The sequence below is a fragment of the Bacteroidales bacterium genome (assembly GCA_035353855.1).
In the GTDB taxonomy this organism is placed as follows: Bacteria; Bacteroidota; Bacteroidia; order Bacteroidales; family CG2-30-32-10; genus DAOQAK01.
In genome coordinates this window covers 1-41057 of sequence record DAOQAK010000038.1, presented here as the reverse complement: position 1 = coordinate 41057, position 41057 = coordinate 1, and the positions used below count along the sequence as shown (strand labels likewise).

General features: G+C 32.9%; 25 protein-coding genes. 13 read left to right on the top strand and 12 right to left on the bottom strand.

Annotation, left to right across the window (positions count from 1 at the left end; all coding sequences use genetic code 11):
• Positions 1-69: 69 nt before the first annotated feature.
• From PKK00_10540 to PKK00_10500, 9 genes are all read left to right on the top strand, one after another.
• Positions 70-1230, top strand: coding sequence for a DoxX family protein (locus tag PKK00_10540; protein ID HNW98835.1), 1161 nt, complete (start codon positions 70-72; stop codon positions 1228-1230).
• Positions 1231-1234: 4 nt separating this feature from the next.
• Positions 1235-2314: an ABC transporter permease gene (locus tag PKK00_10535; GenBank protein HNW98834.1), complete on the top strand. Its 1080-nt coding sequence runs from the start codon at positions 1235-1237 to the stop codon at positions 2312-2314.
• 21 nt (positions 2315-2335) lie between these two features.
• Positions 2336-3100: a triose-phosphate isomerase gene (gene tpiA, locus PKK00_10530; protein ID HNW98833.1), complete on the top strand. Its 765-nt coding sequence runs from the start codon at positions 2336-2338 to the stop codon at positions 3098-3100.
• 98 nt (positions 3101-3198) lie between these two features.
• Entirely contained in the window at positions 3199-4032 is an 834-nt protein-coding gene (prmA, locus tag PKK00_10525; protein ID HNW98832.1) for a 50S ribosomal protein L11 methyltransferase, read from the top strand.
• A 13-nt stretch (positions 4033-4045) separates the two neighbouring features.
• The gene (locus PKK00_10520) at positions 4046-8527 is read left to right on the top strand and encodes a hypothetical protein (GenBank protein ID HNW98831.1); all 4482 of its coding nucleotides are present in this window, start codon (positions 4046-4048) and stop codon (positions 8525-8527) included.
• Positions 8528-8533: 6 nt separating this feature from the next.
• The gene (plsY, locus tag PKK00_10515; protein ID HNW98830.1) at positions 8534-9202 is read left to right on the top strand and encodes a glycerol-3-phosphate 1-O-acyltransferase PlsY; all 669 of its coding nucleotides are present in this window, start codon (positions 8534-8536) and stop codon (positions 9200-9202) included.
• A gap of 78 nt (positions 9203-9280) precedes the next feature.
• Positions 9281-15238 carry a hypothetical protein gene (locus tag PKK00_10510; protein ID HNW98829.1) on the top strand — a complete coding sequence of 1986 codons (5958 nt, stop codon included), beginning with the start codon at positions 9281-9283 and terminating at the stop codon, positions 15236-15238.
• Positions 15239-15279: 41 nt separating this feature from the next.
• Positions 15280-16566: an adenosylmethionine--8-amino-7-oxononanoate transaminase gene (gene bioA, locus PKK00_10505; protein HNW98828.1), complete on the top strand. Its 1287-nt coding sequence runs from the start codon at positions 15280-15282 to the stop codon at positions 16564-16566.
• 107 nt (positions 16567-16673) lie between these two features.
• The gene (locus PKK00_10500; GenBank protein HNW98827.1) at positions 16674-17201 is read left to right on the top strand and encodes a DnaJ domain-containing protein; all 528 of its coding nucleotides are present in this window, start codon (positions 16674-16676) and stop codon (positions 17199-17201) included.
• 241 nt (positions 17202-17442) lie between these two features.
• Here PKK00_10500 and aroE read toward each other — a convergent pair whose 3' ends face one another.
• The 10 genes from aroE to PKK00_10450 all read right to left on the bottom strand — a co-directional run bounded on the left by aroE (position 17443) and on the right by PKK00_10450 (position 32554).
• Positions 17443-18189, bottom strand: a complete 747-nt coding sequence (gene aroE / locus PKK00_10495) for a shikimate dehydrogenase (protein ID HNW98826.1) — start codon at positions 18187-18189, stop codon at positions 17443-17445.
• Between the two features lie 18 nt (positions 18190-18207).
• Positions 18208-19290 carry a Fic/DOC family N-terminal domain-containing protein gene (locus PKK00_10490; protein HNW98825.1) on the bottom strand — a complete coding sequence of 361 codons (1083 nt, stop codon included), beginning with the start codon at positions 19288-19290 and terminating at the stop codon, positions 18208-18210.
• Positions 19291-19507: 217 nt separating this feature from the next.
• Positions 19508-21334, bottom strand: coding sequence for a hypothetical protein (locus PKK00_10485; protein HNW98824.1), 1827 nt, complete (start codon positions 21332-21334; stop codon positions 19508-19510).
• Complete coding sequence (locus PKK00_10480; GenBank protein HNW98823.1) at positions 21334-24576, bottom strand: polysaccharide deacetylase family protein; 3243 nt, start codon at positions 24574-24576, stop codon at positions 21334-21336. The genes PKK00_10485 and PKK00_10480 overlap by 1 nt, the downstream gene beginning before the upstream one ends.
• Positions 24576-26075 (bottom strand): CDC27 family protein, encoded by a 1500-nt coding sequence (locus tag PKK00_10475; GenBank protein HNW98822.1) that lies wholly within the window; start codon positions 26073-26075, stop codon positions 24576-24578. Before PKK00_10475 ends, PKK00_10480 begins: the two co-directional genes overlap by 1 nt.
• 2 nt (positions 26076-26077) lie before the next feature.
• A complete protein-coding gene (locus PKK00_10470) occupies positions 26078-27553 on the bottom strand; it encodes a glycosyltransferase (protein HNW98821.1) in 1476 nt (491 codons plus the stop codon).
• Between the two features lie 487 nt (positions 27554-28040).
• Complete coding sequence (locus PKK00_10465; protein ID HNW98820.1) at positions 28041-29594, bottom strand: T9SS type A sorting domain-containing protein; 1554 nt, start codon at positions 29592-29594, stop codon at positions 28041-28043.
• 127 nt (positions 29595-29721) lie between these two features.
• Positions 29722-30342: a DedA family protein gene (locus PKK00_10460; protein HNW98819.1), complete on the bottom strand. Its 621-nt coding sequence runs from the start codon at positions 30340-30342 to the stop codon at positions 29722-29724.
• 3 nt (positions 30343-30345) lie between these two features.
• Positions 30346-31149 (bottom strand): phosphosulfolactate synthase, encoded by an 804-nt coding sequence (locus tag PKK00_10455; protein ID HNW98818.1) that lies wholly within the window; start codon positions 31147-31149, stop codon positions 30346-30348.
• A gap of 4 nt (positions 31150-31153) precedes the next feature.
• Complete coding sequence (locus tag PKK00_10450; protein HNW98817.1) at positions 31154-32554, bottom strand: tetratricopeptide repeat protein; 1401 nt, start codon at positions 32552-32554, stop codon at positions 31154-31156.
• A 215-nt stretch (positions 32555-32769) separates the two neighbouring features.
• On the opposite strand from PKK00_10450, the gene glmM reads away from it, so the two are divergent.
• From glmM to PKK00_10430, 4 genes are read left to right on the top strand one after another with little or no spacing between them, the layout of a single operon-like run.
• Positions 32770-34161 carry a phosphoglucosamine mutase gene (glmM, locus tag PKK00_10445; GenBank protein HNW98816.1) on the top strand — a complete coding sequence of 464 codons (1392 nt, stop codon included), beginning with the start codon at positions 32770-32772 and terminating at the stop codon, positions 34159-34161.
• A 29-nt stretch (positions 34162-34190) separates the two neighbouring features.
• Entirely contained in the window at positions 34191-35309 is a 1119-nt protein-coding gene (locus PKK00_10440; protein HNW98815.1) for a cysteine desulfurase family protein, read from the top strand.
• Positions 35309-35818 carry a lipocalin family protein gene (locus tag PKK00_10435; GenBank protein ID HNW98814.1) on the top strand — a complete coding sequence of 170 codons (510 nt, stop codon included), beginning with the start codon at positions 35309-35311 and terminating at the stop codon, positions 35816-35818. Before PKK00_10440 ends, PKK00_10435 begins: the two co-directional genes overlap by 1 nt.
• Before the next feature lie 38 nt (positions 35819-35856).
• Positions 35857-36096 (top strand): hypothetical protein, encoded by a 240-nt coding sequence (locus PKK00_10430; GenBank protein ID HNW98813.1) that lies wholly within the window; start codon positions 35857-35859, stop codon positions 36094-36096.
• 79 nt (positions 36097-36175) lie between these two features.
• Here PKK00_10430 and PKK00_10425 read toward each other — a convergent pair whose 3' ends face one another.
• The gene (locus PKK00_10425; GenBank protein ID HNW98812.1) at positions 36176-37363 is read right to left on the bottom strand and encodes a two-component regulator propeller domain-containing protein; all 1188 of its coding nucleotides are present in this window, start codon (positions 37361-37363) and stop codon (positions 36176-36178) included.
• Between the two features lie 224 nt (positions 37364-37587).
• Positions 37588-41057: M4 family metallopeptidase (locus tag PKK00_10420; protein ID HNW98811.1), on the bottom strand; the 3470-nt coding region annotated here is incomplete at its 5' end.

Genomic DNA, 41057 nt, shown 5'->3' with positions numbered 1-41057 from the left:
TTTAACCATTGGGTTGTTAATTATTTTTTCTATTTTTGTTCAGCATTAGTATATAAATATTAAGAAAATATGAAAACTATAAGAATTATTTTCAGAACACTTTTAGGCTTAACTTTTATGTTTTCAGGAATAGTTAAAGGTGTTGATCCGCTTGGATCGGTTTATAAATTCAACGAATATTTTGAAGCCTGGGGTACAGAATGGATGAGCCCATTGTCGCTCGTATTGGTCATTCTCCTTTGTATGGTTGAATTTACTACAGGTGTCATGCTGCTGTTTAATGTAAAGCCAAAACTTTCTTCATGGTTTGCATTTTTAATAATGCTTTTCTTTACGGTATTAACCTATATTTCTGCAATAAACAACCCGGTTACCGATTGCGGATGTTTTGGCGATGCCATAAAACTTTCGAACTGGAATACTTTTTATAAAAATATTGTTCTGATAATTATGACAATATTTCTTTTGTTTACAAATAAGATTTCAAAACCGGCATTTAACAAGAAAATAGAATTACTTATCATAATATTAGGCGCCGGATTTATTGTTCATGTATCTGTTTATTGCCTTAATCATTTACCCGTTATTGATGAATTCCCATTCAGAAAACAATTGGGTTTATGGAATGATTTGCCATGGAAAAAAGGCGATACTATTGCAAAGCAGGTTGTAGCTACACCCGAAATTTCTGAAGTTGTTCTGGTTTATAAAGATAAAAAAACAGGTAAAGAAGAAGAGTATACTTCGAAAACCTTACCCTGGAAAGATTCAGTGAAAATGGCAAATATCGAATTTGTAAGACAGGATAAAAAAATTATTCAACCCTATAAAGAAGCGCCTATTCATGATTTTATAATTTATGATGATACTATTAATAGAACAGCAGAAATAATAACCAATCCCGGGTATCAGTTTATTTTAGCAGCTCCCGATATCTTTAAAACCAAAAAAACAATTTATGCAGAAATAAATAAGTTTGTAGAAAATTGTGATAAAGATAGCATTTCATTTATCGGACTTTCCGGTTCTATTCCTGATGATGTAGAATTATTCCGACATGAAGTTCAGGCGATATTCCCGATTTATAATGTTGATGAAACAGCTTTAAAAACTATGGTTAGAGCTAATCCCGGAATCGTGCTTATACATAATGGTGTTGTTGTTGAAAAATGGCATTGGCGTGATTTTCCTGAGTATTCAACAGTAAAAGAAAAATATTTAAATAAATAACGAGTTGTCCCGGTTTATTTTAAAACGTTTGTTTTATGGATTCCTCGTTATATTCGGGGTAGTTACTATTATATTTTTTTTATTCAATATCCTTCCCGGTGATCCGGCCCGAATGATGCTCGGTCAGCGTGCTGATATTTCATCAATAGAAGCAATAAATAAAGACCTGGGAAGAGATAAACCGGTAGGAATACAATATATGAATTACATGAACGATTTATCTCCCTTGTCAGTTCATAATATTAATAACCCTGCTGATTACTGGTATCTCGACACTTCCAAATATTCTGCAATAAGACTTTTTAAAATTTCATCAAATAATTCACTGGTACTAAAGTTGCCATACCTGCGCAGGTCATACCAAAGCAAACGACCGGTTAATGATATTTTGCTTGAAGCATTTCCTAATACAGCTATACTTGCTTTTGCTGCTATTGGATTTGCAATGGTTGTGGGAATATTCATCGGGATATTATGTGCGGTAAAAAAGAATAGTTTATTTGATAAATTTTCACTTGTGTTTTCATCAATGGGAATGTCGCTCCCTTCATTTTTTGCTGCAATACTTGCTGCTTGGATATTTGCTTACCTTCTCGGAAAAGTTACCGGGTTGAACATGTTTGGAAGTTTATACAGTGTAGACGATTTTGGTAATGGCGAATATTTAAGTTTGAAAAATTTAATTTTGCCTGCAATTACACTTGGAATACGTCCATTGACAGTAGTTGTAGAACTCACAAGAAATTCGCTGCTCGAAGTTTTAAGCCAGGATTATATTCGCACGGCAAAAGCCAAAGGGCTTAGTTATTATAAAATCATTTCGCGTCATGCATTGCGAAATGCCATGAATCCTGTGGTTACGGCAATTTCAGGGTGGCTGGCTTCATTGCTTGCCGGTGCAGTTTTTATTGAATATATTTTCGATTGGAAAGGAATAGGAGTGGTTATTGTTGATGCACTTGAAAAATATGATTTTCCGGTTTTAATGGGCGCTGTATTGTTTGTTTCATTAATTTTGGTTTTTATAAATATAATTGTAGATATTCTATATGGATACCTTGATCCGCGAATAAGAGTTCAATAAATAATTTTAAATTAAAATTATATGAGAAAAAAAATTGTTGCAGGAAACTGGAAAATGAATAAAACCCGTAATGAAGCGATAGCATTGGTAAACGGGATAGTTGAAGGAGTATCAAAATTAAAAATTTCTGAAAATGTTCAGGTAATATTAGCACCTCCATTTCCATTCCTGGAAAGCGTATTCCAGTTATCAAAAAATAGTTCACGAATTTCTGTGGCTGCACAAAATTGCCATTCCGAAGAAAAAGGAGCTTATACTGGCGAAGTTGCTGCTTCGATGCTTGAATCAATTGGCGTGAGTCATGTTATATTAGGGCATTCTGAGCGAAGAGCTTATTTTAATGAAGATAATAATTTTCTTGCCAAAAAAGTAAAAGCAGTTTTAAAAAATAATTTGAAACCAATATTTTGCTGTGGTGAAATACTTGCTGAACGCGAAAAAGGAAACCATTTTAATATAGTGAAAACACAGCTTGAAGAAGGATTATTTGTTCTGAATAGTGAAGAAATACAAAATACTATAATTGCATACGAGCCTGTGTGGGCAATAGGTACGGGTGTTACCGCATCTTCGGAACAAGCGCAGGAAATGCATGCATTTATACGTGGGTTGATTAAAGAAAAATATGGCGACAATATTGCCGGTAATTATACAATTTTATATGGTGGTAGTTGTAATGCTAAAAATGCCCGTGAATTGTTTGCAAATACCGATGTTGATGGCGGTTTAATAGGAGGAGCTTCATTAATTGCCAACGATTTTATTACCATAGTTGATTCTTTTTAATAATTATTAACTTATTACCTCTTTATAATTCGAAAAAATATTCTATTTTTATTGTTACAAATTTTTGAATAAAAATATCATTACAATAAAACAATTTAATGGATTATATCGAATTTAATTTTACCATTACACCTAAAGATTCTGGAAACGAAATATTAGCTGCAATGCTTGCTGATATTGGTTTTGAAAGCTTTGTGGAAACAGAGACCGGATTGCTTGCTTACATTCCATCAACAAAACTTTCATCTGAAGAGGTTGAAAACCTTGACATTTTTAAAAATAAAAAGTTTAAAATCAAATATGAATTTAAGAATATTCTGGATAAAAACTGGAATGAAGAATGGGAAAGCAGTTACACACCTGTAATTATTGCAGGTAAGTGTTGTGTGCGTGCACCATTTCATCCGGTTGAAAATGATTGCAAATATGATATCATTATTGAGCCTAAAATGTCATTTGGTACAGCTCACCATGAAACAACTTCTTCAATGATCGAAGAAATTCTTCAATTGGATTTGAAAGGGAAGAAAGTTTTGGATATGGGCTGTGGTACTTCGGTACTAGCAATTCTTGCAGCTAAAATGGGAGCCAAAACCGTTACTGCAATTGATAATGATGAATGGGCTTATAATAACTCTGTTGAAAATATAGCCAGGAATGAAGCCGGTAATAAAGTAAAAGCATTCCTTGGTGATGCAGAAATAATCTCCGAAACATATGATGTTATTTTTGCAAATATTAACCGCAATATTTTAATGCGCGATATTCCTGCATATACCAGCCATCTTGAAAAATCAGGCATCCTTTTATTGAGTGGCTTTTATGATGCTGATGTTCCTGTAGTTTCCGATAAAGCAGAATCGAATGGCGTGAAATTTATTCATAAAAGTGTTAAGAATAACTGGAGCGTTCTGAAATTTAAGAAAAAATAATATCGTATTCCATATGAAACTTCGCATATTTTTCTTTGCAATATTTTCTATTTTCATTGCAATCAGTACCAATGCTCAGACGATCAAGAAATTTTCGGATGATCAGCAAATATTTTTAGAAGAGTTAACAAACTTTTTTAAAGAAGTTGATAACCCTGATGATAAAAAGATTGCAAAAGAATTTATTGAAATGTTCACTTTAGAATGGAATGGCGGGAAATTTAATGCAGATGAAAAAAAGCTGATGATAGCGACCTGTAATAAAATGCTTAAAAAGAAAATGAAGAACATCCCGCATTTTAGAAATTATCTTACTACTATCATAAGTTTTAAAAATACAAATCAAACAGAAGCAAGTTATAAAGCATGGGAAGCTAGTCTTGATAAACTGATTAACAGGTCAACAAGTTCATTGTTTATTGATTACCTGGAAATAAGTAATAATCTTTTTACTGAAAATATTTTATATAAATCTTCAACTACAATCTGGAAATCGAATAACAGTAATTATATTTTTGAATATGATACTGTTCCCCGTATCGTTTTTCCTTCACTTGATTTTACTTGTTTAGCTAATAACGATAGTGCTAAAATTTATAATACAAAAGGAGTTTATTATCCTACAACCCAGATATGGAAAGGAAATGGGGGAACTGTAACATGGAAACGAGCAGGTCTTGAAGAAAATGCTGTATATGCTCAACTCAGCAAATATTCCATTAACTTGAAATATTCAAAATACACTGCTGATTCGGTGAATTTTTATAACATAAATTATTTTTCTTCTCCTTTGTTGGGTGTTTTAGAAGAAAAGGTTCTGGCAAATATGACCCCTGAAAAAGCAACTTATCCTCGTTTTGATTCATATGATAAGCGACTTAAGATTAAAAACATTTTCACCGGAGTTGATTATGACGGTGGATTTTCAATGAGCGGTGCAAAATTGCTTGGCGCCGGTGATGACAAACAGGATGCTTATTTTACATTTTACAGAGAAGGAAAAGAATTTGTAAAAACAGGTGCTAAAAATTATATTATACGTAAAGATAAGATCTCATCTGAAGATGCAAGTGTTGCTATTTATTGGGAAGAAGATTCCATTTATCATCCGGGGCTTCAAATGAAATATCTTAACGATAAAAGGGAGCTTTCATTTATACGGTCAAACCAGGGGATTGCAAAGACCCCATTTTTCGATACTTATCATAAATTGGATATGTATGTTGAGGTGATGAACTGGAAGCTGGATGAACCTATTATTAAAATGTCCACCATTAAGGGAACAGGGATTGAAGGGGAAGCTGATTTCGAATCATATAATTACTACTCTGAGGCGCGTTATTATAAAATTATGGGAATTGATGAAACGCATCCTTTAAGCGATTTAAGAAAATATGCAAAACTTAAAGATACCAATATTGTATATGTCCCTGATTATGCAAAATCCCGCAATATTGATCTTTCGCAAATCCAGGCACAGATGATTACCCTGGCAAACCTGGGCTTTGTTTCATATGATATTGATAAAGACAAAGTATATATTAAAGAAAAATTGGGTAACTTCCTGCTTTCGCGTGTAGGTAAAATTGATTACGATGTAATTCAGTTCAATTCGGTTACTACTTCAGAAGTCAATGCTTCTATTAATCTTCTTAACTTTGATTTAAAACTTAATGGAGTTAAAGTTGTTCACCTTAGCGATTCGCAAAATGTTAGAATCTACCCAACTGATCAAAAATTGATAGTAAAGAAAAACAGGGACTTTGATTTTGAAGGAAGGGTTCATGCGGGATTGTTTGATTTCTATGGAAAACTTTTTTCTTTCAATTATCTGAAATTTAATATTGATATGCCGGTGGTTGATTCGCTGGTTTTTTATGTAAGAAGCTTCAAGCCAAATGACAAAGGCGTTTATACAAAAGAAAAAGTAAAATCAGTTATTGAAGGAATTAAAGGCGATCTTCAGATTGATGAATCAAATAATAAATCAGGATTAAAATCAATTGCAAAATATCCGTTATTTACCAGTCAGAAAGATTCGTATGTTTATTATGATAAAAAACCAATATGGGGAGGAGTATATACCAGAGACCGTTTTTATTTTCATATCGATCCATTTGTTATCGATAGCCTTGATGATATAACAACAGAAGGTATTGGATTCGATGGCAACTTTGTATCAGCTGATATTTTTCCTGATTTTGATGAATCGCTTAAAGTGCAACCTGATTATTCACTGGGGTTTGTTCGCCTTACACCTGAAGGCGGATTTCAGGCATATAAAGGCAAAGGAATATTTGATTCTATTGTTGACCTAAGCAACAAAGGACTTCGTGGTAATGGAACTTTAAAATATTTAACTTCTGTAAGTAAATCTAATAATTTTATATTCTTTCCCGATTCAATGAATGCAGATGTTCAGAATTTTGAACTGGTTGAAGTGAAATCAGGAACTGAGTACCCACCGGTTATTGGTCAGGATGTTTATGAACATTGGATGCCATATAATGATTTGATGACCATTACAAAAAAACAGAAACCTATTGAAATGTACAATAATGAAGCGGTAATGAATGGAAGTTTATATCTTACACCTAAAAATTTAACAGGTTCAGGAATGATGGTATTTAGTGATGCAGAAATGGATTCTAAGTTATTTAAATATAAAAACAGGGTTTTTGATGCCGATACTGCTGATTTTCGTTTAAGGAGTTATGACTTATCTGCTTTAGCTTTTTCAACATATAATTATAAAAGTCATATCGATTTTGATGCAAGAAAGGGTGAGTTTAAATCCAATGGTGGTGGGTCAAAAGTTGATTTCCCAATCAATAAATATATTTGTTATATGGATGAATTTGATTGGTACATGGATAAAGAAGAAATTGACCTTGTAAACTCAAAGTCTAATAGAACAGAGCAGTTAAATAAACTTTCGTTAGAAGAATTAGCCGATCTTGATTTATCCGGTTCTGAATTTGTTTCAGTACATCCTCAACAGGATTCATTAAGATTTTTCTCACCGCGTGCTAAATATAATTTACGGGAGAGTATAATTTATGCTAAAGATGTTAAGCTGATTAAAGTTGCCGATGCGGCCATTTTCCCCGGTGATGGAAATGTTACCATATTTAAGGATGCTGAAATGAAAACTCTTACCGATGCCAAGATTCTTGCTAATACAGCATCTAAATATCATACAATTTATGATGCAGATATTAAAATTACAGCAAAGAATAACTATACTGCTACGGGTATGTATGATTATGTAACCTCTGACACTGCTTTATACCCAATATATTTTAATAAGATAGGAGTGGATACTGCTATACAAACATTTGCAGATGGGGCAATAAGCGATACTTCTAAATTCCAGCTAAGTTCTGAATTTGATTATGCCGGAGGTGTACATCTTACTGCCAGCAACCGGTTCCTGACTTTTAATGGCGCTTTTAATATCACTCATGATTGTGATACTGCATATCGAAGCTGGGTAAAATTCAAATCAGATGTAAACCCGAATGATATTTTTATCCCAATTGGCGATACAATATATGATATCAATGGTAAAAAACTTGATGCAGGTATTATGCTTGCAAATGATTCAAATGAAGTTTACGCAGTATTCTTGTCAAAAAAACATAAAACAACCGATCAGGAAGTAATTCAGGCAAAAGGTTATATTTCATATGATAAAACCAGCGATGAATACAGGATATCTAATAAAGAAAAAATAAAACAGATTAATCAGCCTGGTAATTACATAAGCTTAACCCGTTTAACTTGTGTTGCATATGGCGATGGAAAGATTGAACTTGCACCAAATTCAGGGCGTGTTACTGTGGGTGCATATGGAAATGCTAAACAAATAATTATTCCTGATTCAACAGACCTCGATCTGGTAATATCATTAGACTTTTTCTTTAACGATAATGCATTAAAGATAATGAATGAAAGATTGGAGAAATATACTAAACTCAAGGGATATGATTTATCAAAGCCTACTTTTACCAGAGCGCTGACTGAAATATATGGGACTAAAGAAGCAGATAAATTAATCTCTGATATATCGATGAATGGTAGCTTTAAGAAATTACCACCCGAATTAATTCATACTTTTTTACTTGGTGATGTGAAAATGAAATGGAATCATTCTACAAAATCTTTTGTATCTGAAGGTCCTTTGGCAATTATTGCTATAAATAAAAATCAGGTTAATAAATATGTGGATGGTTATATTGAAGTGAAGAAAAGCCGTACCGGTGATGAAATAAATATTTATTTTGAGTTTGATTCGACGGACTGGTATTATTTTAATTACAAAACAAATACGATGCAGGCAATTTCATCAAATACTGAGTTTAATACCAGTATAAAAGAAACCAAACCCGATAACCAGCAATTGAAATCGGAAAAAGACCTTCCTGCATATAAGTATACAATAAGTACAGAAAGCAAAAAGAAAAGTTTTGTTTCACGAGTAAGTAACAAATAGCCTAACATGGAATACGATTTTATTACTTTTCATACAGTATTAATTTTAATATTGGCTTATTTTATTGGGTCAATACCAACTGCTGTATGTGTTGGAAAATGGTTTTATGGAATAGATGTAAGAGATTATGGCAGCAAAAATGCAGGTGCAACTAATACGATAAGAGTATTGGGACCCAGGGCAGGGGTGCCTGTTTTTATTATTGATGTAATGAAAGGTTTTCTTGCTGTAAATCTGGCGTACTATTTTTGTAAAGATGATTTTGGTACACATAACGAGTTTTTTGCTTTTTATGAAGTAATACTTGCTTTCATAGCTATTTTAGGACATGTATTACCCATATTTGCCAGGTTCAAGGGAGGAAAAGGAATTGCTACTTCGCTGGGGGTTACCTTAGCAATGTTGCCCGATGCCGCTCTTGTTATTTTTGTTATTTTTACTATAATTTTATTTGTTTCTCATTTTGTATCGTTAAGCTCTATGATATCAGCATTTATTTTTCCTTTTATTTCATATTTTGTTTTTGGGCATGATGAATATGCATATATATTATTTTCTATTATAGTAACTATATTTATATTTTTTACTCATAGGAAAAATATTCGGAGATTGAGAAATGGTGAAGAATCTAAATTCTTCTTTAAAAAGAAAGAACCTTTGATTACAAAATCGTAACTTTTTATGGAATTTATAGTATAATATAATCTATATTAAAGTATTGATTTTTATATAATAGTGTTGTATATTTATAAAATGAAAAGACCGAATACCCATATAATAATTTATTTCTTTTTATTGTTTGTTTTTTTTGCATTGAATGCCAGCGCTCAGGATAAAGCGCAGGATGATGTGAAAAAGAATGCTGATGAATATTTTAAATCAGAAGAGTATGCATTGGCTATGCCTTTATATTCACAGCTTTTAAGTATTTACCCTAAAGATGTTACTTATAATTACAGGTTTGGAGTTTGTTTGTTATTTGCCGATACAAGAGATGTTGAAAAACCATTGAAGTATCTGGAATTCGCATCTTCAAAAGACGGAGTTGATAAAGCTGTTTTTTATTACCTGGGTATGGCATATCATCGGAATTATCGTTTTACTGACGCGATCAGGGAGTATAATATATATAAAGACAAAGCGAGTACAGGTGTTGCAGAAAAACTGGATGTTGACAGACAAATTGAAATCTGTAATAATGCAAAATCACTGTTAAAGCAGTATTCTGATATATATGTTTTACAAAAGACAGAAGTATTATCCAAGGATTTTTTCCGTTCCTATGATGTTGAGCGTTATGGAGGGAAAATCCTTGTAAAACCAGATGCTCTTAAAACACCGTTGGATAAGAAGAAAGAAAAATTCAGCCTTTGCTTTTATTCCAAAGAAGAAAACGAAGTATACTTTTCCAGCTATGGAAAAAATGGAAGTACAGGAAAAGATATATATAAAGCTACAAAACAAAAAGATGGAAAATGGAGCACACCTGTAAGTTTAGGTCCTACTATTAATACTCCTTATGATGAAGATTTTCCTTTTATGTTGGCTGATGGCGCTACAATTTATTATAGCTCCAAAGGTAGAAATACAATTGGAGGATATGATATTTACACTTCAACATTAAATGAAGGAGTATGGGAAGAACCTGAAAATTTAAATTTCCCTATAAATACACCTTTCGATGATATTATGTTTGTACCCGATTTATCAGGCAAGTATGCTTATTTTTCTTCGGCACGCGAAAGTATGAACGGGATGATAAATGTTTATCGTGTAAGAATTGATAAAAGACCTGAAAATAAAGAGGCGCTCGTTTTTGATATATCCAATACAGATGCAGATTCATTATATAATAAAACATTACAGTTTTTAAAAGAAAATGCATCGCTTGAAGTTAATGCTACCGAAAGCATGTTTGAAAAGCAAGATCAAGTTGTAGCCGATAATAATGCTGTAAATAATAACGTAAATAATAAAGAAGTAGTAAATGCTAATGAAAATCAGGAAAACAATGATTATGAAATTCCTGATGATATGTCCAACCAGGATATTGTAAATGTTGCCGACAAACAGGCTACACAGTCAAAGAAAGAATTATCAGAGCTGAAATCAAAGCGCGATGCAGCGAAAACTATTGCCACAAACAGAAAAGCTCAAGCAACTGATAAATATAAAGAAGCAGAAAAGAATGTTGCTGAAGCAGAAAAGACTACAGATAATAATACCAAAGAAACTCTGTTAACACAAGCTGCAACAAAACGCTCGGAAGGAGATCAGTTAAATAAAGAAGCAATTATTGCTGATAATATTGCATCACAGCTTGACAAGCAGGTAGTAAATAAACAAAAAGAAACAGAAGAAGCTATTCAATATAATGAAGATATAAAAAAAGCATTACAATCCAATTCATTCGATTCTTCTATTGCAATGCTGGAGCGTATGACGGAAAGGCTTAAGAATACACCTGTTGATACAAGTTATGATGATTTAGCTCTGAATACTGAATATATCAATAAAAAAGTAAAAGAAGAGGAAGCTCTTAATAAACAGTCGAAAATACTAAATGAGGAAATCAATTCGCTTAAAGCTGATGCTGAAACTTATAAAAAACAGGCTGAAGAAACTAAAAAAGATACAGAAAAAGATGAGTTGATAAAAAAAGCTGCCGATATAGAAGTTGAAGCTTCAACAAAGCAAAATGAGTTGGATAATTTAACTCTGAAAAAAGAATCACTCAAAGATGACCTTGATAGCGCACGTAAGCAAAACACCATATACACTGCTATTGTTGAGGATATCAATACCAATAGCGCTATTGCGCAAAATAAACAAAATGCTGCCAATTCAAATGTAACACCCGATAAAGAAGTTGCTGTAAATACTACAAATACAAATAATGTTAATGCTAATAAAGCAAATGAGAATAATGCTGCTAATATAAATAATGCAAATACTACTACCGACAATAAAACAGTTGTGAATAATAATGCAACGGAAACAAATGCAAATAATGCAGCTAATGCGAATAATAATATAGCTGCAAATACTAATACGAAAGATACTACAGCCATAATTGCAAACAATACAGAACTAATTAATAACGCTGCTGTATCAAAAGTTGATAATAATAAAACTGTAACAAACAATAATGAAGTTGCAGTTACAAATGTTGATAATAATAATGCTATTACAAATAATAATAATACAAATAAAAATGAAGTTGCTGTTACGAATGAAAATAATAATGCTGCTGTCAATAATATAACTGAAGTTTCAGCCAATAATGTAAATAATGCAAATAATATATCAGCTAATCAGAATAATGTTGACGATACCAGTAAAAAAATAATAAACGCAACTGCGGCTGTATTGAAAAAACAATCAGAAGAGATAAATGCTATTTCAACAACTAAAAGTGAAGAGAGTGTAATAAAACAAAAGGAAGTTGATAATATTATAGCTGAAGCTAATGCTGCTACTGATAGTGTTGAAAAAGTTAAACTACTAAGAAAAGCTGAAAATGCAAAAAATGAAACATTAAAATTATCAGCACAGGCTGAAGTTGCAGCTTCTGTGGCCAAGATATATGAAAATTCATATAATGAGAATAACAATCAATCAGGAACAAATGAAAACATTAATCCTAATGTTGCAATTGAAAATTATTCAAAACAGCTTACTACTTCACTTAATGACAAAAAGTATGAATTAGAGAAGTCAGAAGATAATGTTGATAAACTTAGAATTAAATCATACATACTTTCTAAAGTTGTAAAGGATTTAAAACAACAGGCTATAAACGATACGGCAAATTCTGATGATTTGTTAGATCAAGCTGAAAAAGTAGAACAACAAATTGCTGATGTAAAACAGCAAACAGAAACAGAAGATAATAAATCACAACAACTTAAAACGGAAACACAATCGATTAAATATAAAGTTGAATACCTGAGTGATTTAAAGAATGAAAAATTAAACACTTATACCAATACTGCTGCTTTAGCTGTCAATCAAAATAATAATGTTGTTGTTCCAACAAATAATACTGCAAATACAAATATCACTACAGAAATACCAACTAATCAAAATGCAGCTATTAATAACGCAAATACAAACATCGCCACTGAAACACCTACAAATACAAATGTTACTGCTGTTTATAATAATGCGAACACTAATGTTGCTACAGAAACACCGACGAATCAAAATGAAGCTGTTAATAATAATGCAAATGCCAATAATGCATCTAATGTTAATAATAACGTAACAACTAATAATGCAAATGTCAATGCTAACAATACACAAACAGTAACTGCTAATAACACAGCTGTAACTAATGAAAACGAATCGAATGCAAATAACACAGCTGTTACAAATAATAATGTAAATGAAGTTTCAGCAGATAACAATGTTTCTGCAAATAATAATGCTGCTGAAAACATTGAAAATAAAAACGAACCTGAAGTTAATAATGCGAATGTACCTTCAAATAATATTGTAAACACTGATTATAACTTACCATCAAATAAAAATATTGAATCAGAAACAAATAAGGTTACAGCTTTAACTACAACTCAGGAAACGGAAGTAAAAAAAAATATAGTTGATAAAGCAATTGTAACAGTGAAAACCCGCATAAAAGTTTTACAGTCGAGTTTAAAAGCAGTACAGAACGAAACAACGAAGGCAAATATCAATAAAGAAATAACGCAGTTACAGGCATATCAAAATACATTGCAAACACAATCAGATAACCTGCATTCTCAAACTACAAATAATACTCCTGACCCTTCATTAGCAAGCGTTTCAGTAAATAACTATTCTGAAATACTTGCAAATGATGCTTCAAAAGAAATGGAAAAAGCTATAGAAAAACGCAAGGAAGCAAACAATACTACTGACGTTAAAGAAAAAGAAAGCCTGAGAAAAGAAGCTGCTGTTATTGAAAAGAATGCTGAAAATAAATATATCGAATCTTTTGAGTCGAAAACCCTTGGTAATACAACAGATTATTATAACAATTCATTATTCCTGGATTCTATAAAAACAAATTATAAAGGTAATCCTCAAGCTACAACAGCAACTCTTATTGAGAACGAAGCAAAATATTACTTCGATAAGGCAGATGCATTAAAAAAGACCATAAATGATAGCATGTCTTATTATACTAAAAAATCAATATATAACGAAGTGCTTGCCAACGAAAATACTGCTATCGAAAAACAACAAAAAGCTTTTGATGTTTATAAACAAATGAAACCTACTTATGCCAGCAATATTGTAAATAACAATGTTGTTGTTCCTTCTAATAATAATGCAAATACGAATATCACTACTGAAACACCTACTAATACAAATGTTACGGCTGTTGATAATAATGCGAACACTAATGTTGCTACAGAAACTCCAACTAATCAAAATGTAGCTGTTAATAACGCAAATACAAATATAACTACAGAAACACTTACAAATACAAATGTTACAGCTGTTGATAATAATGCTAATAATAATGTTACAACAGAAACACCCACTAATCAGAATGTGGCTGTTAATGAAAACGTAAATACGAATATCACTACTGAAACACCTACTAATACAAATGTTACGGCTGTTGATAATAATACAAATAATAATGTTGCAACAGAAACAACCACAAATCAATATACAGCAGTAAACACCACTACTGAAACTAATGTAAATAATACAACAGAAGCAGCAAATTATACTGCAAATTATAATACTGCTGTTGCAGCAGCCGGAGGATTAGTACCTCTAAATAATGAATTGCCCGCAGGTGTTGTTTTTAAAGTACAGTTCTGTGCAGTTAAACAGCATCTATCGCCAGATGTATTTGAAGGTATTCCATTGGTTACTGCCGAAACTACTAATTTCGGGATGTACAGGTATATGTCAGGTTTATTTACAATTTATAATACTGCAAGAACTGCTTGCACTGAAATCAAAAACGATGGGTATCCCGATGCTTTTATTGTAGCGTATATTAATGGGAAACGTGTATCTGTAGCTGATGCGCTGGCTATGATTAAAACAGGTAATATTCCTGTTGCAAATGCTAATGTCGCAACAACTGGTATTTTAACTAATCCTGTTTCAGGTATAAAAGGTTTATTCTATAGTGTTCAGGTTGGAGTTTATGTCAGACCGGTTACGTCTGCTCAGCTATTTAAAATTACTCCTTTATATGATGAAATTATGGCTAATGGTTATTATCGGTATTTGTCAGGTACTTTTAATAACCTTCAGCAGGCTGTTGCAGCCAAAAATGTAATAGTAACCAAAGGTGTTACTGATGCATTTGTTGTTGTATACTACAATGGAAAGAAAATAAGTTATGACGAAGCAAAAGCATTGCAGGCAGCAGGAAATGTAAATATTGAAGTTGAAAATACGGCTATATCTACAGTTGATATGACCGGTATTACATTTAAAGTTCAGGTTGGTGCATATAAAAATGAAGTTCCTACCGATATACTTAATAAATGGCTTGATATTGTTGTTACGAACGGATTGGATCATTATATAACAGATAATGGTATTACCATATACATTTCCGGCAGCTTTAAAAATTATGATGCAGCAGGCGAATATAAGAATGAACTCATTTCAAAAGGAATTACTGATGCATACGTTGTAGCTTTTAAAAACAACCAGAAGATTAATATTACCAAGGAAATGGAATTAATGAAATAAATTTTATTTATACTTTTCTATTTTAATAATATCTTGAATAAATGAATTTATGTGAGCGCGATCTTCAGCATGTATGGCATCCATATACACAAATGAAAGATGCTGAAGTAATCGGAATCGAAAGGGGAGAAGGGGCTTACCTTTTTGATATAAATAATAAAAAATATATTGATGCTGTTTCGTCATGGTGGGTGAATACTCTTGGTCATACGAATAAGTATATCGCATCAAAAATTTCCGAACAACTTAATAAACTGGAACAAGTAATATTTGCAGGTTTTACACATCAACCTGCTGTTGAACTTGCTGAACGCTTGCTCAGTATTTTACCGGAAAATCAGAAAAAAATATTTTTTTCCGATAATGGTTCTACTGCTGTTGAGGTAGCATTGAAAATGTCAATTCAATATTGGAGCAACAAAGGAATTAAAAAAAATAAGATCATTGCATTCCGCGATGCATACCATGGCGATACTTTTGGAGCAATGTCGGCAAGCGGGAGAAGTGTTTTTACAAGAGCTTTTGACGATTTTTTATTTGATGTGATATTCATTGAAACTCCTTTAAAAGGTTGTGAAGAGAGAGCTTTTGAAGAATTAAAAATTTCAGTTTTCAAAAATGAACCTGCTGCTTTTATTTTTGAACCTTTGGTTTTGGGTGCAGGTGGAATGTTAATGTATGAGCCGGAAATACTGGAGCGTATGATACATTTCTGTAAACAACATAATGTGATTACCATTGCCGATGAGGTGATGACAGGGTTTTACCGGACAGGAAAATTATTTGCTACAGATTATATTTCTGAAAAACCTGATATCTATTGTATGTCAAAAGGGATTACCGGTGGTTTTCTGCCATTGGGTGTTACAGCGTGTAATAATAATATTTTTGATGCGTTTATTTCTGACGATAAAACAAAAACTCTTTATCATGGTCATTCCTATACTGCCAATCCTATATCATGCACTGCTGCATTGGCAGCTCTCGATTTATATGAAAATAAGGAATGTGAAGAAAATGTAAAAAGAATAGAAAATTCACATCAAATATTTTTTCAAAATATTTCTTCTCATCCGTCGGTAATTGATATTCGCCAGCGTGGCACCATCCTGGCTATTGAAATAAAAACTTCTGACAACACCGGGTACATAAATTCAATAAGAGATAAAGCATATAAATATTTTTTAGAAAAAGGAATTATTCTGCGTCCGTTAGGAAATGTGATATATATTTTACCTCCTTATTGCATAAACAATTCCGACCTTGAATATATTTATTCTGAAATTGAAAATTTTCTTGATATGCATTGTGATCAATTTATAAAATAGTATTCAGGCTTTGTTGTTCATCAGAAATCAATAATCACATGGAAGCAAAAAAAAATTACGAATCTGCACAGAAAAAATAATCAGGTTAAAGAAATAAATTATTTTTTGTGATTAACGATTATTACCAGATATTAGGCATACCAAGAAACTCCACTTCAGAGCAAATTAAACAAGCGTATCGGATTAAAGCAAAACTTTTACACCCTGATGTAAGTAAAAAACCTGATGCTAAAAATCTTTTTCAATCGTTAAATGAAGCTTACCAGGTTTTGATAAATCCTGAAAAAAGAAAATGGTATGATTTTAAATTAAAATACCCATCAACAACAGGATTGAGAGCACAGGCAGATAATAACCGGGCTCATCACACATATGAATCCTACTATCGTGCATATACACAATCGCAGAAACAAAAGCAGGAAGACGAACTTTTCTCGAAATTGATTACTAAAATAATTGATAATTTTTTATTTTATTTTTTACTTATCTCAGGAGCATTGGCTATAATTTTCGGTATAGTACAACTTGTTGATGAAGATGAAACGGGAATGAGAGGAGTAGTTTTTGGCGTTTGGTTTTTATTACTTTTACTTTACGGTTGGCGATTGATGGGGAAAGAAATGAGGAAGAAGTAATACCAATTGTTAATTTAAAATAGTCCAAAGGATGTTTTAAATTTTACAATGGTTATGCCGATAACATTTATACAATCGGTATTAATTTTGAAATGACGGTCATTCTGAGTTCATCGAAGAATGAATCGTATACAGAATGTTCACATTTCGATAAACTCAATGTTACAGTTAGCGCACGGCCAGGCTTAAACCATCAACCAAATCAGTAGCTCAACCTAAAACCATATGACAAATCTCAAATCTACCCATTCCATATTGTCCAGGCTTTTTCGGCTTGCAGGTAAAGCATTTCTAACCCATTCTTAACAATTGCTTTTTGTTCGATGCCTCGTTTCATAAAAATAGTTTCGGAAGGGTTGTAAACAAGATCATACAAGATATGTTCATTTGAAATGAAATGATAAGGAATGTCAGGCGCAGTGTGTGTTTCAGGATACATTCCTAAAGGAGTGGTGTTGATGATAATTAAATGCGACTTAATAAATTCTTTGTTCAAATCAGAATAAAAAATTGATTCATTAATGATTTTTTTATTTCGTGTAACAAATAAAAATTCTATTCCAAGTTTTTTTAGAACATATGCAACTGCTTTGGAAGCCCCGCCATTACCAAGTATTAATGCTTTCGTGTGATTTTTTTTCAATATCGGTTTGAAGCTTTCTTCAAAACCAAATGCATCGGTATTGTATCCGTGTAGAATGAAATTCTTATTATCGATAATTTTTATTGTATTAACTGCACCTATTTCTTTTGCTGTATTATCAATTGATGCGAGAAAAGGAATAATGATTTCTTTATAAGGAATAGTAACATTCAAACCTTTTAAATCAATATTATTTTTTACAAGGAATTCAATTTCAGAAATATCTTTAATAGGAAATAATTCATAACGGCAATCGTGAATATTTTCCCTGAAAAATTTCTCACTGAAATATTGCGCCGAAAACGAGTGGGTGAGTGGGTAACCGATTAGTCCGTATAGGTTCATAATGTTTATGTATAGTTATTATCCTTTCAATATCTCTATTATTTTGTGATTGATATAAATTGTTTCACGTCCAACTTTTTGAGATTTTATAATTCCAATTTGTTCTAACTCTTTTAAATATCGTGAAGCAGCTTTTCTTTCTACATTCAAATAATTCACGACAAATTCAATTTTCGAATACGGTTGTTCAAATAATAATTCAATTAATTCCTTTTTGTATATTTTTGGCGCTTTTAGTTGTGCTTTCTGAATGGTCTTCTCAAGCAATTGTCGGATAAGATAAATTTTTTCAATAGTTTGCAAAGAAGTTGTTTCAATAGCCCTTAACATGAATAATATCCACTCTTCCCATTCCCCAGTTTTATTTACTAGGTTTAAAAGTTTATAGTATTTTGTTTTATTTTGAATGATATATGAGCTAAGATATAAAATAGGTATATCTATCAAATGATTTAGAATTAAATATAAAATATTTAGAATACGTCCGGTTCTGCCATTGCCATCGTAAAATGGGTGGATACTTTCAAATTGGTAATGAAGTATTGCAAGATTAATCAAAGGATTTAAGTCAGAATCATTTTGATTATAATGCGTAATGAAGTTTGATAGTAAATCTAAAATCTCATTTTTGTCTTGAGGTGGAGTGTATACAACTTCTCCAGTTTTATCATTTTTTAAAACAGTTCCGGGTAAGCTTCTTATTCCGGCAGTATTGTTAACCAGTTCCTGTTGAATGCTGATAATATCATTTACTTTTAAAAACCCTTGTTTCGTAACAATTTTAAATCCATGAATAATAGCTTTTCTGTAATTTACTACTTCTTTTGTTTGAGGAGAGATATTCGTTTTGTTAATTGTTAATGCTTTGTAAAGTTCATCTTGTGTAGTTATGATATTTTCTATTTCTGAACTTCCTTTAGCTTCTTGTATTACAATAGCATTTATCAGCATTGCCTGGTTTGGGATAGTTTTTGTAAAGCCTTTTAATTCGGCTAAAGCAGCGGCAGTCTTATTTACTTGTCTGAGAATTTTTAATGTTTCCACCTTCTCTCTTTTGGGTGGAAGTTTATCAAGAATATGATATGGTGCTTTGTGTCCCATATTTTTTTTATTTGCACCAAAAATACAAAAAATAGTACATATAATATAAATGTGTACTATTTCCCATCAGGCAAAATTATAATGACATGGTTAAATCGTGAATATTTTCCTTTAAAAAATTTCACTGAAATATTGCGCCGAAAACGAGTGGGTGAGTGGGTAGCCGATTAGTCCGTAAAGATTCATTTTATGAATAATTAAAAAATAAAAGTATAATTTATTTTTTAAATGTCACACTAATCTTTTGATTATTGAAGGCATCGAAAACTATGTAGTTGCAGCTATCATGTTTCATGATTTCGCATTCACCTTCTAATGCTTCAGCAGATTCAGGGATTTTGTCAAGTTTTAATGAAACATTTTCAATCGTGATACTATCGGGAATTTGTACTAAAATCTCGGTATAACTTTCTTTATCATTTACATAAAACCTTGCTTTACCAAGTTTATTCCAGTAGTCGCAAACCGATTCAATTGATGTAACCCATGTTTTCTCAGATTTTATTTCTTTAATTATTTTCTTTACCGGATTTAAAGTCGAATCGTTATATCCAATGTAAACAGGATGCCCCAGATACACCATAAGTCCGTTGTATGGCTTTATTGCATATTCCCAAAAATTTTCAAGATACTTTTCGTAAAGTTTTGAATCTCTTTCAATGTTCGCTTGAGTGTAATTGTTAGTTAATACTTTTTCGTAATAATAATAGTCGTCATTCATTACTGGTGAAATTTCAAGCATGTCAATGTATTTATATAATGAATTGCTTGATATAGCTATGTTGTAAGGAAATGCGCTGCCATAAAAATTTTCAAGATTGTCGACTCCGATACTTGAATCAAATTTATAACCATATTTTGATAAACATTCAAAACCCCAATAACTGGTACGTGTGAAAGGAAAACGGAATCCTGTGAATTTTTTCTTCCATACGATTTCATTTGAAATGATATTTCTGTTTATTTCATAGAACTGTGCGATCTGGTTATCAATTTTAGCAAACCCATTAGATTGCAATGAAAATGGTAATAAAATATTTCTGATAGTTGAATCAGGGATTTGATTTACAAAAATTGAAGGTGAAATATTTTCGTCTTTAAATAATTTTAATACCCTGTTAAATTCTTCAAGGCTGCCGGTTGCATTAAGTGTAGCGCAGAATGCATAATTGTTGGCTTCTGGCCAAATGTTTAAATGAACTGTTGAATGATTTATTTTATAAAATAATGAAAGAACGTAATTGAAGAATTCTGTGATCTGTTCTGCACTCCAATATCCACCTGAGTTTGCAGGATGTAATAAATAATATGTAGGCAGTAAAAAACATAAACCTTTTCCGAATCGGTTTTGTATAAGTGCCGGAATTTTTTCTTTATCATTTACCCAGTTAGCAAGAACTTTAATACTATCAGAATACATAGTGTCCACAACCAGCGCCCACATATTATCTTCAAATTGCGGAACAAAATTTCCTTTTAAGTTATTGGTAATATTGCCGTCAATACGGTATCCCTGCATATTTTTTTCTATAAGCGAAATCCCGAAACATTCGCCTAATGCCCAATCTCCGGGAGTAAGTTCGCCATATAAACTTGTCCTGTCAGTTGCATCCAATAGGTTTCTTCCAATATTATCACCGGCAATCAGAACACCACCATTCTTAACCCAGTCGCGCAGTGTTTTCAATTCTTCATCAGACATGTATGTTAGAGAATATTTCCTGTCAGCATCGTGATATCCAGCGGCAGTGGGAAGAATCAGAATGTTGAATTTGCTGAGCTCTTCGGGTTTTAATAAAATTTCCCTCGAATCCATACTTACATATGCTCCATTCTTATTGAATGTTTGTGCAGCAAGAATAACTCCTTCAGCCATCATTCCATTTCCTTTGTTTGTTCCTGTTGTTAATATTAATACTCGTGGAAGCATATATCCTTCAGGCTTTGAAAAGCTTTCTGATTCTACAGGGCTTTGTTTTTCTTTACATGAAAACAAAGCTGTAAGAATAAGAGGAATGATAAAAAATAATTTATATGATTTCATCAGTCTAAAATTTCAATTGTTATATCTTGATTTGGATAAACATTAAAAAATAATTTATTGTCTCTTGCATTGTATATTCCATCTGCTGCACAATTAGTAATCCTGAATTTTTTATTATTTGTTTCAAATTGAATGGTAAGCGGATGGTTATAAATTTCAGAGTCTAACGTATTATCAATGCGAAGGAAAATTGAGTTTCCATTTCGTGAAGTTTTTATGACAGCATTTTTTCTTTCTTTAATATATTTTCCAATTGATGAAATAGGTGCTATCCAATAACCTGAATTACGAATTAACCTGATTTGTTTGACAAATTCATATGGTGTAACGGTGTAAGTATTTACAACATTATGTTTTTTGTATAGCTTGTATTCTTTTGATACCAATGGAAATAGATGATGATACAATAATATGGTCCATGAATTTTTTGAATTAGTAATTATTGAATCAAGTTCATTGATTGTTGGAGTTTGTGAATTTAAAAATACAATGCTGTTGAGTTTCATGAAATCATTGTTCTCATTCGATACATCTGATTTTTCACCTGTACGGCCAAACAGGAATCCCGCATTTTGTGCAGCTTTTACAACTTTGTCATTAGAACCGGAATAAGGATAGTGAATTACCGATATTTTAGTATTTAATTTTTTCTCCAGACTTTCTTTAGAATCTTTAAAGTCTTTTGTGATTTCTTCCAATGTAAGACTACTGTAATTTTTATGATAATTTCCATGAAATGAAATTTCGTGACCTTCATAAATTATATCTTGCACTTGTGGCAATCCTAATCTTTTAATATTAAAGCTGCCATCTTCCGCAATTAGCGAAGGTGAATTGCCAAGCCATGAATTTACAATTCCAAAATTGGCTTTTATAGCATACTTGCCAAGAACAGGAAGAGCATATTCGAACTGGCTGTAATCGGCATCATCGAAGGTTATTGAAATTGCACCTTGTTTATTTTCATAAAAATTACATACTGAAAATTTTTCAGTAACTGTTTCTTTTGTCTCAAAAAAATGTTTAGGAATATTTAGGTTGCCGAAAAGCAATTGAAGCGAATCATATACAGGTTTTAACCTTGTAGTAAATTCAGGTTTTTCCCATGTATCCCATGAATAAAAATATGAATTGGAATTTTCATTGAGAAGCTTATCTTTTTTATCCGTGATATAATAAAAAATATTAAACCCTGATGTCTCGGTATATTCTATGTCGGGAGTTCCTGCAATATCATCGAGTACCGATTTTGATGAAGGGTCGCTGACATTCAGCAATGGCCATGAAAGCCTTAGTTCAAGCGTTTTTGTTTTATCATCCCAGTACCAGTCGGCATTAGATGTTTCGGGTTTGCTGCTATTTCCTGATTGTAATATACTTCGGTTAAAACATATTGAATCAATTTTTTTTCCTTTTAAAGTTTCTTTTTCACGGTTTGCAATTAATAACTGCTCAATAAATTTTCCGTTATTATTATATTTTGAAGCGTAAACGGGTATAATGTTTTTAACTATATCCGTTAACAATGAATATTGGTCATCAACAAGTATTTTTGCATCACTTGTTGATTCGACTTTTAAAAGGAATTCTATGCCATTATCAATTTCTTTATTTAAAAATGGAAGTTTGTGATCGCCTTTTTTCTTATCATATGTATCGAACGCAACATATAATTTATTTTTTACGAGGTCCAGATTTGGAAGATGTGCTGCAAGATAAAAATAAGCTGCATCAGCATCAGCAACAATATAATTTTTATCAGTATCATCGGGAATATTTTTCCAGTCATGTAAATTTCCATCGATAGTTTTGCTGCGTGATTCAACTGCAAGTATCCCGAAATTTTGTTCCGGATTTTCCATATTATGCCAAAGTTTTCTTCTTTCAGCAGGTTGTTCAAAATCCATAACAAGCCAGTTATGTTTAAACCATTCGTCAATCCACTCAAAGAATAAACCTCCTGCACATTTTGAATCGAAAATATCCTCTGTTAACACAGAAGATAACGATGCCTGTTGTGCTTCGCTATAGCCACCCTGGTTAAAACCCAGAGGATTGTAATGACTTACACCTCTGCTCGAAGGAAGTCCATATTCCGCGATCAGAAGGGGAATGTCTCCAACATGTTTTTTTAAATCGTTCAGGTAGCCGAGAAAATTATCTTTATAACCACGTTTGTTAATCGCCGAGGTGTATTCTTCTTCCATGAATATAAAATCGGGGTAATAAGGATAAACGTGGTATGCTGCATAAATACCAGGCTCGAATAATTCAGTAGCATTGAATTTCATGAAATCAACACCCACTAGATCATTGTCATATTCCCTAATCTTATCGTTTTCGATAAACTCATAATTATGATACATCGGGTCTAAGGGTAGCCAGTTTATAAATGATATAGGGTGTTGTTTAAAATATTTCTGTGTTTCATATTGTGTGGTGTAATCCATCATTTTGGCAAGCCACACTTCCATTGCAGTACCATTGTTGATGGTGATGAAATTACCTGAGTACTGAGAAATTTTATTTTCATTATTCGTATATATTACTGATTTGGGTTCCCATTCACGCCCAAGCAACCACCCAATCACATATTTTGAAATATTGGAAACATAAACTCCGTGAGCATGCCCGATTTTAGGCTTTAATGATGCATTGCCATTTATTACATCAACAGCATTTCGTATTTCACGTTGATACTTTTTTGTGAAGTCTGCGTTAAAATAATTTCGGTCGCTCGGCTCTTCAGCCCATATTCCCTGTATAAGATAAAGTTTTTTATTCTGGTTGTGTAAATTGTAATATGCTAATGCATCGTAAAATTCGGGCGGTAGTATTGTGTATACACGAATAACATTGGAGTTCATTTCCCCGATTTGTTTAAACCATTTAAGGTAATCGTTAAACTTTAGTGAAAACTCAACAGGGAAGTATCCTGGCATGGCAACACCTATGTTTACTCCTTTTAAATACAGGCTTTCCCAAATATTTTTTTCATTACCATCAACTATTTTGGGTTGTAGTACTTTGAAATAATCATCCCCTGCCATTGTGTAATAGTCAACCTGCCCATATATTTTTTTTAATTCATCTTTAGTGAGAAATTGTATAGGTTCGTCAATATCATTTTCTGTAACCTGTTCTGCTTTTTTCTCACGGGCATCTTCAATCCGTATCATTTGATAAACAACCAAACCCAGTACAGCCAGCAATATTAATATTACAAAGTATTTAGCTTTCATCAGAAAGACCTCTTAATTGAAAATTGAAAGTTACTGCTTTTATAGAATTCGTTTTTAAAATAATTTCCATTTAATGCAAAACTCATCTTATTTAATTCATAGCCAAATTCAATTGAGCCTGAAGTTTGTTCAACAGCATCACTATCCTGTCCGTATAAAAATTCTTCATAAGTATAGAATTTTTTTAGTTTAAAATAATTTGAAATGGAAGCACCGGTAATGGTTCTGTTATCAGGTGAATAGTATAATGGTGAAGCATATTTGTAATTCATATTAAACTGATTTACGCCTAAAGTAATTTTTGGGTTCTTGAAAAACTCATATTTTAGTTCAATGTTGTATCGGGTATTTGGGTTATCAGTCTTTTCAGTAATATCCCATACATAATTATCTTTAATAATTGCATAGCGATATGTTCCCCATAGACTAAGTCTTTTGTATGTTATGCCTAAAGTATTCTGATAAAAATTTTGTCCAACTTTATTCCAGTAATAAAAATAGTCGTATGCTGCTGTAAGATAATTTCTGAATTTTATTTTGTTCAGGTTGAATGAAGTGCTCCATGTAAAACCATATGAAGTAATTTTTGAATCATTGCCACTTGCACCGGCAAACAAGCTTATGCGGTTCGATTTGAAAATAAAAGTTGGTTTAATCCATGTATTGTCATACCATCTTTTTACATCATCAAAATATAAATTATCCCTGTTTGAATAATCCCATAGTGTATATAATGATAATGAAAAATAATCTTTAATCCTTTTTTCAACTCCATATCGTTGTAGGAATGCCGAGATTTTATATGATGATTCTTCTTCTGAAATTTTCATGAATGTCAATGAAACATTATAAGCTAAATCATCATTGATCAGCTTTAAGTAATTTTTGTTGTCAGTATTCGACATGTCAATTTGTAAGGCTTTGTTATAGTATTTTGCTGCTGTGACAGGTTTGTCCTGCCAGTAATACATTTTTCCGATACCTGCGTAGGCATCGGCATTTGAGCTGTCAATGTTTAATACTTCTTTATAAAAATATGTTGCAGAGTCGAGTTTTCCTTTAACAATATATAAGAATGCCAAATCAAAATATATATCCATTTGTTTGTTGTTAATCGCTAATGATTTTTTTGAGAATGTCATTGCATCATTATACTCTTCAAGTTTGATATAGCATTTAGCGATACCATTTAATACATCAGTGTTTATAGGCGTTACATCAAGTAGTGAATTGTAAATCTGAAGAGATTTCTTGTATTCTTCTAATCTGAAATAATTTGTAGCAATTGCGAATTTTGCATCGAAATTATTATTGTTTAATTTCAAAACTTTTTCATAATAATAATTTGATTTTTCAATGTTGCCACTAGTATATGCATTTTTCCCTTGCAGCATTAAATACTCAACAGAAGTAGTATCGGAAATGTTTTGTAAAAATGCCTTATTTGATAAGGATATTCCAATGATTAATAAAAAAATAAAAATGTAGTTTTTTTTCATAGTTATGTAATTTGTGTTGGGGGTTCAATTGTGTTTAGTCCTTTTCTTTCAAATTTATTCCACTCGTTTTTGTTTTGTATGATATTGATGATTCCTTTAAATTGTGCAGCGACTTTAAAAAATTCATAAGAAAAACTTCCGATAATACTTGTGGTTAATAACCATACCCAATCAGTAAAAGTATTGTATCGTAAGGTTTTCCTGTTAACAGTTATTTCTGTTTTACTTTTAGCTTCAAGTAATACGGTTATAACGCTCATGATTATTGTTGTTATAAGAAGAATACTTATTAGTAAAAGTAACATCCATTCGGCATCAATTACATCGAATATTGAAAGTGCAATCAGAAAAGTAAGACTGAATAATTTTATAAAAGGCGAAAGAAATTCAAAGAAAAAATAATATGGCATAGCCAGTAACCCAATAGTACCATAACTTGGTTCAAACATAATTTTCCGGTGAATCTTTAATGATTCACCTAATCCCTGGTGCCAGCGCGAACGTTGCTTGAAAAGGTTTTTATAATTGTCGGGGACTTCTGTCCAGCATACAGGGTCGGGGAGGAAAGAGGCTTTCCCTTTGATTTTATTTTCTTTGTAATACCTCCATAAGCGAATAACAATTTCCATGTCTTCGCATACTGTTTTATGTTTTGCTCCGAGCGATTTTAATATATAAGGATGATTATTATATTCTGAAAGAAATCCGCCTACTGCTAATAAATCCTTTTTTTTGAACAAAGAAAAAGCTCCCGACATAATTAGCAGCATATTTACTTTGCTCAGGCTTAACCTTGCAATCATGAACGATTTGATATACTCTACGATTTGCCATAACACCCAAATATTTTTAGGCATTTTATGATTTACAACTTTATTGTTAGAAATTACCAGGTCGTTTGAAGTGGCAAGGAAGCCGCCTGTTACAAAATTGAATTTATTATCGATCATGGGCTGTATAACTTTTTTCAGCGCCTGGTCGTCAAGTATGGAATCGGCATCAATTGTACAGATATAGTCTTTGGTAGAGAGGTTTATTCCTGCATTAACCGAATCGGCTTTGCCCCCGTTAACTTTATTGATTAATATGATTTTGTTATCGATGTCGCGATAAACATTTCTTATAGTGTTAGTTTTAATTTTTGTATGGAGATTAAATTCTATTTCAGTTAACGAAAATGCTTCAAGCATTTTTTTAAAGGTATTGTCTTTAGAACCATCGTTAACAACAATTATTTCAAAGTTCTCATAATCTACATTGGCAAGCATTTTAATACAATCGACTATTGATACCTCTTCGTTGTATGCAGGAACAATGATTGATATTGAGTAGGAATTGTAATTATAATTCGTATTTTCTTTTTTCCTGATTTTTCTATGAATGAAAAGCGAAGAGATGAAAAGAAATAAATCAATAATGAAATATAATGAGAAATATATGATAACTAACTTTTCAAGTATTCTAAAAAGATATAACATAAATTGGCACAAAAATCAAATGTTGCTGATATTTAATTTTCAAATATAAGAAATAAATGTGATAAATCAATATACTTGAATACCAGTAAAGGTGAAAACGATTTTATTCCGAAAATTCTTTAATTGAATTTTAATATTTTACCAGAGTGCTTTGTGTTTCTTTCTCTACAACAGGTACCCCAAAAAAAAGTGTAATTATACCGATACGAAACAGATTTGAATTTTTCTTATTTTGTTCCTATCAGCGACAAGTCGGGATAAATAGGCATAACTCGTTCTAATCAAATTTGCTTTTGCATTCTTGATGAGAACGAGTATAAAAATGCTGATAAATAGATTTCTCGCAAAAGATAGAAATGACAAGAACAACCAGCATTTTGTTATTTTAAAGAATGAAAAATCGTTAACCTATCGATAGATTTATTTTTTCAATAAAAAACGACTGAATCAGTATAATTCAGTCGTTTAAAGGTATTTTGTGAAATTTTTATTTTATAATTTTAATTTTTTCTTGTCCGCTTTCGCTTGATATTACTATAAAGTATGAACCGGCAGGTATTTCTTGAGGAATAAAAATATTTTGTTTGTGATCACCTGCATTCTGCTTTTCGTTATCAATAAATGTTTTTACTGTTTTACCTTGCATATCAACCATGCGAATTGAAATATTCTCATTTTTATCAAGTGTATATTCAAGTACTGAATTTTGCTGAATAGGGTTGGGATAAACAAGAATATTTTTTTCTGATTTTGAAAATTCAACAACTCCAATATTCAAACCTGATAAATAACGTGTGATTGCAAAATCGTAATTGCTCCCATTCGTTGAAATGCCACCTAATAAAATTCTTCCGTTAGGTTGTATTGTCATTGCATAAGCGTAATCAAGTGAAGGGCCAATGGCTGTGGTTACTTTGCCATCGGAACTGAAATCGGTGTCGAGTGTGCCATCAGAATTATACCTAACAAGAGCAAAATCGTAATTTGATGAAATGCTTGTTAAACCTCCGACTAATATTTTATTGTCCGCTTGAATTTTAACAGAATATGCCCGGTCTTCTTCAGAAGCAATATCAGTGGTAACTTTACCATCAGAGCTAAAGCCTGTATCAAGTGTCCCATCAGAATTATAACGTGCAAGCGCAATATCTGGAGTAGAACCGTTGTACGAATATCCGGCAAGAACTATTTTACCATCACTTTGCAGCGCCATTGATAATGCAACATCTTCACCGGTTCCAATAGCTGTTGTTACTTTACCATTCGTTCCAAAATTAATATCTAATGTACCATCAGAATTATAACGTACTAATGCAAAATCCATGTCGGAGCCATTATATGAAAGCCCTGCTACAACTATTTTTCCATCAGGTTGTATGGCGACAGCATAACCTCTGTCATCAGTTGTACCTATTGCTGTAGTAACTTTTCCATCGGTGCTAAAGTCTGTGTCTAAGGACCCATCAGAGTTATAGCGCACAACTGCAAAATCCCAACCGGAAGTACTCATTGAAAAACCTGCTGCAACAATTTTTCCGTCGGGTTGAATTGCCAGTGATTGTGCAATGTCGTTTCCTGTGCCTATTGCTGTGGTGGTGCTTCCATTTGAATCGAAGGTGTTATCAAGCGTGCCATCGGCATTGTATCGTACAACTGCAAAATCGTAATCGGAACTATTGAATGATGCTCCGCATAAAACAATTTTTCCGTCATCCTGCAAAGCAACAGAAAAGGCTTGATCGTCATCAGTTCCGATAGCTGTAGTAACTTTTCCGTCAACACTGAATGTGTTATCTAATGTTCCGTCAGTATTGTATCGCGCAACTGCAAAATCTGAAGTTGCTGCATTCAGGTAACCGGCAGCAATTACTTTTCCGTCGCTTTGTACAGCAAGTGAATATAAAAAATCATAAGTCGTATTGAAGTCGGTGGTGATTTTGCCGTCTGCATCCCAGTCGCTGTCGAGCGCTCCGGGTTGTGCAAATAAACAGTTGGCGAATAAAAATAATAATAGCGTGAAAAATGATTTTATCTTTTTCATCATAAATTATTTTAATAAATAAAAAATATATTGTATAAAGAATCTTAGCAGATTTGTAAAGTAAAAATGTGCTTGGATTCTGTTATGCCGATACGAAATTTTTGCAAATCATTTCCATATCGGTATATTAAACTTTATTATTTTTTCTTGCTTTGTGTAGTTTATAAGCTGCATAAATACAAATAAATGCAAGCAACCCTAAAACAACAATATCAATTACACTGCTGTATTTAAGAATTTCGTTCCAGTTCTCTTTAAGTTTTATTCCAACGTAAGTTAGGAAAGCATTCCACATTCCAGCACCAATAATAGTATAGATACAAAATTTCCAGATATTCATTTTCCCTATGCCTGCCGGTATTGAAATAAGATGGCGAACGATAGGAATAAAACGACTGATAAAAATAGTGATGTCGCCTTTTTTATGGAAATATTTTTCAGTGATATCAAGATGATGATGGTCCAAGAAAAGATATTTCCCGAATCGCTCAACAAGAGGTCGTCCGCCATAATATCCGAGGTAATAAGATATCAACGAACCAATGATACTTCCCAGTGTGCTAAAAAATATTACGCCTGCAAATGTGAATTGACCCGACTCAACAAGGAATCCTGCGAATGGCATAACCGCTTCGCTGGGTACAGGCATGATCATACTTTCCAGTATCATTAATATTAATACACTGGCATATCCCATGCTTTCAATAAAAGCAACAATATATTGTACAAGAAATTCAGTTAGTCCCATTCGTTATTTTGCTTTAGGTTTTATTTTTAATTTCTGAAATTCATCAGGAAGAAACTGGAAGAATGTATCGCCGCGTAGCCCAATCCTTAATGTTTCCAATGGTATGATTTCATTGGGAGCAATATTACCAAGGTTTACATTACATCCGAACTCTTTGATGAACCATACTTGTTGTGATTTTAAAGGAGCTTCCCACAAGATTTTATCCTTATCGATTTTTGATGTGATTTTGGTTACGAGGCTTACATGAGCATTTCCGTTAGGTCTGTATATGCCTACAGTCCCGCTTTCGCGTGCTTCGGCAATTACAAATGATGATCCGGCATCAATTTCTGATTGCATCATTTGTATCCATTTATTGGGAGCTGTAATAATACCAGCTTCCTTCGAGCCTACTTCCGAAAGAACAGTATGTGTTTTTGAAAGTTGGCTGATATAATTACATTTCACATCATGATCCATGAGTATGGAGCCATCGGAAACTTCAATGGCATCAACTTTTAATTTATCGATCAACCGTTTGTACTCGTCAAGTTTGTCACGGATAATGAATGCTTCGAATAAAGTTCCGCCGAGATATACTTTAATATTTGCTTCTTTATACAGTTTTATTTTTGTTTCAATAATACCGTTCATAACCATTGAAGTGCCAAAACCCAGTTTAGCAAAATCGGTATATTCGCCTGCAACACTTATAAAATCTTCAACTTCACGGATGCTCAGCCCTTTATCCATCATCATATTGACTCCCTTTTTCCTTGGTTTGGAAGGTCTTTCGGGAATAAAGTTCAGAATGTTGTTTTTCATGTTTTTATTTTTTATAAAGTTCAATAATATCCAGAATATGCTGGTTCAATGTAAATGAATTATGATATTCAAAAAGTTCAGTATGCCGCGAATAATCTTGTTGTAATGCTGTTTCAAGGGTTTCAAATCCTTCAATATTATTTCCGCTTAAGAAAAGATAAGCAGCTAACCGGTACCGGTAACTGATGTTGGTTGGTTGAAGTTCAATCCCTTTAATGAGCACATCAATTGCATTTTCAACATCATTAAGTTTCATGTAAGCATCGGAATAATCAAGCCATATTTCAGCATTTTCACCATCAAATGATGCTACTTTTTTATAGGAGATTATTGCATCGTCAATTTTTCCTGCCTTTACCTGGTAATCTGCAAGGATATACCAGTATTCATGATTCATGGGTTGAAGCTGAATCGCTTTTAGTATGCTGTTAATGCTTTCTTCGGTTTTTCCCATTTCATCTAACACCGAACCCAGACCTACCCATGCATCGGGAATGTTGTTGTCGATATCAAGGGCTTTCCTGTAGCTATCAATGGCATTATCGTATTCCTTCAAATTTTCATAACACTCGCCAATATAATAAAGTGTATACGCGTCGGGGAATTCAGAGTCGAGAACTTCCCTGTAAACAGAAATTGCATCGTGATATTTTTCTATCGAAACCAGTGCGTTGCCTTTATTAAAGTATGCTGACGAAAAACCGGGATTGATAGCAATGGCATAATCGAATGCTTCAATTGATTTTTCAAAAGCTTCAACCAGCATGTATGATATTCCCAGGTTATACCATGCAATGGAAGAGTATGGGTTATCATCAATAAACTCATTGAAAAACTGAATTGATTCTTCCAGTTTGTTTTTTTGTTCATAACAAAATGAAATTTCATATAAAGCCGATTCATTTTCAGGATTTACTTTTAAGGCTTTCCTTAAATAATATAAGGCTTTTTCAAAATTATTCAAGTTCTCGTATTCGTAAGCAATATTGATATACACTTCATCGAGCGCTTCGGCATCTTGTGTAGCTTTATTATATTCCTCAATAGCTTTGTCATACTTTTTCATCTGGCTGTAAATGGCGCCTTTGGTCATGAACAGTTCGTTGTTGAAGGGTTCAACCACTTCAACCTGTTGTAATAATTGCAAAGCTTTCTCCGATTTATTTACCGAAGCATATAACTGTGCTTTCCTTAATACAAAAACTATGGAATCAGGATGCTGTTCTTGTGCATAGTTAATAGCTTTTGTAAGTTTGCGAATATCGTTTTCCTGAAAATAATTTTCAATAATATCTTCAAATTCACTAACATCGAAATAATAATGTTCGCCACACTTTAGCATTTCATCAAAGCGGTGTGCAAGCATCTTCATTTCTTTTTCATCATGCCCTTCGTAATCTCTCATATTCAATTAAACTAAATAATTATAAATAGTTTGCAAATTTACGAAAAACTATCAAATGAATATCTTAAATCGAATATTAAGTATTGAATAATGAATTTATAAAAGCCTTGTTTTCAGAATATAAAATGAAATACAAATATTAATGTTAATAAATATTAATGAAATAAGAATATTAATTTTTTAAAAATATAATTTTGCACATATAAAGCTTAAATATGACTCTAATAAAATCAATCTCAGGAATCAGGGGGACAATTGGTGGTAAAGCAGGCAATGGTCTGACTCCCGCTGATATTGTGAAATTCACAGCAGCATACCTTACATGGCTGAAAACGCAGGGGAATAAAAAAGAATTATGCATCATTATTGGACGTGATGCGCGAATATCCGGACCTATGGTTTGTGATATGGTTTGCGGAACTGCAGCCGGAATGGGTGTAAATGTTATTGATGTTGGATTAGCAACCACGCCAACGGTTGAAATGATGGTTGCCATGCTTAAAGCTGATGGCGGAATAATTATCACTGCAAGCCATAATCCTAAAAACTGGAATGCACTGAAATTATTGAATTCGAAAGGTGAATTCCTGTCAGCTTCTGATGGGAACAAGATCCTTGAAATTGCTGAGCAAGATGATGTATCATTTTGTGAGGTAGAAAGAATAGGGAAAGTTGAGCAATACGATACGGCACTTATATCTCATATAAATAAAATTCTTGAATTACCACTGGTCGATAAAGATGCAATTGCTGCGGCAAAATTTCGCGTTGCCATTGATTGTGTAAACTCGGTGGGAGGCATTGCTATTCCTGCGTTGCTTGAAGCGCTTGGAGTTACCATGATTGAAAAATTATATTGCGAGCCGAATGGTGTTTTTCCTCATAATCCAGAGCCATTGCCTGAACATCTTGAAGATATTTCAAAATTAGTTATTCAGTGTAAAGCTAATGTTGGCTTTGTTGTTGACCCTGATGTTGACCGTTTGGCAATAATATGCGAAAATGGTGAAATGTTTGGCGAAGAATATACCTTGGTTGCTGTTGCCGATTATATTTTGAAAAACAAGAAAGGTAACACGGTTTCAAATCTTTCTTCAACACGTGCATTGCAGGATGTTACTGAAAAGCATGGAGGGAAATATTTTGCATCGGCAGTTGGCGAAGTAAATGTGGTTGAAATGATGAAAAAACAAGATGCAGTTATCGGTGGTGAAGGCAACGGTGGCGTGATATATCCTGACTTGCATAATGGTCGCGATGCATTAGTTGGTATAGCGTTATTCCTTACTCATCTTGCAAAATCAAAAATGAAATGTTCAACTTTACGTGATGCTTACCCTAATTATTTTATTTCGAAAAATAAAATTGAATTGGAAAAAGGAATTGATGTTGACAACATCTTGAAGAAGATGACAGTTAAATATAACAAACAACCCATAAGCACTATCGATGGCGTTAGGGTTGAATTTGAAAAGGATTGGGTTCATTTAAGAAAATCGAATACCGAACCCATCATAAGGATTTATGCTGAAAGCGATTCGGAAGCAAAAGCCGAAACACTTGCAAAAAAAATAATCCAGGATATAAAAGAAATTATTAAAGAATAAAATCAAAATTTCAAAATATAAAATCATAAATGATTTATCTCGACAACGCAGCAACCACGCCTCTCGACAAAGAGGTTATTGATGAAATGACTCGGGTTATGCAAAAGCATTTTGGTAATCCTTCTTCTGTTCATACTTTAGGACGCGAAGCGCGGGTTATCATTGAAGATTCAAGGAATATGGTTGCGAAACTGCTGAACGTTTCACCATCATCAATTTATTTTACCAGTTGCGGAACCGAAAGTATAAATATGGTTTTCAGAAGCTGTGTAAATGACCTGGGAGTCAGAAATATTATTACCAGTCCTATTGAACATCATGCCGTTTTACATGCTGCCGAAAATTATCGGAAAGAAAATAAATGTGAAATTTCCTTTGTGAATATTGATAAAAAAGGAAATATAAATTTAAATCACCTGGAAGAATTGCTGAAAGGAAAAGAGAAATCGTTGGTTTGTTTAATGCATGTAAATAATGAGATTGGAAATATACTTCCAATAAAAGATGTAGCCAATATTTGTAATTCAAATAATGCATTATTTCTTTGCGACACGGTTCAGTCGATGGGAAAGATTGTAAATGACCTGAGGAATATTAATGTTGATTTCGCTGTATGTTCAGCTCATAAATTTCATGGACCGAAAGGTATTGGTTTTTTATATTTGCGTGAAGGTGTAAAGCTTCAGCCTATGTTGCATGGTGGCGGACAAGAAAGGAATATGCGTTCGGGTACTGAAAATATTTATGGTATTGCAGGATTAGCAAAAGCATTTGAAGTGGCACATCGCAACCTTGATAAAAATATTTCACAAATAAAATCATTGAAAGCAAATATGGTTCAGTTGCTGAAAAAAAATATTCCAGATGTTGCTTTTAATGGAGAATCGGAAGAAAACGGGATTTATCATATTTTAAATGTTGTATTTCCGAGAACAAAAAAATCGGATATGCTTCTATATAATCTCGATATTGAAGGAATTGCCGCATCAGGTGGAAGCGCATGTAATTCGGGAAGTATAAGCGCTTCGCATGTTTTAAGAGAAATAAAATCGCCGGAAGACAGAACATCTATTCGTTTTTCATTCAGTAAATACAATACTGTTGAAGAAATTGAAAAAACCATTGAAATATTGAAAAAGATATTATAATGAAAAAAATATTTTATATGATAATTGCTTTATCTCTTTTCTCGTGTAAACAATACAAGCCTTTGCAAACGGTGAATAATGTTGATATTGAAAAGTATGCCGGGAAATGGTATGAAATTGCCGCATTCCCACAAGTTTTCCAGAAAGGCTGTTCATGTAGTTCGGCAGAATATTTTACTACAAGTAAAAATTATGTGAAAGTAGTGAATACATGTACCGTTGATGGTAAACAGAAAAAAGTTGAAGGGAAAGCTTTTATTGTAAAAGGTACAGGAAATTCAAAACTGAAAGTGCAGTTTTTCTGGCCATTCAAAGGAAAATATTGGATTATATATTTAGAAAATGATTATAGTATTGCTGTGGTTGGGCACCCGAACAGGCAGTATTTATGGATACTTGCGAGAGATAAAAAAATCAGTGAAGAAAAATATAATTCTATTTTGGAGTTTTTGAAAAATAATGATTTCGATATTTCAAAACTGGTAAAAACAGTTCATGTTTGTAGTTAATAATAAAATTATTAATTTTACTAGCCATACAGAAATATATGGTTCAGCGCAAACGTAAAAAGAAACGACCTAAAATTAAATACCGCAAGCTTCAGTTTAAGATAAGCGATAAGCAAAAAAAAATGCTGGAGTTGTATTGCAATGCTCATAAGCTTACATTAAACAAACTTACCCGTAAAGCAATAAAAGAATATCTCGACAGGCATTACGATATCCCAACAGATAATATTGTAAGCGAAAACCAAATGAGCATTTTTGATCTGGATGGAGTGGATTAATCCATTCTGAGATCAACTGAGCGTGTTTCCAAAGAATAGATAAATAAATTTTAAATAGCTTTAAGGATATTCCTGAATCTTATATTTTGATAAATTTTAACGTGGATGTAAAATTCTTGGAATAAATTTTTAAAAAGTAAAAACCTTTATTTAAACCTGAAATATCAATTTTATTATTTTTTATTTTCCCTTCACAAATAAACGCTCCATTTATATCGTAGACCATAATATTTTCAATATGTTGATGATTATTAATAAATATTTCATCTTGTGCAGGATTGGGATATAGTGTAATACTTAATGCTTCTTGTTCATTCTCTATGATATCATTCACTCCACTTAATTTTGAGACACCACCTTGCGTACCGAACCAAATATTACCTTGTTTGTCAACAGCTATTGAAGATACGTTGTTGTTGACTAAATCACTACTGGCAGTAGTGAATGTAGTCCATGTATGGTTGTTGAATTTTGAAACACCGGAAGGTGTACCACACCATATTGATCCATCCGGTGCAATAGCAATTGACTGAATGGTGTTATTTACCAATCCGCTATCGGTAGAATATCTTTTCCATGAAACATCATCAAATTTATTTAATCCGACTTCGGTACCAACCCATTTATTTCCCTGCTCATCAATAGCGATACAAAATACATTATCATTCGACAGTCCATTTAGAGAAAAGTATTTAGTCCAGTTGGTATCATCAAATTTGGAAACACCACCACCGTATGTACCAAACCACTTATTTCCCTGCTTGTCTATTGCTATTGATAGTACATTATTATTTGCCAATCCATCAATAATGTTATAAGTTTCCCAGTTTGTTCCATCATAAAACGAAACACCATTAGGCGTACCAAACCATTTATTACCAAGCGAATCAAAAGCTATTGCAAAAACATTATTGTGTGCTAATCCGTTTGAAGTTGTATATGTTGTCCATGTTGTGTCGTTGTATTCAGATAAACCTGCACCACCATTAGTGCCAAACCACTTATTGCCGATAGAATCCACACCAATTACATTTACAAAATTACTTGCAAGTCCATTGATACCATTATATGTTACCCAGCTTGTATCGTTATATTCCGATACGCCATTCCATGTTCCTATCCATTTGTTTCCCTGCTTATCAATAGTTATTGAATTCACTTTGTTATACACCAGACCATTACTGGTAGTATATGTTGTCCATATCTGGGCATTTATGTTCATTTGAAATACTAAGAACAAACCAATAAGAGAAAAAATATTTTTCATAATTTATTTTGACAGTTATAAATCCTTTTATGCGGCAAATATTATATTATTTACAATAAAAAACAAAAAAATAATTACCTTGTTGAAACGAGTTGATAAATGATGGATTTTAAAGATAAATGTTAAGAGTATTGTTATGAAATACTTTGAAGTTTCTCATTTCTATAAATAAAAAAGCCGCAACAAAAAATTCTGTTACGGCTTTTAAATTAAACACAAAGCAACTATTGTATAATTATGCGTGAAGCATTATTAATGGTTTCATTAGATAAACGAATAAAATAAATTCCTTTTGGAGTTCCTTCCAAATCGATAATAGTTTTAGAATTATTTATAATGCCTGATTTTATAATATTCCCTAATAAATCATAAACAGAATAATTGATAGTGCTATTAAAATTCAATGCATCAATTATAAATGTTCCATTTGATGGATTAGGATAAATCACAAAACCGGAATTACTGGAATTTTCTGATATGCCATTTCCTTCAACTGTAATTGATACAGTGAATGTATCCGTGCCACAAACATTTTCTGTAATCAATGTTACGGTATATGTTCCTGATGCAGCATACGTGTGAGTAGGGTTTACAAGTTGTGAAGTAGCACCATCGCCAAAATTCCAGTAACTAGAATCACTGTTAGTAGAAGCATTGGTAAAAGAAACATTCAGGAAGTTTGCTGTATTTGTAAACGAAGCTATTGGTGGATTGTTTACTACTTCTACTTCTACAGAGTCGGAAGGAGTAGAGCAAATACTATCTGTAGCTAATACGGTATAGAAGCCTTCTGTATTAACAGAAATCGATTGAGTAGTTTGACCTCCGGGAGACCATAAGTATGAATCGGCTTGCTGGCATGTAAGTGTTATTGATTCGCCATCACATATTTTTACAATTCCTGATGGTGTTACTGTTGGCGCCGGTAAATGTATTGTCGCAACTGATGGTACTCTGTTGCTTGCACAATTTCCACCTACAATTTCCCAATCATAAAAATAATAATATGCTGTTGCGATTTGTGAGTTTGAACCGGTTATTGAAACGATATCCTGTAGTGTATATGGATATACTGCTCCATTCTGATTTCTGAATAACCCGTTAGAAGTACTTGCTATAAGCCTGTAGCCTGTACCTGCCGGAACAGGAAAATGAATATATACTCTGCTTTGCCCTGCGGGAATCAAAATAGCGGTATCCTGTAATATTGTTCCGCTTGAATTAGCTAATGAGATAGTTCGTGTAAAACTGGAATCTGAAAAAACCAGCACTGATGCAATTTCAATATCATTAGAACAATCGAATACAAGATATCTTTGAGTAGTGCTGTATGAATAGGAACCATTACCCATACTATTGTCTGCAGGACCTACATGTAGCGATGGAGCAGCAACAACATCCTGAACATAAAAAGTAGTTGTGTTATTAAGATAAGGAGTAATAAAAGTATTACCTACATAAACTAAATTTCCGCCAATTGGTGCATCGAACCAGCTTAATGATGAACTGCCGCTTGCAGTTAATGTTACAGAACCCGGGCTGCATCTCCATGCTGAAGTAGCTGTGGGATCAACAGGTTTGTCAACAGTTACACACATTGTTTTTGTAAGAGTATCGTAGCCTAAAGTATTTCCTGTTATAAGCTGAACATCATATGTTCCATCATTAACATACAAATGTGTTGGATTTTGTAATGTAGAAGTGTCGCCGTCGCCAAATTTCCATAACCATGTTAATGGACCGTTAGTAGTTAAATCCAAAAATTTAACTTCTCCTGTACATGAAATAGTATCATTTTGGAAATTTGCTTCAGGTGGAGTAGTAGGATAATGGCATTGCCACTGGCATATAAATCCAATATCGTTTAATTGCACATCTGAAGTTTGAACAATTGTAATTGCTCCATATGTTGAAGTTATTGTTCCTCCATTCGGTAATGTATTTCCAGTATAGCTACCTATAAGAGGGTTAGATATGCTGCTGCCATCATATATTTTAAGGTAGTCGTAATCTTTTTCAAATCCAAATTCTGAAAAAGTTAAGGTAATATTTGCAGCTCCAGTAGGTTGAATAGTGATTGAACTGTTAGTCTCATCCTGATAATTATCACTTCCGCCGCTATCGAAAAGTATTCCGGAACATGCTGTTTGATTTGCGGCAGTTCCTGTTTCTGGCATATTTGTACTACACGGATTTAATGAATCTACATTAATAATTTCAGTTTTAACAATGGTATCAGCACCGCAATTTCCACCTGCGATTAAAGTAACTGTAAATTTACCATATGAATTATATATATGTATCGGATTCATTAAAGTATCAGTGGTTCCATCGCCGAAATCCCAATGATAAATGTTTGTATTCGTACTGCTGTTTGTGAAAGTTACTTCAGCAGGAATAGTACAGAAAGTGGTAAATGATGGAGTGAAACCAGCAACAACTGTTGAATCGTATGGGCCACCTACACCGCAAGCATACCATGCATTTGCAACAGTTTCAACTTCAGGTGAACATGGGCCATATAAATCAATAGCTGCAACTATTGAATAATAACGTGTATCAGCATAATTTGCAGAACTTGGTAAATATGCAGTTAAGGTACGATATGCTATTTCTGAAGCTGCATTCATTCCCAGCCCCGTAATATTGTATGAAATGCTGTTATCGTTTGTACCGCTTCCTCCGTGCGCAAGTAAATAATACCAATAACCTACTACGCTACTATTTGTATGAACTCCGCCATTATCCTGTGTCCCTGTATACCAGAAACTACCTCCGTATGTGTTAGGACATGAATATGCTTTTGGCGTTGATAGCGAACGAATAATAGTTCCTATATCTTCACCCATTGTCCAGTTGGCGGTTGCCGGCTTTGCATACCATTCAATAGCACATCCAAAAATATCACTGAAGCCTTCATTCAATGCACCTGATTCGTCCTGGTAAGTGAGATTAGCAGTTTTTTCATCAAGACCGTGTGTGATTTCATGCCCGCAAATATCAAGTGCAGTAAAAGGAGTGTATGTACTTCCATCACCATCACCGTATGTCATGCAGGTTCCATCCCAATAGGCATTATCATAATTAACATCATAATGAACATAGCTTATAAGTTTAAACCCGTTTCCATCAATACTATTTCTGTTAAAAGTATTTTTATAATAATCATAAGTCATTTCTGCGCCCCAATGTGCATCGGTTGCAATTTCGTCTTTTTCGGTGTTTACATTATTCCAATAATTGTCAGTATCGGTAAAATCAACAGCACTCCCGTATGCAGTACCTGTTTTCATATTGTACGTTTCGATACCGTTACCTCTTGTTGTTTCGCGTAAGCGGTAACTGCCAGCAGCTGTGCTATCAGTCATTATGGGTTGTGTTCCGCTATATTTGGTAACAGCTGTGCCTGGTACGTCAGTATTGTGAATCCGGTTAATATCAAGAATTACATTTCCATTTTGAGCATCTACAAAAACATATTTCCTTTGCATCGGCTTACTTGCATAGATGTCAAAACGATATGTCAACTTATAAGTTCCTTTATTGTTTTTATCTTCTACATAAACAGATTTTCCTTTTGGATAATAGGTAGCTTTTGGATCATTAGTGATTTTTTTCAGCATCGCTTCATCAGAATTATGGCTCACATAAAATAAATGGGGAGAAGTATTATTTTTGGCAGCAAAAATTATCC

What these genes read in the sequence shown, in the direction of transcription:
- PKK00_10540 (HNW98835.1), top strand. Translation starts at nt 70, where the DNA reads ATGAAAACTATAAGAATTATTTTCAGAACACTTTTAGGCTTAACTTTT.
- tpiA (HNW98833.1), top strand. Translation starts at nt 2,336, where the DNA reads ATGAGAAAAAAAATTGTTGCAGGAAACTGGAAAATGAATAAAACCCGT.
- prmA (HNW98832.1), top strand. Translation starts at nt 3,199, where the DNA reads ATGGATTATATCGAATTTAATTTTACCATTACACCTAAAGATTCTGGA.
- PKK00_10520 (HNW98831.1), top strand. Translation starts at nt 4,046, where the DNA reads ATGAAACTTCGCATATTTTTCTTTGCAATATTTTCTATTTTCATTGCA.
- plsY (HNW98830.1), top strand. Translation starts at nt 8,534, where the DNA reads ATGGAATACGATTTTATTACTTTTCATACAGTATTAATTTTAATATTG.
- PKK00_10510 (HNW98829.1), top strand. Translation starts at nt 9,281, where the DNA reads ATGAAAAGACCGAATACCCATATAATAATTTATTTCTTTTTATTGTTT.
- bioA (HNW98828.1), top strand. Translation starts at nt 15,280, where the DNA reads ATGAATTTATGTGAGCGCGATCTTCAGCATGTATGGCATCCATATACA.
- aroE (HNW98826.1), bottom strand. Translation starts at nt 18,189, where the DNA reads ATGAACCTATACGGACTAATCGGTTACCCACTCACCCACTCGTTTTCG.
- PKK00_10490 (HNW98825.1), bottom strand. Translation starts at nt 19,290, where the DNA reads ATGGGACACAAAGCACCATATCATATTCTTGATAAACTTCCACCCAAA.
- PKK00_10485 (HNW98824.1), bottom strand. Translation starts at nt 21,334, where the DNA reads ATGAAATCATATAAATTATTTTTTATCATTCCTCTTATTCTTACAGCT.
- PKK00_10480 (HNW98823.1), bottom strand. Translation starts at nt 24,576, where the DNA reads ATGAAAGCTAAATACTTTGTAATATTAATATTGCTGGCTGTACTGGGT.
- PKK00_10475 (HNW98822.1), bottom strand. Translation starts at nt 26,075, where the DNA reads ATGAAAAAAAACTACATTTTTATTTTTTTATTAATCATTGGAATATCC.
- PKK00_10470 (HNW98821.1), bottom strand. Translation starts at nt 27,553, where the DNA reads ATGTTATATCTTTTTAGAATACTTGAAAAGTTAGTTATCATATATTTC.
- PKK00_10465 (HNW98820.1), bottom strand. Translation starts at nt 29,594, where the DNA reads ATGAAAAAGATAAAATCATTTTTCACGCTATTATTATTTTTATTCGCC.
- PKK00_10460 (HNW98819.1), bottom strand. Translation starts at nt 30,342, where the DNA reads ATGGGACTAACTGAATTTCTTGTACAATATATTGTTGCTTTTATTGAA.
- PKK00_10455 (HNW98818.1), bottom strand. Translation starts at nt 31,149, where the DNA reads ATGAAAAACAACATTCTGAACTTTATTCCCGAAAGACCTTCCAAACCA.
- PKK00_10450 (HNW98817.1), bottom strand. Translation starts at nt 32,554, where the DNA reads ATGAGAGATTACGAAGGGCATGATGAAAAAGAAATGAAGATGCTTGCA.
- glmM (HNW98816.1), top strand. Translation starts at nt 32,770, where the DNA reads ATGACTCTAATAAAATCAATCTCAGGAATCAGGGGGACAATTGGTGGT.
- PKK00_10440 (HNW98815.1), top strand. Translation starts at nt 34,191, where the DNA reads ATGATTTATCTCGACAACGCAGCAACCACGCCTCTCGACAAAGAGGTT.
- PKK00_10435 (HNW98814.1), top strand. Translation starts at nt 35,309, where the DNA reads ATGAAAAAAATATTTTATATGATAATTGCTTTATCTCTTTTCTCGTGT.
- PKK00_10430 (HNW98813.1), top strand. Translation starts at nt 35,857, where the DNA reads ATGGTTCAGCGCAAACGTAAAAAGAAACGACCTAAAATTAAATACCGC.
- PKK00_10425 (HNW98812.1), bottom strand. Translation starts at nt 37,363, where the DNA reads ATGAAAAATATTTTTTCTCTTATTGGTTTGTTCTTAGTATTTCAAATG.